Source organism: Lunatimonas sp., assembly GCF_020832325.1.
In the GTDB taxonomy this organism is placed as follows: domain Bacteria; phylum Bacteroidota; class Bacteroidia; order Cytophagales; family Cyclobacteriaceae; genus Lunatimonas.
Genome location: NZ_JAFIEU010000051.1, coordinates 1 through 57,671 on the forward strand (window position 1 = coordinate 1; position 57,671 = coordinate 57,671).

Genomic DNA, 57,671 nt, shown 5'->3' on the forward strand with positions numbered 1-57,671 from the left:
GGCAAAACACGAGCTCCATGTTTGCTTTGTCCTTAGCTCCCCACCCCCGAGACCGGAGGGCATGTCTGCCAGTTTCATCACCCTACATTGTCAACAAACCTTTTCGACACGTTTTGTCTTTGTTTGATATTTCAAAGGTAGCGCGGATCTAGTTCTGTTGCAAATAATTTAACAAAAATGATAAAAAAATACATAAAAAATAAAAAAGTGATTTATATATTATTGAAAAGATAAACTAGACGGTTAAATTCCATCCTTTTTGAAAATCTGTTAATTCTGTCTTGGCAACCGGTATTTTTTATAACTTGTCGGTTGAAATGCCCACTTGTATACACCTACCGCCTCCCCAATTCCCACTCATGGGGGTCAATCTGGACTCGACCAACGCGTTTGTCATTGACCTGAGTAACGACAACCCGGGCCTTTCTGACGTGGATTATGTAGACTGTGACGATTTCGGACGCTACATACAAACATTGATGGATAAGGAAGCCCGGTACTTCGCTTTGGGGGGCTATTTGGAAAACCGTGTGATTTACACCCGTAGTGAGGTATTTGCTGCCCGGCCAAATGAATACCGAAATATCCATTTGGGTGTGGATATCTGGGCGAAGGCGGGACGTCCGGTTTATTGTCCTCTAGAAGGTACGGTGCATAGTTTTCAGGATAATCAAGGCTTCGGAAACTATGGCCCCACCTTGATTTTGGAACACCAATTGTGGGGTGAAAAGCTGTATAGCCTATATGGGCATTTGTCCAGGGCCGATTTGGCCTCCGTGGATTTGGGGCAAGTCCTTCGCGCTGGGGATTGTTTGGGGCATCTCGGTGCTCCTGTAGAAAATGGTAACTGGCCACCGCACCTACACTTTCAGTTGATTAAGAATTTGGAAGAAAATTGGGGAGATTATCCAGGGGTATGCAGAGAGGAGGATCTACTTCACTTTCAAGCAAACTGCCCCAACCCAAACCTGTGGATCAATACGCCGCTTCTTTCCGGTTAGTACCTTGGAAGCGTTTAAAACCGTAACGCAATGAAAAAACAAGCTATTCAGTCCATTATTTCCTTTCGCCACGAGCTGCACAAGCACCCGGAACTGTCGCATCAGGAAACAGCTACCTCAGACCGGGTGAAAGATTTTTTTGCATCCTGTTCACCCGATCAGGTTATTGAAGGGTTGGGTGGCAATGGATTGGCGGTAGTTTTTAACGGTAAACAGGAGGGGCCTACCACACTTTTGAGGGCAGAGTTGGACGCATTGCCCATCCCTGAAACCGGTAAGAAGCCATACAATAGCATCCACCCAGGTATCTCTCATACCTGCGGACACGATGGGCATATGGCCATTTTGGCTGGAGTAGGGTCTAAATTGGCGACAGCAAAACCTGAAAAGGGGAAGGTGGTATTACTTTTTCAGCCCGCAGAGGAAACGGGTGAAGGAGCCGAGTTGATCTTGAAATCTCCGGCATTTAAAGGTATACAGCCGGATATGGCGTTTGCCCTACACAATCTACCAGGATATGAAATGCAGGAGATCGTCCTAAAGAAGGGTGCTTTTACCGCAGCATCTAAGGGCATGACGGTGCAATTGACCGGAGAAACCAGCCATGCAGCCCATCCGGAGGACGGAAACCCGCCGACAGAGGCTTTGGCCAAATTGATGGTGGCCCTCGAGAAACTGTCCGAAGGAGTAGAGGGTTTTTCACTCATTACCGTGGTCCATGTGGGTTTGGGAGAGCGTTCGTTTGGCACAACACCCGGTGCTGCCACCTTGATGGCCACTCTCCGCACCTTTGATAATAGTGTCATGGATCGCCTGACGGCGTATGCTGAGCAATTGGTACATACGATCGCCAAATCCTATAAATTAGAAGTTGCCATTTCGTATTCGGAAGCATTTGAGGCGGTGGAGAATGACGCAAAAGCCTGGGAGCACGTCAACGAATCGGCTAAAAAACTTACGCTTAAGACCAAGCACATTCGGCTGCCCTTTCGGTGGTCAGAGGATTTTGGACGGTTTTCAGCTCACTGTCCCACCTTTCTTTTCGGTATTGGAGCGGGGACCAAGCACCCCCAGCTTCACGAGAGCTCCTACGATTTTCCGGATGAGATCATGCCCACAGCAATCGAGTTATTCTGGGAGGTTATTCAACGTATCCATTCTTAAACCAACACATGCTTCATACATCGTATATTGAAATAAGTAAGTCTGCTTACCGGCAAAACATTAATTTCATTCGCAGTCAGCTAGGGCATCAGGTATTGATTTCTTCTGTGGTGAAGGGAAATGCATATGGGCATGGAATTGAGAATATCGTTGCACTGGCAGAAAGTAACGGTATCCGGCACTTCAGCACCTTCAGCGCAGACGAGGCCAAGCGGGTATTTGAGGCCTCCAAAAAGAGCAGCCAAATTATGATCATGGGGATGGTGTCTGACGAGGTCTTGCCTTGGGTCATTGAGAAGGGAATTGGCTTTTATGTCTTTGAATTTGAACGGTTGAGGGAGGCCATACGGCTAGCAAGGAAGCAGGGGAAAAAGGCCCGCATACACGTGGAGGTAGAAACCGGTTTCCATCGAACGGGATTTGAGTGGCAGGAGCGCGAGCCTTTACTCAAGCTATTGCGTGAAAACGAAGAATTTTTAGACTTGCGGGGCTTTTGCACTCACTATGCGGGTGCCGAGAGTGTGGCCAATTACGTGCGGGTGAAGACTCAGATCAAAAAATTCACGGAGTACAAGGAGTGGTTTCTCTCCCAAGAGATTCGGTTTAAGACCTACCATACCGCCTGTTCCGCTGCGTCGCTCAGTTATCCGGAAACCATCATGGATATGGTACGCATCGGGATCGCTCAGTACGGCTTTTGGCCCAGCCAGGAGACCTATATGTTTAAGTTTAAGCACCTGGCAGATAACATGAAGAACCCGCTCAAACGACTGATTAGTTGGAAAAGTCAAATCATGAGTGTCAAGAAAGTGAAGATGGGGGATTTCATCGGCTATGGAAACAGCTACATGGCTTCCAGGGATATGGTCATTGCGCTGGTACCTGTAGGGTATTGCCATGGCTTTAGCCGAAACCTGAGCAATTTGGGTAAGGTGCTCATTCATGGAAAAATTTTACCCGTAGTAGGGACGGTGACCATGAATGCGATATCCGTAGACATCACCGATCTAGACAAGCCAAAAAAGGGGGATGAGGTAGTGATCATTGGGCGGCAAAAGCGAAATGAAATCACCGTGGCCTCCTTTGGGGAGTCTACACAACAGGTGAATTATGAGTTACTGACCCGTCTTCCGCAGGATATTCCTCGGCGTTTCAAGGCATAGAGAGGGCTTTTCATAATTTTTTTTCAAAAATGGTAGTTTAGAACGGTATTTGTTTGATTAATAATGTATTAATAGGATGAGGTGCTTCGCGCTGAGGCGGCATTCCTTTTTTTAACCAAACTATCTATACCATGAAAAGCTTTCTTTTGATACTATCTATCAGCACGTTGAGTGTCTTATTGGTCATGTCCTGCGGGTCCGAACCCATTGAACTTTCGGACTATGACTGGAGGGTGACCCAATTGGCAGGGACCAGTGCTTCCAAAGCCAAATTGGAAAACCTGACATTGGAGTTTAAGGAGGATCAGGCAATCGGTGGATTTGCCGGTTGCGGCGAGTTCCGCGGAGGAGCTACGTACAATCAGCAGCAAATAAAGTTTTCCACCTTGTATACCGATCAAACGTCTTGCGAGGATGCAGCGCTTGAACGCGTTTACCTGAAAAACCTCGAGAATAGTTCGCAATATGTTTACAATGCGAACAAGCTGATCATTCAGGACGAATCGGGCAATATCTTGGTAGAAATGGAGAAAATATAGTAAGACCCAATCGGTGGGGCAAAAAGTAGGCAAAGCCGCGTGCAGTGGATGAAGGAATCCTTTGTACGCGGCTTTGTTTTCTTAAACCAACTGTTTGAAAATGTTTCGGAAGCTGCAAGCCTCACTCAGCCTGCTATGAAGTTCAGCGATAGGTAGGCGTTCTTGTTCTGTAGTGTCTCTGTGGCGAATAGTGACCGTATTGTCTTCCAGTGTTTGGTGGTCTACCGCGATACAAAAAGGGGTACCGATGAGGTCCTGTCTGGTGTAGCGCTTGCCTATGGATGCGGCGTCTTCGTAAATGAGGTTGAAATCGTATTTCAATGCTTCCACAATTTCCCGGGCCTTTTCGGGCAGTCCATCCTTCTTGGTGAGGGGCAGAATGGCCGCTTTAACAGGTGCCAAGGCTGGGTGAAACTTCAAATAGGTGCGCTGTTTTCCGTCTACCTCTTCATCCACGTATGCATTGCAGAGGGTCATCAAAAACAGTCTGTCTGCTCCAATCGACGTTTCAATGACATAGGGAATGTAGTTTTGGTTGATCTCCGGATCGAAGTATTGTTGTTTCTTCTTGGAGTATTCTTGGTGACTTTTTAGGTCAAAATCCGTTCGTGAATGGATCCCCTCGACCTCTTTATAGCCAAAGGGGAATTCGTATTCGATGTCCAACGCGGCATTGGCATAGTGCGCAAGTTTCTCGTGATCGTGTCGGCGTAGCTTTTCTGCGGGTATACCCAACGCTTCATGCCACTTTATCCGGGTGTCTGCCCAGGTCTTGTACCATTCGAGTTCAGAACCGGGGCGCACAAAATACTGCATTTCCATCTGTTCAAACTCCCGCATGCGGAAGATAAACTGGCGGGCCACGATTTCATTCCGAAAAGCTTTTCCAATCTGGGCGATGCCAAAGGGGACCTTCATCCGTGCCGTTTTCTGCACGTTGAGGAAGTTCACAAAGATTCCTTGGGCGGTTTCAGGCCGTAGGTAGATCGTGCTCGATTCATCGGCTACCGAACCCACCTGAGTGGAAAACATAAGATTGAACTGGCGGATTTCCGTCCAGTTAGTTGTACCGCTGACGGGGCAGCTGATTTCCTCGTTGATAAGTAAATCCCGGAGTGCCGCGAAGTCTTCGGCTTCCATGAGTCTGCCCATGGCGGACAGGAGTGACTTGGCACGGTCTATATCTCCGGCGTTTTCGTATTGGGCAGCCTTTTCTTCGATCAATACGTCTGCACGGTACCGTTTTTTGCTGTCCTTGTTGTCTACCATGGGATCATTGAAACTGTCCACGTGACCGGAAGCTTTCCAGGTTGTAGGGTGCATAAAGATGGCTGCATCTATGCCCACGATATTTTCGTGCAGTCGGGTCATGGATTCCCACCAGACTTTTTTGAGGTTGTTTTTTAGCTCTACACCGTATGGGCCGTAATCGTATACGGCCTGCAAACCATCATAGATCTCAGATGAAGGGTAGACAAACCCATACTCCTTCGCATGGGCGATAATATCTTTCAACAGGTTGTTTTCTTGCGACTGATCTTTTTTTGCCATAGGCGCAAAATTAGTCAAAAAGTGACATTGTACAAGGTTTTAGTTTTTTATACAAACCGCAGGTTTCCTCTGCCAAGCTACGTGGTTCGCCCTCTTGCAGGGGAGGGTTGGGTGGCAGGGTGGACTTGATCCTGATGTACCAGGACGGTGGAGGTTGGGTAGGCAATGCGGATATTATCTTCTGGCGCCAGCCGCTCCAGAATAGACTCTGTAATCGCGTGGGCAAGCATCCGCCTCTTTTTTGGATTGCAAAGGTACCGCATGGAGAGCTGTATTCCCCGTTCCGTGATGTTGGTAAATATCATGGGGGTAAACTGCTTGTAAACGATCAAATGCTCGTGCTTGGCCCGTTTGAATTCTTTTTCTGCCAGCATCAGCTCGTCTTTCAGGTGTTCGTTCAGGATCTCTAGTAGGATCGTTTTTGCTTTTTTGAAGTCGCTCCGCAGGGTAATGTAGATCGCTTGCTCGTTCCATATGTAATTGAATCCTATGGAGTAGTTTGCCTGCGGGTCGGTAAATACTTTTCCGTTAGGGATATGCATCACCCGGCCGGTACTTTGATCCGCATCCACCCAGTTGCCGATTTCCAACAGGCTGAATTGAAAGAGCCGCAAATCGATCACGTCGCCTCTGATACCCCCGATCTCGATGCGATCCCCTACATCAAAAGGCTTGCGGAGGTATATGAAGGCCCATCCCGCGATATTTACAAAGATATCTTTCAGTGCAATGGCTATGCCTGCTGACAACAAACCCAGAAAGGTGGTGATGGACTGGAAATTGCTTACCCAAAGGTTTCCGATGATGAGTAGCCCTATGATGGAGGTGGTGTATTCCACTACCTTCCTCCAGTGGTACTGCTTCCGCATTTCATCAGAATCTCCCCGGTAAATGAACTTTACCGAAAGCTTATTAATAAGGAGGATGACAATGATTACCAATACCGTCTGTATGAGACGGTTCAGAATCTCTTTGTCAATACTCAGAAGGTTCTCAAACATAGTCGGTTAAAATTAATCATTAATCCAGTCTCCTGCTAACATCTTTCAGGTCTTTAGTGGTTTCGGCCTGCGGTTTCCCACCCAAACACCCGCAATTACCGCGGCGATGCCGACAAAATGCCAAGGCAGTAATGACTCACCATCCCATACGCCCCACCCTATAGCCACTACAGGAATCAGGTAGGTGACGGTACTGGCAAAGACAGGTGACACCAATTTTACCATGGTGTTAAAAATGAGTAGCGCGATGGCCGTGCCCACAATCCCTAAAGTCGCAATGTACAGTGCCGGCAGCCAGGCCCCTGGCACGTGAACCAATTTAAAGGAGAACTGCGTATAGGCAAACAAATAGATTGACGCCAGGGGCAAAACCATCATCAGCGAAATAGCCGTGATCGCCAGTGGCTTAAGCTCGGCTAGCTTAAATTTGATAATGTTCACATTAAACCCGTAGCAAACAGTAGCAGCGAGTACGAAAAAGGCGTAAAAGTTGATACCGGAAAGGATATCCCAGCCACTTTCAGTTTGGTACAGGACCAAGATGCCCACGCCCAAAAAAGCGATGAACAAGCCTAGGGCATTGCGTCGGGAAATAAAGGACCCGAATAGCCAAGCGCCAATCAAAACGACCATAAGAGGCGTGAGCGCATTAAGTACGCCGGTGAGCGAACTCGGCAATTGCGTTTGGGCTTTTGCAAAGAGGAATGATGGTATAAAGCTTCCTACCATTCCAATAATGGACAGGTATGTTACCTGCCTACGGTTCAGCGTTTTGAGTAATGGCATGGCCAGTGGAAGCATCACCAGTCCCGCTGCAACGATCCGGAATGCACCCACCTCGCCCGGGGAAAAAACAAGTAGAGATTTTTTGATCAGGATAAAGGAACTCCCCCAAATCAGCGACAATAGAATCAAAAGTAGCCAACTTTTAAGCTGCGTTTTATTCGTATCGGCTGGCATCATAGAAATGGTAGTGGTTAGTCTTCTTGTTTCCTTGATCTTTCTTTTGGAAAACAATTTGGTTGGTAGTAACTGCCTAAGCTAAGGGACCATTCCCCTTAGGCCCCAGCAACGGACCTTAGAATTCGTACTTGGCGTAGGCTTCTCCGACGGCATCCAGCAGGCCCAACACGTGGTGATAGTCCTCGGATGTGACGAGCTCGGTACGGAAGGGCTTAAAGTTAGGCATGCCGCGAAAGTAATTTGTGTAGTGGCGTCGCATTTCCAACAAACCTAATTTTTCGCCTTTCCACTCTACACTAAAGTCCAAGTGTTTCTTGGTGATTCGGATACGTTCATCCAAGTCTGGTGGAGGTAGTATCTCGCCGGTGGCGAAGTAGTGTTTGATTTCGTTGAAGATCCATGGGTATCCGATGCTGGCCCTGCCGATCATGATGCCATCCACTCCGTATTTTTCGCGGTATTCCAGGGCCTTTTGCGGAGAATCCACATCGCCATTTCCAAATACCGGAATGGTAATCCGTGGGTTGTTTTTAACTTCGGCGAGGTACTCCCACCGTGCCGTACCTTTGTACATTTGTTTGCGTGTACGGGCGTGTATGCTGATGGCTTTTATGCCTACATCTTGCAGACGCTCCACCACTTCCTGAATGCGGATGGTGTTGTCGTCCCACCCTAAGCGCGTCTTTACCGTTACCGGAATATCCACTGCTTTCACGATCTCTGCGGTCATGGAGACCATCTTATCAATGTCCAGCAGGATGCCTGCACCAGCACCTTTGCACGCTACCTTGTTTACGGGGCATCCATAGTTAATGTCCAAAATGTCTGGATTGGCTGCGGCGGCAATAGCGGCGGCTTCCCGCATGGAAGCGATTTCATTGCCGAATATTTGTATGCCGATAGGGCGTTCGTAGTCGAAGATGTCAAGTTTTTGCACGCTTTTGGCGGCGTCACGGATTAGCCCTTCCGAACTGATAAATTCCGTATACATTAAATCAGCCCCATTTTCCTTGCAGACTGCGCGGAAGGGTGGGTCACTCACGTCTTCCATGGGGGCCAATAAGAGAGGGAATTCCCCCAATTCTATGTTGCCGATTTTTACCACTTTCCAATTTTTTTGGCAAAGTTCGGGCATTTTGGCTTGAAATCAAGGTTTTACCGCAAACTAATTCACAACACGTTGATTTAAATGTAGCGTAATTGCCTTGTTTCCTTGCGGTGACGCCTATTTGATGTAAATTTACCCCGATTATGGAGATCTATGAAACCCAACCAGGAAGACCTGTAAACCATCCTTGGCTGCTTTCCTTTGTGCTACTGTTTCTGGTGGTATTCGGTGCATTGCTGCTTACCCAAGGATTGGCAATCGCGTTGATACCTCTTTTGTTCAATTTGCCGTTTGAAGAAATCGTTGCAGTGGCTGTCGGAAATTCAACCCATGAAAACGCTCGCATGTCTTTATTATTCATTCAAGCGGTAGGAGGAGGAGGTGGATTTCTGCTAGGTGGTTGGATATTTCTGAAATTTATAGATAAAAAATCCCTAAACTTTCCCGTCCAGTGGGCGAGGGTACGACCCGAAGGACTGGGGTTGCTTGTCGTATTGGTGGTTGGATTTATTTTGTTCAACTCGCTTTTTGTGTATCTAAATGCACACGTGCAATTTCCAGCGTTTCTGTCGGAACTCGAAAGCGTCCTCCGTGCCAAGGAAGACGAACTGATGAAATTGACGCTTTTTATTACAGATTTCGAAAATGTACAGGAGCTTTTGATGGGTATTTTTGTCATTGGCATCATGGCGGGAATAGGCGAAGAATACTTGTTTAGGGGTATCTTGCAAGCAAAAATGCACGGGTATACCGGAAATGTTCATCTGGGCATTTGGATCACTGCAGCCATCTTTTCGGCCATTCACATGCAGTTTTACGGATTTTTGCCACGGATGATGCTGGGAGCCTTGTTTGGCTACTTGTATGTGTTTTCCGGCAGTCTGATCTATCCCATCCTAGCCCATATACTTAACAATACTTTCACGGTTTTTATGGTCTACGCTGCAAAACTCGATATGGTAGACTTTGACTTGGAAGAACCTACCGAGCTTTATTGGCATTATGTGTTGATAGGTTTGGTGGTTTTTGCTGTCAGTGCCCGGTATTTTATGCAATTGCATCCCAAAAAGGTTACCGATGGCGAAATGGCATAAGGTATATGTGACCGATTCGCCGGTCAGGGCTGAAATTGTCAAGGGCGTATTGGCCGAAAAAGGTATTACCGCTGTCATCCTCAACAAAAAAGAGTCTGTGTATCAGCTACACGGCAATTACGAAGTCATGGCCTCTGACGATCAGGTCTTGCAAGCAATAAACATCATAACCCATGAGATCACGTTTTAATATCAGCAATTATAGCAACTTGGCGCAACGGGTTATCACCGCAATAGTAGGGGCAGGCTTGATAATTGGTAGCTTAGTGTACAGTGAATGGGCCTATTTTGCTGTTTTTGGCGTTATTCTCGGATTTACTCAGATGGAGTTTTACAAGCTTTCCGGATTGGACGGTATGCTGCCGTTAAAAAGCTTCGGGACATTTATAGGGCTGATGATCTTCACGCTGACCTTTTTGGAGGAAATGAAGGTGATTCCTATCAGGTATTATTTTCTGGTGTTTCCGCTGATTTCCATGATATTTTTCATCAAGCTCTATCGGAAATCAGACAAAAAACCATTCACCGGTATAGCCTATACCATACTGGGGATCTTTTATGTGGCAATTCCCTTCTCTTTGCTTACCATAGCGGCTTTTTCCGTAGATAAGACGTTTCACTATGAGATCGTAATTGGTTCCTTGTTCATATTGTGGGCGAGTGACTCGGGGGCCTATTTTGCGGGAACCAAGTTTGGGAAGACCAAGCTATTCGAGCGGGTATCGCCCAAGAAATCCTGGGAGGGGAGTCTGGGAGGAGCAGCTACAGCTTTGACGGTTACCTATTTCCTTTCCCAATACTTCACGGTATTACAGGCTTGGCAGTGGTTCTGCATAGCAGCCATCATCATCATTGCCGGCACATACGGAGATTTGATTGAGTCACTTTTTAAACGAAGTATAGATATCAAGGACTCTGGACGGGGGCTTCCGGGGCATGGAGGTTTTATGGATCGGTTTGACGGACTGTTGCTGTCCACTCCCTTTATCGTTGCATTTTTGAAAATTTTCTAACAAGCTATAAAAAAACCCATATTTTTGTAGCCAAACCAACGATCTCTACGATTTTGACATGACCATACACAAAGAAGGCAAATCCCTGCTGTTTTGGATGTTGATCATCCTGGCAGGCCTCAACTTTGGCTTGCACCAGCTTTTGGAAGGCCAGGAAACGCTGTTGAACGTGGTGCTTTTGATTAGCATTGTGGTTTACCTCCTGGTCCTACAGTTTTTCAGAAACCCTGCCATCCCAATTCCTCAGGATCCTGAGTTTGTATACGCGCCAGCGGATGGCAAGGTGGTGGTCATCGAACAAACACTGGAGGAGGAATACCTGAAGGACAGGCGAATTCAGGTGTCCATCTTTATGTCTCCGATTAACGTGCATGTAAACCGCTCGCCCATCACCGGAATCGTTAGGTTTTTTCAGTACCACCCTGGAAAGTATCTGGTCGCCTGGCATCCCAAGTCCAGCACTGAAAACGAACGTACATCCTTGGTGATTGAGCATCCGAGCGGGGTTCAGTTGATGGTAAGACAGATTGCCGGTGCACTGGCCCGCCGGATAAAATGGTACGTAAAAGAAGGGGATCCACTCGCTCAAGGCTATGAGTTTGGATTCATAAAATTTGGGTCTAGGGTGGATGTGTTTTTGCCTTTGGACGCCGAGGTGCTTGTGACTCCGAATCAGACTACCCGAGGAGGTATTACTCCTATAGCCAGGCTAAAGGGCACCTAGTTTCATGGCATATTCAGTACAACCCTTATCAAGGGGGCAAGGATAAAAAAAACCGGGAGTTGTACTTCCTGTTTTTTAATTGCCATTGGTTTCCAGGTTAACCCAGCCCCATATCAATGGCCTTTTTGATAAGCTCCGAGGTGTTGGAGACCTTCAGTTTTGAATGGATGTGTTTACGGTGGGTTTCGATGGTGTGAATACTTAGGTTTAGTTTTTCAGCAACTTCCCGGTTGCTCATTCCTTTGGCGAAGTATTTTAAGATCTCAATTTCCCGGCGAGAGAGTTTAAATTTCAGCTTATAGGCATCTAACTCTTCATAGGGGCTTTCTTCTGCTTGGTAAAGCACCCGTTGAAAATCTGCAATGTGGCGGTTTTCCATTACTTCACGGATGGTATATACCAATTCGTCGGGATCCGCATTCTTAAGCACATAGGCATCCACGCCCTGCTTGATACACTGCTTGAATATTTCTTCATCGTCGTACATGGATAGCACGATAATTTTCAGCTTGGATTTTTGTTTTTTCAATTGCTGGATGAGGCCTATTCCATCCATGCCGGGCATGTTCATGTCTGTGATCAACAGGTCTGCATACTGCCGCTCCAGTTCGGAAAGAACCTGCTTCCCAGAGTTGTGTACGGCGACTATTTCAAAATCAGGTTCTCTTTTGAGGATATTAGCAATACCGACGGCAAACATTTTGTGGTCGTCCGCCATCACGATTCTAGTAGGCATATAGGTTTTAGCTTTCAATGTTTGCTGGGGAATACGATTCGAAATTACAAAGCAACGGACATACTAATACGAGTGCCCATGCCGGGGGATGACTGCATTGATAAATCACCTTCAATGGCCTCCATTCGTGATTGAAGGTTTCTCAAGCCAAGCCCGTTTGAAAATGTCTGTATATCGAAGCCTTTTCCATCATCGGCGACTACAAGGAGTAGTTTGCGGTCCTGTTCTGAGATGGTGATTTCGATGGTACTGGGCTCTGCGTGTTTGATTGCGTTGTTCAGGCACTCCTGAACCAGCCGGATCAGAATTAATTTCTTATTTGCATCGGAGATGGTGATTCGGTTTTCTGACTGGTTTAGTTTGGTTTTACAAAAACCGCTTCGTTCGATTTTTTCCAATTCCTCCCCTAGAAAATCTGCGAAGTTTACATCTTTGATATAGTCCCTGTTAATCGATTTGGAAAGGCTTCGAACTTCTTTAATGATCGCATTGATGAGTTGTTTTCCTTCGGATACTGCGGCGGGATCAGGATTGCTGAGTACCAGTTTGGCAAGGGAGAGCATTTGACCGATGTTATCGTGCAGTTCTTGGCTTACGTAGTGCAGCGTTTCTTCCCGGATTTCCTTTTCGGCATTCAAGAGCGTGTTTTGGTACTCGGCCTTGAGCAGCTCCATTTTATGCCGGCCTCTAAGTTGACGTTGGCGGTGGATCAATACCATGGATACCACAAATCCGGCCATCAAAAACAATCCCACAATGCCGGCAACGAGCATTATGAATAGTTCAAATGAAATATCATCAGTGGCCATGGAGAGTTTTGCCGATCGGGTGAATGGTACACAACTTCCCTGCAAGATAAGACCGTGAGACTAAATTCCAGTGCCAATCACACGAAAAAATAAGTTTTGGCCCAGATGTTATATAAATGGTTGGGCGAACACCTCAGGTAGTTTCAACATGGCTCTTTGGGCCTAATGCTTTTGAAATCCAGGGTGAGAAGCCCAATGTCAAATACAATAAGCCTGCCAAAAATTGATTTAAAACGGATAACAAATCCCCTAAAAACCGATGCTGTTCGAAGATTAGAAACTGAATCTTTGTGACTGACAAGGAAAAGAGAAATGCACCTGAGTAAAAAGCCATTAACACAGCGATGTTCCAAAAATGGGATACAGTGTAAAGTGGTTGATCAATAAAACGGTTATACCGGATGATTTCCCAAAAATAGAGGCAGCAAAAAAGGCATATGCCTATAGCAGCTACAAAAAAAGAATAGGATTGGTAGGAAGTCAAAAAAGATTGCCACATGAAGTGGTTGAGTACAATAAATAGCAATAAAATAACAGGGAAAACAAGCGTGTATCTTTTTAGCACCCTAGAGGCACTGATCTGCCTGAAGTAAATAAACAATATAAGTGTTTCAATGGTGACATACGAAATATTGTAGAAGGTCAGGGTTGACTTCGTCTGACTGGCAAGATAGTAGGCGTAAAATTCAAAGGATACCACAAACAACAGCAGCCCGATTATAGTCCAATCTGAAGGGTTCTGTTCATGAACATATCGTATCTTGTACGCTATAGCAGCTAAGAGCCCCGTCAGGAGAGATAGGTTGTAGGGCTTGAGCAGAATATCAATCATGATAATTTAACCACAATGGGGGGGGCAGAACCAGCCGCCGTTAACTATTTGAGTTTCCTCTTCCGGATCTTTATTTTCATTAGAAGCGGCCAATATCACCGTCAGCCGTCCGTCCATTTCTTTTCTGAGTTCGGTGTCTTCGATTTCTGGAAGGGTATCCTGATCGTATTGCCCAAAGTAAATCTTGATACCGCCTTTTTTACTGTCGGTATCTGCCAGCAATTTTTCGATGGTTTCCCGGTCAAACCAAACCGACCGGGTTTGCTTTATCGCTTTGTCGCCGTGAATGTCCCGTTCCGCAGTTTCTATAAACCCCTCGTAATTCGCTCTTAATCGCTTGAACTTCTTAAATTCCATTGCCTTTGATTTTATCTAGCTGTCCTGTTTTTCAAAAATAGGCAAAGTATTCGGGTTTTTATTATGGATTGATCATTATTCCAAGGCTAGCTGAGCGCAATTATTTAATGTATCAAGCCTTAACTACCGCTGACCAACTCGGATTTCTGCTCGGCATCCCGCTTGCCTTCTTCGTCAAAGAAGCGTTTCTGGAAAATTAGGATGATAGCCACTCCTACAAAGATTGAGGCATCCGCAATGTTGAAAATTGGCCATAGTGCCGTGTAGCTGCCGCCTAACAAAGGGACCCAATCAGGGATAAATCCTTCCCAGATGTCTATGTAAAACATATCGATTACCTGACCGTGAAACCAGGGACTGGGTGCATCATAGGGTGCATTTCCAAACCATACGCCGTAAAAAACGCTGTCGATTAGGTTACCGATCGCTCCACCTAAAATCATGGCGATGCAGACAATGTACCCTGTGTGCGCTTTCTTTTGAATCAAAAGGTACAGGTAATAGCCGATACCGAACATGGCGATCAGTCGGAAACTGGTGAGGATGAGTTTGCCATAGTCAGAACCCAGTTGCATACCAAAGGCCATTCCGGGATTGGTCGTGTAGTGCAGCTTAAACCAGTCTCCCAAGACCTTGATTTGACCAGCTGTACCAAAATCCATTTGGTAGTGAACCAGCATCTTAACCGCCTGGTCAACGACGATAACGGCGAGCGTGATGGCAAAATATTTTAAATATCGCATCTATATATAGTTGAATCGCATTGGTTAGACTTTCTCTACCAAAACGGTTAGTTCGAATTCATCCATTTCCAATACCATACCATCAGGCAGTTTATCGATAAAAACCAGCTCTAGCGCCTGAGTTTCCGTTTGAATATACGGAGAAAATACCCGAATGGCCGTGTCTACGTCTTCATTTAATTCCTGCACTCGGATTCGGATTTTATCTTGAACCTCCAGGCCAAGGTCTTTGCGGAGGTTCTGCACCCTATTTACCAAATCCCTGGCCACTCCTTCCTGTCTGAGAACCTCAGTCACAGTCACGTCCAGGGCTACCGTGATTCCTCGTTCCGTAGCAACGGACCACCCTGGAATGTCCTGGGAACTGATCAATACTTCTTCTAGCAGAATTTGGATGTCTTCCCCGTCCAACTGAACGGGATAGTAGCCCTTTTGCTCGATGGCTGCAATTTCCTCTTTGCCCCAACCCTGAATAGTCTGTGTCACTTGCTTTAACTTGGGTCCGTATTTCTTGCCTAGCAACGCAAAATTGGGTTTTATGCTTTTTACCAAGATTCCGGATGTGTCGTCAATATAAGAAACCTCTTTCACGTTTACCTCCGACCGGATAAGTTCTTCCACATGTTGGATCTGCGTTTTCCGCTGCTCGCTCAGCACCGGTATCAGAATCTTCTGAAGAGGCTGTCTCACTTTAAGGCGCTCCTTTTTCCGGAGCGAATGCACCAAAGAGGAAATGTCCTGCGCCAATTCCATGCTGGTTTCCAAGTCCAAGTTGATCCATGCAGGTGTCGCGGAAGGCCAATCTGTCAAGTGTACCGATAGCGCCAGGTTTTGGTGCATCGCGCGATCCCCTGCTGTCAGGTTTTGATATAGCCAGTCTGCATAAAAAGGTGCAATGGGTGACATCACCTGGGAGATGGTCAAAAGACATTCGTATAAGGTTTCGTAGGCAGCCTTTTTGTCGGGGTTCATGTCCCCTCTCCAAAAACGCTTGCGGGCCAACCGTACATACCAGTTCGAAAGTTGGTCCACCGTGTAATTCATGATAGCCCTTGAAGCAGGAGTAGCGTCGTAGTCGTCTAGGGCTCTTTCTACATCGATCAGCAGGGATTGAAGTTTGGAAATAATCCACCTGTCCAGCTCGGGGCGCTCCTCGATGGGGGTTGCGCTTTCCGGATCATACGCAAAGCTGTCCAAGTTGGCATACAATGCGAAGAAATTGTACGTATTTTGCAATGTGCCAAAGAAGCGGCGTTGCACCTCTACCACGCCATCGGTATTGAATTTGAGGTTGTCCCAAGGGTTGGCGTTGCTAAGCATATACCACCGCAGGGCATCGGGACCGTATTCCTTTAGTGTCTTAAAGGGATCCACTGCGTTTCCAAGGCGCTTGGACATTTTGTTGCCGTTTTTGTCCAAGACCAACCCATTCGCGATTACATTTTTGAAGGAAACGCTGTCAAACAGCATCACTGCCAGCGTATGTAGAGTGAAAAACCAACCCCTGGTTTGATCTACTCCTTCTGCAATAAAATCAGCCGGGTAATTGGCGTCAAAAATATCTTTGTTTTCAAAAGGGTAATGCCACTGGGCGTAGGGCATGGCGCCAGAATCAAACCATACATCGATGAGATCCGGTTCCCGGTACATTTTTTTTCCACTGGGCGACACCAAGATCACCTCATCCACATAGGGGCGGTGCAGGTCTATTTCCCTGCCTTCATAAGGTGATTTTTCTAGAAATCCCTTGGAGATGGCTTCCTGTATACCTTCCTCCAATTCGGCAATAGATCCGATACATCTTGACTCGGCCCCATCCTCAGTGCGCCAAATAGGCAGCGGAGTGCCCCAAAACCTCGAGCGGCTGAGGTTCCAGTCTACCAAGTTTTCGAGCCAGTTGCCAAAACGGCCCGTACCAGTTGCCTCCGGTTTCCAGTTGATGGTTTTGTTATGGGCTACTAATTTGTCTTTGTAGGCAGTGGTCTTAATAAACCAGCTTTCCAGGGGATAGTACAAGATGGGCATGTCTGTCCGCCAACAGTGGGGATAGCTGTGTTCGTATTTTTCTACCTTAAAGGCTTTGTTTTCGTTTTTGAGAATGATAGAGATGATCACGTCCGTGCTTTTGTAGTCGGGGTGAGTTTCATCGTCCTGCGGGTAGTTTTTGACGTAAAAGGTGTCCGGCTTCATCTCTTTGTGGGCTGTGATGCCGTGTTCCGTCATTTTTTCTCTGAGGTAGGTACCCACTACCGGAAGAAACTTGCCTTGTTTGTCTACTACGGGAATTTCATTGCCAAGCTCGTCCTTTACAAAGATGCCGGGCACACCCTGTTGCACGAGGGTGCGAAAATCGTCCGCGCCGAATGCTTTGGCCAGGTGAACGATACCCGTGCCGTCTTCCGTGGTCACGTAGTCGCCCGCCACCACAGTGAATGCCGGATGGGGCAATGAAAGCTCGGCAATCGGGAACAAAGGTTCGTACTTCAACCCCAATAGGTCTTTGCCTCGGAGGGTTTCAGTGATCTGAAATGGAATCAGCTTGTCCCCGGATTGGTAGTCGCTTAGATTTAGGTCTTTGGCCTTGGGGTTGAAATAGGCGTTCATCCGATCTTTCGCCAATATGACTGTTTGGGCGTCGAATGTATATGGATTGAAAGTTTTTACTTTAACGTACTCCAAGTTTTCACCTACCGCAAGGGCAGAGTTGGAAGGTAAGGTCCAAGGGGTGGTGGTCCATGCCAAGATATAGGTATTCTCTTCGTCAGCGAGCTTAAACTGAGCCGTTATTGAGGTATCTTTTACATCGCGGTAGCATCCGGGTTGATTCAGTTCATGTGAGCTTAGCCCTGTTCCAGCAGCCGGGGAGTAGGGCTGTATGGTGTACCCTTTATATAGTAGGTCCTTTTCAAACAATTGCTTCAGTAGGTGCCAGAGTGTCTCAATATAGGGCGCTTCAAAGGTGATATAGGGATCATCCAGATCCACCCAGTAGCCGATTTTTTCGGTTAGTTCATCCCATTCGTGTTTGAAGCGCATGACCGTTTCGCGACATTTCTGATTGTACGCTTCCACAGAGATCGTTTTGCCGATGTCTTCCTTGGTAATTCCAAGTTCCTTTTCCACCTGCAATTCTACTGGTAACCCATGGGTATCCCACCCACCTTTTCGTTTTACTTGGTATCCTTTGAGGGTTTTATATCGGCAGAATACATCTTTGATGGTTCGTGCCATGACGTGGTGGATTCCGGGAGTACCGTTTGCCGATGGAGGGCCTTCGTAAAAGGTGAAGGTTTCTGCGCCCTGTCTGTTTTCCACAGACTTTTCAAAGACGTGGTTTTCCTTCCAAAATGCCAATATGTTTTCTCCAATTTCAGGGTATTGCACCTGTTTGAACTCCTTATATTTTTTCACCGTGTTGTGGTCTTTTTTGCCTGTAAGGTTGTGGTTGCTTTACAGAAGAGTCCTGTTTTTGGAAGCTCTGTAATATTAACTCCTTCAAAAGGAGGCGTAAAGTTAATAGAAAACTAGTTGATGTGAATGCCAAAGGTGTAAAAACTGCGCTTGGGACCCCGCGGAAGAGAACCCTCTATAGGCAATTGGTAGGGCGAAATTCGATTTTGTTCTTCAAAGGTTTGAGAATAAAATCAAGTCATTTTTTGGCACTTGTGGTGTGTTTTAGTTGGAGGCCTGAGAGCCGATAATGGGTAGGAGTACTCCAAGATCGCTACTGTTACTTTTTTGTTAATTTATTTCGTGATTTGTTTTATTATAAATGAATAATTTATATACTGCAACACAAATAAAACTTTATAACTCAAACAGCCTACAGGCTATCATAAGCTTCTTTTTGTATTTTCGCATCGGTAACGTTACAAAAAGCGGTTTTTGTCATTAATCCAAAGATTTGGTTTTAGGTTTCGTCCTACCATACCCTTGATAGTGTATAACCTCCTAAATAGTATTTGCCTATGAAATAACCCTAAGAAAGTGTGGATAGAAAGTCTATTTGCACAAATCAATCATTTTAACATATCCCAAAATGAAACTAAAATTACCAAAGCAAATCACAAAGGGTTCCCACTCTTTGTGGATGGCGGGCATTTTGTGTACGTTTTCCGGAACACTCTATGCAGCCGAAAATTTACGGGGGGAAAGCGCAGTCATCCATCCCCCACTTTCATCGATGCATGCATCAGGTGACCTGTTCGCCAATTTTCCTCTTACTTACGCCGTATTTGACATTACCGTCACAGGACGTGTCACCGATCAAAATGGGGAACCAATCCCCGGCGCCACGGTAGCAGTTCCCGGCACCTCAATTGGTACCGCCACCGACTTAGATGGCAGGTATTCGATTACGGTTCCGGAAGGCTCTTCGCTGGTTTTTTCCTTTATAGGATTTGAGAGTACGACCATAGAGGTGGGGAATCAGTCTGCCATTGACGTATCACTTTCCGAAAGTGCACAAGCGCTGGATGAGGTAATCGTGATCGGGTACGGAACACAGCAGAAAAAAGATCTGACGGGAGCGATCGTAAACGTGAAGGCGGAAGAAGTGATGAAGTACAAGCCTACCAGCGTTTCGGAGATTCTACGAACCACCGTGCCGGGGTTGTCTGTTGGCTATGCCACCAATGCGCGAAACGTACCGGAATTTGAAGTACGGGGTGATGCCTCCATGAAAGCCGACGCCAATGCCGAACGCGCTGCAAACCGTCCCCTCATTGTAGTGGATGGAGTAATTTTCCGGGGTGATTTGGCGGAAATCAATCCCAACACGATCGAAAGCGTCGATGTGTTGAAGGATGCTAGTGCTGCGGCGGTTTTTGGATCCCAAGCGACAAATGGCGTGGTAATCTTCACCACCAAAAAGGGTTCTTTTGGCAAGCCGCAGATAAACTTCAGCAATCGCGTTGGCCTGATTACCGGTGCGCGCAGGCAGCTTACCTACAAAGGTGGCGACGAAGTGCTCAACTGGCTTACCGATATGAACGAGTCTATTACGAATACCATCACGGAGCCTTGGACCCGGTTTCGGGATTTTTACAGCATCGACCCGCAGTACCGGGATCAATGGTTGGCGGCTAACGGTATACCCGGTGAAACCAATCCGGATGTGATCAACGTGGCTCGGGTAAACAATTTCAACTTTTGGGACAATGAACTCGAAAACTACCGGAATGGCGTTGTCCATGACTGGCAAGACTACCTCTTCCACACGGGTGTCCGACAGGATTACGACGTCAGCGTATCCGGCCGAACAGAACGGGTTTCTTACTATTATTCCCTTGGATATAGTGATAGGGAGTCGGTGATTATCGACGACAAATTTAAAGCGATAACCTCGCGATTAAACTTGGATGTGAACCTTGCGGAGTTCTTTAGTATAGGTGCCAATGCAAACTTTATGTACCAAGACGAAGGACCTATGCCCATACCTAACGGTGGCTACCGTTCTTTTTCTCCCTATGACCAACCTTGGCGAAATAATATGCCTCGCACGCGGGAAAATTTAAATGACCAGCCTGCGGGTTCTAACCTAACCAATCCTTACCAAGCGCCAAGCTGGAATACCCGAAGCCACACCCGCTTCATGATCAACCCAACGCTTTATGCCAATATAACCCTTCCCTATGGCTTTAGCTTGAGGACAGATTATACGCCCAGGTTTGACGTTAGGAAGCGGTTTGATCTGAACGAGCGAGGAAACCCACAGCGGGCCGTTGACCAAGCCGAGCGCCGGTATAATGACACCTTCTCTTGGCAGTCCAATACCATACTGAACTGGGATGGTGAATTTGGCAGCCACCGGTTAAACTTTACCGGTCTGTACAATACCGAGCGTAATCAAAGCTGGGAAACAAGGGCATTTAACAATACCTTTTCGCCTACAGCGGGACTGGGTTACCACGCCATGCAGTTGGGGTTAAATCCTACCATGAGCACCTATGACGAGGCAAACTCTCGTACTGGCCTCATGGGGCGGGTCAATTACGCATTTGACGACCGGTTTAATATTTCCGCATCGATTCGTAGGGATGGTTTTTCCCGATTCGGAATCGACAATATCTACGGAAATTTCCCATCAGTCTCCGCAGCTTGGACGCTCACTAATGAGGGTTTTATGCCAAAAGGGAAGTCATTGAGCTACCTTAAGTTAAGGGCAAGTTATGGAGTAAACGGAAACAGTAGCGGGCTGGAAGATTACAATGCCTACGCCAGACTTGCCAATGGGGTATATTTAAATTACGACGGGGGCTATATAGCTACACCTTATACCGAAATCACCCGTATAGCGAACCCAAATCTATCTTGGGAACGTACTGGGGCCTTCAACGTGGGCATAGACTATGGATTCTTCAGCGACCGCTTGACCGGCTCATTGGACGTCTATCAGTCAGAGACCCGCGACTTGCTGTTGGATCAAAAGCTGCCCGATCTGACAGGGTTCGAGTCGGTTAAAACCAACATAGGCAACCTGCAAAATAGGGGTTTTGATCTAGGGATTCGATCCATAAACGTATCCACCAAAGACTTCTACTGGACCAGTAACTTTAACGTAACCTATCGCATCAACAAGATCCTGACGCTGGGCAATGCGCCTATTCCAATGTCTGACGGCGAGGGAAATATGGTGATGAGAGAGCCGGACGACCTCCAAAACGGTTGGTTTATCGGCCGGAATAAGGACATTATCTGGGATTGGGATTTGAATGGTGTGTACCAGATTGGTGAGGAAGCCGAGGCTGCCCGCTATGGGTTGTTTCCGGGTGATTTCCGCGTGGTGGACCAAAATAACGACGGGGTGATCGACATTGACGACAGAGTGTTTCTTGGTCTCACCAATAATCCTTGGTACATGACCTTCCGAAATGACTTTGAATACAAGGGCTTCGATTTTGGATTGGTGTTCTTGGCAAAACTTGGCTATTACGGAGGCACACATGAGCCTTTCAACAACAACCAGGAATACATCAAAAACCACAACTGGTACAAGATACCTTATTGGACACCGCTGAATGGAGAAAACGACTTTGCTCGAATTAATTCCATTAACCTGACGGGAGGCCAAAAGTGGATCAACCGCTCCTATCTGCGATTGCAGAATGTTTCCGTAGGTTACAGCGTACCTGATTACCTAGCGCAGAAAATCAAGTCATCGCGGGTACGCTTGGCCCTAAACATCGAAAATGCAGCCATATTTACCGGCTGGATCAGGGAACTTGGTGATCCGGAATCTGCCAGGGAAATGCCCAGAACCTATTCGTTTAGTTTGGACGTCACTTTCTAATTGCAAAATGGCGATTTAGAAACTTAAACATGTATGAAAATGAATTATTCAAAAATACTTAATCGATTTATCATTGTTGGGCTCCTTTTTTTTGGAGCGTCCTGTAGCGATGATTTTCTTGACGAGAAGCCGCTCTCCTTTTTGAGCCCGGAAAACACCTATACGGATGCAGCCGGACTTCAAACTGCCTTGGATGGAGCGCTTCGTGGTGTGATGATGCAGTGGAATGGGGATACCCGTGAATTGATGTTTAACCATAACATGAGCGATGCTTCTGTCGTGGCATCAACCGACAAGCCGGACGCATTTGTAGATTTACGAACCTATGCCACCCCGACCAATTCACGTAACAATGACGCAGGCCGAACTCTATCTTTCTATGCGGAGAATTATAACCACATCAAAAAGGCCAATACGGTGATTGACTACATTGATTTGCCCGACTGGCCAAATGGTGCTGCAAATGCAGACAGAAACCACTTACTGGGGTCTGCCTATTTCTTACGGGCGTTCTTTTACCTTCAGCTGACCATGCAGTTCGGAAACGTGGCCTTTCCGCTGAACGTAGTTACGGAAGCCAGAAGGGATTTCAAGGTGTTTCATATGCAGGGGATTTGGGATCAAATGATCACTGATTTGGAATTTGCAGTACAACATGTGAAGCCCAAAAACCAGTTGCCGATAGGGCAAGCCCCAAAAGATGCGGTGCGCGTGCTGTTAGCGAAGTACTATATGTTGAATGAGCGCTTTGCCGATGCGGAGCAGCTGATGACCGATGTCATCAACGATGGACAATCCCGACTATTTACCGATGAGATGATCCCCGCAGGGGTAACTCAAGTTGAGGTAGCCAATACAAACAACCCGAATACGGGTAACCCTTTGCCCGGTAGGAGTGGTTTTGCGCCGGCAGATGCGGTTAACTACTTGCACATGGACCGGGGTGCACAAAAGACCAGTAATCCGGAAGGTATTTGGTTAGTGGTGAATGAGCCCTTTATCCTAGGTACCCAAGGTCAGGCAGCCCGTATAAGGGCTTGGGGCCCTAATTTTGTGAGCACCAACTTGGGTGTGTGGGAGCCCGGAACTACTCGCATCGGGACCGATGTGCAAGCTACTACGGCAGATGCGAGGGGCCGTATGATGAAAAAATGGGGGCGTAGCCAAGGGTTTGCCCGGCCTACCAACTATTCGCAGTACGATATCTGGAATTTCAAGGGCGAGGTGGATGAGCAAGACTACCGGCACAAAGACCTAAACTGGTTTGAAATGGAAGATGTGCTCTATGACAACCCATCCCTTAGGGATGACGGTAGCCCCTTTTACCTGCAGCCGCTTCGCCTTTACGATAACAATGGAAACTTAACCTGCCAAGATACCATTCGTTGCTGGTTCGGATACCCAAGGTACAAGTTTTATTCTGTTAACCTAGAGGCACGTCCAGACAGGCAGGATAGCGGGAAGATGGACATGTATATCCTACGAATGGCTGAGGTTTACCTTCTGCGCGCTGAAGCGCGGGTATGGATGGGCGATTATGCAGGTGCTGCCGAGGATATTAATACCATACGCCGTCGGGCAAATGCCATCCACATGTACACCGTGGGAGACCTACAAGCAGAAGGCATTGGTGCAGTTTTGGATGAAAGGGCGCGGGAATTGTATGGCGAAGAATACCGTCACGACGAGCTGGTACGTATTTCGGTGATATTTGCCAAGACCGGCAAGACTGCGTATAACGGCAAAACCTACTCTATCACAGGAAATGATATCGAAAAATCCATTTCCGCGAATAGTTTTTACTACGACCGCATGATGGAGAAGAACAGTTTTTTCCGCGATGAGGTACGTTGGGCCACTTACAATACTACCCGATATACCATGGATCCCATGCACGTTTATTGGCCGGTATACCAGCCTTACTTAGTTGGTAACGTGGAAGCAACATTGAATCAGACCACCGGCTACAACGGTGCAGAGAGTAATATAGAACCGCTGACCCACGTGGTGCAGCCTGCTGGAGCGCCTAATCAAGATCCCATGCGGGCGATTGGAGAATAATCTAGCCAAATTAATTACCCCCGGGATTTCCTCGGGGGTATTTTTATGCATGTACGTTTCAATCTGGACCAAAATGGCGAAGGTATTTTGTCGGCCAAGACAGCAGTAGGAAATCAGTTTCCCGGAAGAGTAATGCCTTTTACCCGTTGATACAACAGCAAGGCATACTTATCGGTCATGCCCGAAACAAAATCCATCAAAGCCCGAAGTCTCAAATAGGGATGGACCTCGGCCGTCAATGGGAAGCCTTGCGGGAGAAGCCTCAAGATACTCTTGTCCCTACCAGAAAACCGGGAGCCTTCGTGAAATTTGTGCCATAGGGCTTTTGAAAATACCTCCAACAATCCTTCCAATACCTGAAAACCTGCAGCCTCTTTTTCAAGAACCGGCTGGGAACGATAGATTTTCTCTACCGAAAGCCTTCCTATTTCTTCCAATACCTTAGCAGAAGGGAGCGTGTCAGTCAATGCCCGATCGAATGTGCCCTCTAGCATAGCCGCTTCGTACATTTGGAACGCGTCTACCGTTTCCGCAACCAATTGCTGTATGGCCATGGCTCGAAGGATACCCAGCTTTTGTTTATCGCTGGGGTACTCATTGAGCTTCTTAGCGGAAAAACGGTCACCGATGATGGTTGCTAGTAGGTCAATTACCTGATTTAAGGGTACCAATCCCAATGTGCAGCCATCCTCTAGGTCTATGATGCTGTAGCATATATCGTCCGCAGCTTCAACCAGAAAAGCCAACGGATGTCTTACCCATGCCTGTTTACCCAGTGCATTGATGCCAAGTCCCTCTGCGACAATCCGGTAGGTGTCCAATTCAGCAGTAAAAAAGCCAAACTTTTTTTGACTCCTTCTTTTGGGAAATTCTTCATCTATTAGGGCAGGTCGAGGGTATTTGGTAAAAGCCGCCAGTGTTGCCGCTGAGATGCGAATGCCGTTTTCCCTAGCTACCAGCATGCGAAATCCCTGAGCATTGCCTTCAAAACGTACCATGTCTTCCCATTCTGCATCGGCGAGAAGCGGTTTCCATACCTGTCCATAGGGGTGGAATTTGAAAAAATCGGATATGGCCTCCTCTCCGGCATGCCCGAATGGTGGGTTTCCGATATCATGTGTGAGTGCTGCCGCTGATACGATGGCTCCGATATCGCCCGCATGCAGGTGAGCAGAGGCTATCTCCGGGTATTTCTCTAACAGAAATTCACCGGCTGTTTTTCCAAGTGAGCGGCCCACCGAAGCCACTTCCAAACTATGAGTCAGACGGGTATGTACAAAGTCGTCTTCCGGCAAGGGGAAGACCTGGGTTTTGTCCTGCAGATTGCGGAATGGAGCCGAAAATACAATTCGATCAAAGTCACGCTCAAAGATACTTCTTGATAGCAGTGCACCACTTGCAGTTTGGCTGTTCAGCCCCAGGGGCCTGAGCAGATTTTCCCATTTCATCATGGCGTCAAAAATACGATTTTTTCTTGGGAACGCTTACCTTTGGGTTTCTCAACCGAACTGTAGTCATGACTTCCAAGACCACCTTTCCTACGCTGCCGGACATCCGTATGGCTCATGCGCGCATACAGCCGATGATTCACCGGACCCCGATACTGACAAATTCAGCTATCGATCACCTAGCCGGGTGCGAAATATATTTTAAGTGTGAAAATTTCCAAAAAGTGGGAGCTTTTAAAGCGCGAGGTGCAGCTAATGCTGTGCTCAAATTAAGTTCCGAACAACGGAGTCGGGGTGTAGCAACCCATTCGAGCGGGAACCATGCCGCGGCGCTTGCACGCGCAGCGAGTGCTGCTGGGATTAAATCTTACATTGTGATGCCATCTACAGCTCCGGAGATCAAGAAGAAAGCGGTGGAGAGTTACGGTGGACAGATCATTTTTTGCGAGCCTACGCTCGAAGCCCGTCAGCGCACTTTGGATGAAGTGGTCGCCGATACAGGGGCTGCGTTTATTCCACCGTACGATCACCTGGATGTGATAGAGGGTCAGGCCACTTGTGCGTTGGAGATATGGGAGGAGGAGCTCTCCTTGGACGCTTTGGTGGCGCCAGTCGGCGGCGGCGGCTTGCTTGGTGGCACGGCACTGACCACGCACTACTTGGCGCCAAAGTGCAAAGTCTATGGGGCGGAACCGGAAGGTGCAGATGACGCTTACCGCTCCTTTCAGGCAGATCAACTGATCCCGATGAAGAACCCAAAAACCATTGCTGATGGGCTGTTAACTTCGCTTGGCAATCTCAACTGGGAAATCATACGCCGTTACGTAACGGATGTTCTTACCGCTAGCGACGAAGAAATTATTGCAGCGATGCGGTTGGTTTACGAGCGAATGAAAATCGTCATTGAACCAAGTTGTGCGGTGCCGTTGGCAGTGGTAATCAAGTATCCTGCATACTTTAACGGGAAAAAAGTGGGTGTAATTCTCTCAGGAGGAAACGTTGACTTAGGTAAGTTGCCCTTTTAGGTATAAAGTTCCTGTAGTTTTTCTACGGTGTAGTTAAGCTCTTCCAAGGTGTTAAATCGGCTAAATGAAAACCTGACCGATTCCCTTTCCGGGGATGCGTTAAGTGCTTGGAGTACGTGTGAGCCTAGTACAGCTCCGCTGCTGCAGGCAGATCCTCCGGAAGCCGAAATACCGCTAAGATCCAGATTGAACAGCAACATTCCCTGATTGGAAGGTGATGGCGGGAAGCTGACACTTACTACGGTATACAGGCTTTGATCCAAGTCTCCGGATTTTCCATTGAATTGTATTCCAGGGATGAGGTGCCGCATGCGTTGGATAAAATGGGATTTTAGCTGTTTGATGTGTGCAGTGTGCGCGTCCATTTCCGCATATCCGAGTTCTAATGCCTTGGCAAGCCCCATGATTCCAGGGACATTTTCAGTTCCCCCACGCATGTTTCGTTCTTGAGAGCCACCATGTAAGTAGGGTTTAATCCGCCGATCTTTTTTTACATAGAGAAAACCCACACCTTTTGGGCCGTGAAACTTGTGTGCTGCCGCTGAGATTGCATCTACCGGAAGAGATCTAAGGTTATGGGGGAAGTGCCCTACGGTCTGCACGGTGTCGGAGTGAAAAAAAGCCCCGAAGCGTTTACAGAGATCTCCAATGACCTGTAGGTCCGTCAGATTTCCTATTTCGTTATTCCCCTCCATCAACGTTACCAAGCTCTTTGGGTTTTCTTCGAGAAGCGTGGCTAACTGGTCCACATCTAAATTGCCTGTTCCGTCTACATGGAGCAGCCTAAGAGGAATTTTTTTCGCGTGTGCACATACTTCAGCGGCATGCAACACCGCATGGTGTTCCAATGGCGAGCTGATGATTTGGGTTAGGCCCAGTGCCTCCACTGCCCCATGAATAGCAGTATTATCGGCCTCTGTTCCTCCTGAAGTAAAGAATATTTCTCCGGGACTGACGTTTAATAGAGACGCAACCGTCTTTCTGGCTTTTTCGATGGCTACTCGGACTTCCCTGCCGTGCTTGTGCACCGAGGAGGGGTTTCCAAAGTGATTTCTCAAGTAAGGAAGCATGGCTTCCAAAACCCGTTCGTCTAATGAAGTGGTAGCCGCATTATCCAGATAGATTGCTGTGGTTTTGTTCATTCGTACTTGATTGGGATGCTTGGTTCAAATGGTCTCTGAAATCACCTCTTTGATATCCAATATGATCTTATTGGCCAAATGCTCCGCCGTAGCCTGACTGTCAGATTCAGAATAAATCCGGATGATCGGTTCCGTATTTGATTTTCGTAAGTGTACCCACTCTTTTTCAAATTCTATTTTGACACCGTCTATGTCGATGATATGGTGTTTCTTGTATTTTAGCTTGATCGCATCTAGGATTCGGTCCATGTCTATCCCTGCGGTCAGCTCTATTTTATTTTTAGAGATATGATAGTTTGGATAGGTCGCTCTCAATCTGCTGGCAGATTTGCCAAATTGAGCCAAATGAGTAAGGAATAATCCAATGCCTACTAAGGCATCCCGTCCATAGTGTGAAGCTGGGTAGATAACCCCTCCATTGCCTTCACCACCGATGATTGCATTTACTTCCTTCATCTTGTGGACTACGTTTACTTCGCCGACCGCTGACGCATGATACTCGCCGCCACGGCGCAAGGTTACATCTTTTAGGGCACGGGAGGAGCTCAGGTTGGATACCGTATTGCCAGGGGTCTGAGAAAGCACGTAGTCAGCTACTGCTACAATGGTGTATTCCTCCCCAAAGAAGCTACCGTCTTCGCAGAAAAAGGCCAGTCGATCAACGTCCGGATCCACGACTATACCCAGATCAAAATTACCATTTTCTAGTTTTTTGGCGATATCCCGAAGGTTTTCGGGCAAAGGTTCTGGGTTATGGGGGAAGTCTCCGTTGGGCTCGCAGTAAAGCTCTTCTACTATGGATACGCCCAATGCTCTGAGAAGCTTGGGGATTACGATACCTCCAGTGGAATTTACGCAATCCACCACAACCTTGAAATTCCTAGCAGCAATTGCCTCGGTATCCACTATGTCCAAATTTAGTACGTGTTCGATGTGGATGTCCAGGTAATCGTCTTTTGGCGTGTATTTCCCCAATTTTTTAACGGTGGCGAAGGAAAAATTATCTTTCTCGGCTTTTTCAAGAACCACTTTCCCATCTTCGTCGCTGATAAATTCTCCCGTGCTTCCGAGCAATTTTAGAGCGTTCCATTGGATTGGGTTGTGGCTCGCAGTGATGATGATACCTCCTCCGGCGTTTTCGCAGGGAACTGCCAGTTCAACGGTTGGGGTGGTGCTAAGGCCAAGGTCTATCACTTCGATACCCAAACCTTGAAGCGTTGCTGTAATAAGTTGGGACACCATGGGGCCTGAGATACGTGCATCTCTTCCGATTACAATTTTCCGGTTGTTTGATTTTTCAATAACCCAAGAACCGAAGGCTGCGGCAAACTTTACAATATCAATAGGGGTAAGCGCTTCACCACTTTTGCCGCCAATAGTTCCTCTAATGCCGGAAATAGACTTGATTAATGCCACAGAAAGTACGTTAAAATGCTGTCAAAAAAAGAAATTTCAATAATGCTATTATTTAAATCTGGCCAGTACCTTGTCCACCTCGTTGTCTGGATTCCCACAGGCATCCCCGGATTCAACCTTTTTCCCGCAATACCCACAAGTGCCCCCATCTTTGTTTAGGTAGGGATTTTGCGAAGCGCAGGTTCCTTTAAACTCACCGTTCTTTAGAAAGATAAGCCTAACGGACATTAAGATGAAAAACAGGGCGATGAAGCCTAGGGTGAGATATACAGTTGCCATATCAAATTTATTTCTACAAATTTACGGAATACTTTCAAAACGTACGTATTTTCTGAATAGTTTCCCAAGCGCCTATGTCAATCAAACCCGAACGGAGTTCCCAGCTAGAAGCCTTTGGCCGCTTATTGGATATCATGGATGAGCTGCGTGAAAAATGTCCTTGGGATAGAAAGCAGACCTTGGAAAGCCTGAGGCATCTGACCATTGAAGAAACATTCGAATTATCCGATGCCATCTTGGATGCAGATTTGCAGGAAATAAAAAAGGAGCTTGGGGATATCTTGTTGCATATCGTATTTTATGCACGTATTGGGTCGGAGCAGCAGGCTTTTGATATCGCGGATGTGATCAATAGTCTAAACGAAAAGCTAATACGGAGGCACCCACATATTTACGGAGACGTGCATGCCGAAGACGAAGAGGCGGTAAAGCAAAATTGGGAGAAGATTAAGCTCCTCGAAAAAGGGCAGAAAAACAAATCTGTATTGGGTGGAGTACCTCGGTCGCTACCTGCTTTGATCAAGGCAATGCGCATACAGGAAAAGGCCCGAGGTGTGGGATTTGACTGGGATAGTGCAGAGCAGGTCTGGGACAAAGTAGAGGAGGAGATGGGTGAATTCAAGACAGCTTACGCAGGGGAAGCCGGTGAGATCAATCGAGAGGAGGCCACCGCTGAATTTGGGGACCTGCTTTTTTCGCTTATCAATTATTCCCGCTTTATAGATATTAATCCCGAGGAAGCATTGGAGAGAACGAACCGGAAGTTTATTCAGCGTTTTCAGTTTTTGGAGCGGGAGTCAGCCAAAGATGGTAAGCGCATTGAGGATATGAGTTTGGCAGAAATGGATATTTATTGGGAGCGGGCAAAGCGTACTGAAGGTCAGCTAGAGTAATCAAACGCTGTCGGATTTATCCGTGTTTTGAAGATTTTCCGTGCCGATTTCCAGAGTGGAGGTAATCCAGCTATAGATTGGCTGTGTGGGTTAAAATACTGTTGCGCTTGTTTTTTTGTTTAAATCTCGCTCGGACGCTGAGGAAAGATGTTCGACCTGGAAAAAGAAGCACCACATGGTTGTCTTAGAAAAAAGCATATCCCTGTGAATTCGAGCGTAAATTTTCCGAATTCAAAAAGCAAAAAATATTCTTTGAAATACATTTGATTTTGGACATTCGTTTTTTTATCTATTCAATCACAATAGGTTATCCACAAATTGTATTTTTCAAATATCAATATATATCATTGATAATCAAACAATTAACATATTACCCTAATGTTATGTGGATAAGTGTGGATAAATGTGGACAAAAAAGCTTGTTTTTTACAATCTTCGAATAGGTGCCGTATAGGCTATTTTTTGCGATATTTAGTGGAGTATTCCGTAGAAATTTTTGGCAGGTAAGAATGGGTCGCAACTATTTTTAGGGTAGTTTTGTTTTGGAAAATTTCCTAAAATGGTACTATAACCATTTTAGGATATCATCGATATATTCCCGATTGTTGGAAAGTCTTGGCACTTTATTTTGTCCGCCGAGTTTTCCCCTGGATTTGAGCCACTTTTCGAAAGTTCCGGCAGTTGCAAAATGGATTATCGGCTTTTTTAGCACCATGTCATGGTATCGCTTGGCATCGTAGTCAGAATTTATGTTCCGAAGATGTTCATCCAGTTGGGATTTGAAAAGTTCTGCGTCGGATGGATTTTTCGCGAATTCGATGATCCATTCGTGCGCACCTTGATTTTTATTCTCTGAAAAATAAACCGGTGCAGCGGTAAAGTTGGTTATCGTGGCGTCGGTGGCCTCACAGGCCATTTCGATAGCCCGCTCGGCATTCTCGACGATGATCTCCTCGCCAAACGCATTGATGAAATGCTTGGTTCGTCCAGAAATCTTGATCCGATAGGGGCTCGTAGAGGTGAATTTTACCGTGTCGCCTATTTTGTATCGCCACAGGCCGCCATTTGTACTGATGAGAATGGCGTAATTTTGTCCTGCTTCTACCGCTTCCAGCGGAATGATACAGGGGTCTTCTTTGCCCCATTCTTCCATGGGGATAAACTCGTAATACACGCCATAATCAAGCATAAGTAACAGCTCTTCGGACTCTTTCTGATCCTGTATACCGAAAAAACCCTCTGAAGCATTGTAGGTTTCCATATAGCGCATGCCAGGAGATGGAATCAGGGCCTTGAATAGGGACCTATAGGGGCCAAATGCCACTGCACCGTGAAAAAACACCTCCAGGTTTGGCCATACTTCAGAGATATTGTTCTTGCCAGTCATCTCCAAAATCCGCTGAAGGAGTACGAGAGTCCAAGTAGGAACGCCGGTCAGACTGGTGACATTTTCCTTTAGTGTTTCCTCGGCCATTTTTTGGATCTTGGCTTCCCATTCGTCCATCAGTGCAGTCTCAAGGCTTGGGGTTCTGGCCAACTGCGCCCACAAGGGGAGGTTCTGCATGATTACAGCCGAAATATCACCGTATTTGCTGTTCTTGTTTTCGTCCAGTGGGTTGATCTGATGGCTTCCACCTATCGAGAGACTTTTGCCGGTAAATAGCTTGGTATCTGGATAGTTGTTGATATATAGTGAGAGCATATCCTTTCCACCTTTATAGTGGCATTCCTCAAGAGATTCCTCGGTGACAGGGATAAACTTACTCCTCGAAGAAGTCGTACCTGAAGATTTGCTAAACCATGTAACCTCCGTGGGCCAGATAACGTTGTTTTCGCCCCTCATGGTCTGTTCAATGTAGGGCTTGATGCCTTCATAGTCGTGTGTAGGCACTTGGCGGGCAAAATCTTCGTAAGAGGATATGTGGCTAAAACCGTACTTTTTACCAAATTGGGTTTTCTTTGCTGTGCTGATTAATTTCAAAAGTATTTCGTCCTGTACCTCATGGGGATTGTTTTTAAACCGCTCTATTTGGCGAATGCGGTGTTTCAATATCCAGGTCATTAGCGAATTTATCACTTCCATGGTTTCCTCGGGGTTAGATTTTTCTCTTCAGTTCAAAATGCTTGCCAAGATATACTTTTCTTACCTGTTCATCGGCCGCCAGTTCTTCAGCAGTTCCGGCTTTCAAGAGCCGGCCCTCAAACATCAGGTAGGCACGGTCTGTGATGGAAAGGGTTTCATTTACGTTATGATCCGTTATCAGGATTCCGATATTTTTGTTTTTCAGTTTGGCTACGATGGACTGTATCTCTTCCACGGCTATCGGATCCACGCCTGCAAAAGGCTCATCAAGCAGAACAAATTTGGGGTCAACCGCTAGAGCGCGAGCGATTTCCGTTCTTCGCCGTTCACCGCCGGAAAGTACCATTCCGAGGTTTTTCCGGACATGGGTTAGACTAAATTCTTCCAAGAGGCTTTCTACTCGCTCTTTTTGTTCTTTTTTGGGAAGCTTGGTCATTTCCAGTACAGCAAGTAGGTTTTCCTCTACCGAAAGCTTCCGGAATACTGAGGCCTCTTGTGCGAGGTATCCGATACCAAGTTTTGCTCGCCGGTACATGGGCAGGGGAGTAATGTCGGTTTGGTCGAGGAAAACTTTCCCCTCATTGGGTTTGATCAGTCCGACGATCATGTAAAAAGAGGTGGTTTTTCCGGCACCGTTTGGACCGAGTAGGCCCACAATTTCCCCCTGTTCCACTTTGACGGAAATATCATTGACCACCTTTCGGCCCTTGTAAACTTTTATCAGGTTTTCCGCTTTCAATATCATGGGCTAGTCAAATTTGATGTCTTTCACGTAAAGTTGTAGGCTGCTGGTATTTCTAAAGGTATTCTCCCGAACCTCGAAAGCGATGTTGAACCTCATCTTGCTATTTAGGAAGTCGTAATACTTGCCAAATCCAAATCCTATACAAACAGGTCGGGTCTGCTGACCATCCTGCACAATTTCGAACCTCAAATGCTTTTCTTTGAGTACCCGAACGTTTTCAGCGTAGACTTGATTTGCGCAGAAAACCGGCTCGGGATTTCCAGGTCCGAAAGGTGCCATCTGCTTGAGGATGTTGAAAAACTTGTAATTAATCTGATCCAGAAGCAGCTCATCGTCGATTTCCAGTGTCGGTCTGAGGTGTTCCTCACGGATACGGGTGCGGACTACCTGTTCAAATTTCGCTTGAAAAGCCGGAACATTGCCTACTGCCAGAGTCAGTCCTGCCGCATATTTATGGCCGCCGAATTGATCCAGGAGTTCACTACATTCCTGTATGGCCTCATAGATATCAAAATCGTAGACGGAGCGGGCACTACCGGTTGCTTTGTTGTTGGATTCCGTCAGGATGATGGTAGGTCTGTAGAATTTCTCTATGCATCGGGAAGCCACTATGCCGATCACACCCTTGTGCCAGTCTTCTTTGAAAAGCACTGTGGTCCGATAGCTTCCAAGTGATTCCCGGTCTTCGATCATTTGCAGTGCTTCTTTGGTGATGTTTTCGTCAAAGTTTTTCCGCGTGGCATTAACGTCTTCTACCAGTTCGGCTTTTCGTATTGCACCCTCCAAGTCTTTGGATAGCAATAACTCCACGGAAGCCTTGGCGTGTTCGATCCTGCCGGAAGCATTGATTCGGGGGCCGATCTTAAATACAATGTCGGTTATGTCTATATCTTTTTCCACTTTGCCCTTTAGGATCAACGCTTTTAGGCCGGGACGGGGATTGTTATTGATGCGGTCCAATCCATAGTAGGCAAGCACGCGGTTTTCCCCGCTAATGGGGACAATATCTGAGGCGATACTTACAGCCAAAAGGTCTAGGTAGCTATATAGCGAGGCAGGATTTCTACCGGTTTTTTGTGAATAGGCCTGTATCAGTTTGAACCCCACGCCGCAGCCGCTCAACTCTTTGTAGGGATAACCACAGTCGCTGCGTTTAGGGTCCAAGATGGCCACCGCCTTTGGCAGGGTCTCGCCGGGAGTGTGGTGGTCGCAGATGACGAAATCCACCCCCAGCGTGTTGGCCAAATCGATCTTGTCCAGCGCTTTGATGCCGCAGTCTAGGGATACCACCAAGCTTATACCGTTTTCGGCGGCATATTTCACCCCTTTTTCTGAAATGCCGTAACCCTCTTTGTATCTATCCGGAATATAGTAGTCCACCCGATCGTAAAATTCCTTTAGGAATCCATAGAAAAGGGCGACCGAGGTGGTGCCGTCTACGTCGTAGTCTCCGTATACCAGGATTTTTTCTTCCCTTTCGACGGCTTGAATAATGCGATCTACCGCCAAATCCATGTCCTTCATGAGGAAAGGGTCGTGTAACTTGTCTAAATCGGGCCTGAAAAAATCTTTGGCTGTCTGAAAATCAACCACCCCTCTGTTTACCAACATATTGGCAAGGGTAGGGTTCACGTTGATTTCCTGGCTGAGATGCTCTACTTGGCTAGGGTTTGCTTTATGCTTGATTTTCCACCTAAAATCCATAGGGCGAAATTACGAAAGATTAGGCCTTGGGCGGCATGAGGTTGGGATTAATATTTGCCGGTCAAAAAATGTAGTCCTCTTGGGTATCTGATTTAGGCCTTCACTTTTCCTTCATAGCTTCGTCCAGTACCTCTGCAAGCGGAACCCGTTTTCCATCTCTATAAGGCACGATCCACGTATGTTGCACACCGATCTTGCGGAGATATCGCTTGAGTTCATCGGCTTTGTCATAGTTTCTGAATTGCCCGAGTACATACTTTGTAAAACCATCTTCCTTCACTAGTTCCAAATCCGGGCTGTCTTGTACCATGTCGCTGATATCATGTCCCTTGAATGCCCCAAACTGTACCCTGAAGGCGACACCTTTGTCCCATGGGGATTTCGGTTCGGTTTTGTTGACTTCAGATAGCTGTTGTTTAAGCTGGGCAATTTGTTGATTTTGTTGTTCTTGGGTGGTTCGGAGTCGGTCCATGGAGGCTTGTTGGTCTCGCAAGGTACCTAGCATACGGGTAGTTTCTGCTTCCAGGGAGTCAGCCCGGGCGGAAAAAAACGTCCTTTCATCCACCAGTTTTTTTAGCTCCTCCGGACTCATTTTACGTTTGGTTTTTTTCCAGGTCTTCCGTTCTTGCTTGGATAGCTGGGCCATAGCGTCTACGGGTGAAAAGAAAAATACCGTAATCAATGACAGCGCAAAGAAGGATTTGATCAGGCTCATATGCATATCTTTTTTGAGGCTATGATAAAAAACGAAACTTATGCTTACAAATTACAAAAAATCAATAAGTATTCTGCGTTTGAAGCGAATAATCCTGGTTTTTTTAAAACAACAAGGGGCAGAATCAATCTGCCCCCGTCTATACATTGTTTAGGATAGTCCGCCTATCATCCGCTCAGGTTTTACCCAAGCATCAAACTGCTCGTTGGTCAAGAGCTCCAGGGCCAATGCAGCTTCCCGTAGGCTGGTGCCATCTTTGTGGGCTTTTTTGGCAATCTTGGCAGCATTTTCATACCCGATATGTGGATTCAGTGCCGTTACCAGCATTAGCGAGTTTTCTAAGTGCCGTTTGATGAAGGGCTCATTTGGCTCGATGCCGATGGCACAATTATCGTTGAAGGAGACGCAGGCATCGCCCAATAGTCTGGCTGAGTTCAGCAAGTTGGTGATCATCATGGGCTTGAATACATTCAGCTCAAAATGACCATTGGATCCACCGATTGACACCGCCGTATCGTTGCCGATTACTTGTGCACATACCATGGTCATGGCTTCCGACTGGGTAGGATTAACCTTGCCCGGCATGATGGAAGATCCTGGTTCGTTTTCTGGAATGAGGATTTCACCTATACCGGATCTGGGGCCAGAAGACAGCATGCGGATGTCGTTAGCTATCTTCATCAGGCTGACAGCCAGCTGCTTCAAGGCGCCATGTGTCTCTACCATGGCATCGTGCGCGGCCAGTGATTCAAATTTGTTAGGAGCGGTCACGAAGGGATTTCCTGAAATCTCGGCGATTTTTTCAGCCACCTTTTCAGCATACCCCTTCGGAGTGTTAAGGCCTGTGCCTACCGCAGTGCCGCCTAAAGCCAATTCAGACAGGTGGGGGAGGGTGTTTTTGATGGCTCGCAACGCATGGTCCAATTGGGCTACGTATCCCGAAAATTCCTGACCCAGTGTAAGAGGAGTCGCATCCATGAAGTGGGTTCTGCCGATCTTCACCACCTGCATGAACTTCTGTGATTTTTCCCTGAGGGTATCCCTGAGTTTTTCTACTCCCGGTATGGTTGTGTCCACCACCATCTTATATGCAGCAATGTGCATGGCGGTCGGAAACGTATCGTTGGAAGACTGTGACTTGTTCACGTCATCGTTCGGGTGGATGGTCTTTTTTGCATCAGACAGTTCTCCGCCCAACTTAACATGAGCGCGGTTGGCTACGACTTCGTTTACATTCATGTTTGATTGGGTACCTGAACCGGTTTGCCAAACCACTAAGGGGAATTGGCTATCGTGTTCACCCGCCAATATTTCATCACACACATCTGCGATGATTGTTGCTTTATCGGTATCCAATACGCCTAGTTCGGCATTCGTCAATGCAGCAGCTTTCTTTAACACAGCGAACGCATGAATGATTTCCAATGGCATCTGATGCTTTGGTCCGCCGATTTTGAAATTGTTGATTGATCGCTGCGTTTGGGCACCCCAGTATTTTTCTGCAGGTACCTCCACGGGTCCCATGGTGTCGTGTTCTATTCTATAGTTCATCTTTTAATAATAGGTTTCAGTTATCAGGTGTTCGCCGGCCAGCGAATAGGAAATCCACCGCTACGGCAGCCGTCTCGCCTGCCTGTAGATCATCCCTTTTGGCGGTTCAAGCGCCTCGCTCGATTTCGTCTTTTGGTTGAGTTACCGGGTCGCTTTAATCGAACAGCTAAATTACAACCTCGGTGTCACAATCCATAGATTGTAGCAGAAAAGTTGGCTTTCGCGCAGGCTATCCTCCCGACAAGTTAGCGGTGGTCTTTCGTTTGCAGGTCAAGGAGTCGGTGCAGGGTCTGCTTGGTATCCCGGACCTTTCGGTTGAAGTTGGACCAGGAAAATAGCCAGTTTCCCATTCCTGCCGTTAGACAAAGTGCTCCTACGGCATGGTCTCCATACAAAGCACTGAAGAATACTGCCAGCAGTAGGCTAATGATCGACCAAAACGCCAAAAAGAAACGAGACCCCGGAAAAAGGCTGTACTCAATGAAAAGTATGCTGCCTTTTAGGCTGGATTCAATGGTGCCATGCACGAGCGGGAGGAAACTGTCTGCACGTGTGATGACTTTTGAGAGGTGAAAACCCTTGTCTGATATGGATCCATTGAAGACAGTTTGAACCTCTTTTTCAGAAAAGCTAGGCTCTAGGAAATTAACCTTTTTGGTTACCAATGAAATTCTTCTGTTGATTTCAGTAGATGTCAGAGACGAGACGAGGATTTCACTATGTGATGGGAAGAATTTCACGCCTAGATAACTTTCGTGGAGAAAAATGGTTCAGTCCTTGACAGCAATGCAGGAAATTTCCACCTGCACGTTTTTTGGGAGACCACTGACTTCCACGGTTTCCCGTGCAGGAGGGTTTGATTTGAAATAGACTCCATAGGCCTCGTTGATAGTACCAAAATCTCCCATGTTTCTGACAAAGATGGAGCATTTCACCACATCTTGGAATCCGTATCCTGCTTTTCTTAAGACCGCCTCCATGTTTTTCATTACGGCGTGGGTTTCCTCGGTGATATTTTCGTTTATCAACTCTCCGGTTTGTGGATCCAGGGCGATTTGGCCAGAAACATACAGTGAATTGCCTGCCTTGACAGCCTGACTGTAGGGTCCGATGGGTTTGGGAGCTTCTTCGGTAAAAATGATTTCGTTGGCCATTTGTTTGGAGTTTTGCCCAAAAATACGAAATGCATATGGAAAATGAGAGATTTCAAAATGAAAATTGAACCCTCATCCAGTCGTTTCTACCAGTTTGAATCCCTCTCCGTGCAGGGTGATGATTTCTACCGTAGGGTCAGGCTTAAGTAACTTCCGGATTTTGCTGAGGTATACATCCATGCTGCGTGCGTTGAAGTAACTATCGTCTCCCCAGATGACCTTTAGCGCATGGGATCGGCTTACAGTTTGGTTAAGTTCCGAAGCCAGCAGTTTCAGTAGCTCATTCTCTTTCGAGGTCAGTTTGTGTTCGCCCAAAGTACTCTCCAGCATCTGCCGGTCGTAATGGAGGGTGAAATTTCCGAATTGATAGGTCTTCAGCGACTTGGTATTATCTTCTTTTACCCTAGTTCTCCGGAGGATGGCGGCGATCCGTAGCAGTAGTTCCTCCATACTGAAGGGTTTGGTAATATAATCATCAGCTCCGATTTTAAGACCTGAGATCACATCTTCTTTGAGGTTTTTGGCGGTAAGGTAGATGATAGGGATATCCTCCTGCACCTTTTTTATTTCCTTTCCTAGCGAGAAGCCGTCTTTTTTGGGCATCATCACGTCCAGTATACATAGTTGGTAGGTGTCTTTTTTAAACCGATTCCACGCCTCTTCACCATCTCTACACAACAAGGTTTCGTAGCCTTTCATCGTTAAATATTCCTGTAGAATATCACCCAGATTTGGGTCGTCCTCGGCCAATAATACTTTTGGTTTGCTCATTGTGTGATGGGTAGATTTATGGTGAAAACACTCCCTTTTCCTAGTTCACTCTCCACGTTGACACTGCCGTGGTGCGCTTCCACCATGGTTTTTACGTAGGAAAGACCGAGTCCAAAACCCTTTACGTCATGGATGTTGCCCGTAGGAACGCGATAAAACTTGTCAAAAATCTTTTTGAGGGCGTCTTTGTTCATGCCAATGCCGTTGTCTCGAATAGCAATCCGCACATAGCCATCAGATTCAGTAACGTAAATCTCAATCTTTGGTTTTTCGGGGCTGTATTTGTTGGCGTTGTCCAACAAATTGTTCAGTATGTTTGCTAGGTGAAATGCGTCCGCTTCAATGAATGGCGGATGAAAGTCGGAGCTCACTTGAATGTTGCCACCTTTATTTTCTACGATGAGGCCAAAATGAGAGCATGCATCATCAATTAATTCCAGAAGGTTGATCTTTTCAAATTTGAGCGTAAATTCTTTGCGGTCCAGTGCGGCGGCCTGGAGTACCTGTTCTACTTGCGTGCCTAAGCGCTTGTTTTCTTCCTTTATGATTCCCAGGTACCGGTTTCTGAATCGATCCTGTTGGCCGATGTCTGGATCTTGCAGCGCTTCTATTGCAAGGCTTACTGTAGAAATAGGTGTCTTGAACTCATGCGTCATGTTGTTAATGAAATCGTTTTTGATATCCGAAACCTTTTTCTGGCGGTATATTACGCGTATGGCGTACACGAAGCAATAAATGATGATGGCAAGAAAAAGCAACGAGCTTGCTAGAGGTATCCAAATTTGCTGCAAAAGATAGTTTTTTTCGAATGGAAAGTTGATGACCAGAAAATTGGTCAGCCCTACGAGGTCGCTAGGGAACAGTTCGGCCCGAATACCGTTGCTCGCGAGTGTTTTGAGGTCATTGACGGGGCCAATACCAACTGCATGCTGGCTGTTTTCTAGAATAGCTAGTTCAAACGGCGTATCAATTCCGCGCCGCAGAAGTTGTTCTTTGATTTCCTGTTTGACCAGTGTAGTATCTAATCGGCTAAAGATGTCCCGCTGGCTTTGGCTGAGTAGTTGATGAACGACCACTTCGACCAAACCAATCTTCATGTTTGCACGTACGATTTTCTCAGCTACATCTCTGGAGACGTTGTATTCCTCCAATATGACTTCTTGTCGGTAGGAAGCAAAATTACGTTTATTGCTGTATTGGTCTTGTTTACTGATGAACTCCAAATGTTTCTCTTTTTCCTGAAGGAAAATCGCCATTTCATCGGGGGTGAAAAGGGATGACGCATCTGCGGGACTCAGCTCGAGGTATTTTTCCAACACCTGAGGATCTTCCACACCTCCTTCCTTGGTAGCTATCAACTTTTGAAAAGTGGACGAAATCTGTGGGATGGGCTGGCTAAACATGGAATCGACCATCGATGGACGCCGGATGGCCACTTGATGCCTGCGCACCTGTAGCTGAATGGGTTCTATGGGCTGAAACAGTGTCTGTTGAAATATCGTATCCCCTATCAGTGAGCTTAAGAGGATATCGCTAGTTTCTCCTTTTTCAAGCTTGTCCGCTGTGGCCATCAATGCCTGCGAGACATTTTGCTGAAAGCGTTCTCTGTTTATTTTCAATACATTGCCTACCCAGTAAAACTGAAACCCGATCAGACCAAGCGTTGCCAACGACATGATCAGTATGACTGTTTTGATTCTGGTTCTTGACATCATACAAATTTAACAGATAGGTTAAAGAATAGGAGTTTCTTAACTTTTTTTAACAGCAATCCATATCTTTGTCGATTGAAAAATTAACCCATGGAATTAACAGACCACGCTTATCGAATTCAGGGATTGGCTCTGACGGAACTTGCCCAAAAATATGGGACGCCCTTGTACGTGTATGATGGAGAAAAAATTGTTCAGCAAGTGGAGACGCTGAAACAGGCTTTTTCTGGAGTAAAGCTTAAGATCAAGTATGCCACAAAAGCTCTTTCCAACGTGAATATTCTGAAGCTGATGAAGCGTGCCGGTACGGGAGTGGATGCGGTTTCTATCGAGGAAGTAATGCTATGCCTGCATGTGGGTTTTGAACCCACGGAAATCATGTACACGCCCAACTGTGTGTCCTTTACCGAAATCCAAGAAGCCGTTGGATTGGGGGTGATGATCAACATTGACAATATACCCATGTTGGAGCATTTTGGAACCACCTATGGTGGATCCGTTCCTATTTGCATCCGACTGAATCCCCATATTTTGGCTGGAGGCAATGCGAAAATATCTGTGGGGCATATTGATAGTAAGTTTGGGATTTCTATCCTACAGCTCAAGCACGTACACAAGGTGGTGGAGGCCTATGGATTGCATGTGGTAGGATTGCATGTGCATACGGGGTCCGATATATTGGATGCCGAAGTGTTTTTAAAGGGAGCTGAAATTCTCTTTGAGGCCGCGGCGGAGTTTTCCGACCTTAATTTTCTGGATTTCGGAGGAGGTTTCAAAGTGGCCTATAAGCCGGGTGATATTTCTACGGACATGAAAGACGTTGGATTCAAGGTTTCTCAGGCCTTTCAGGATTTTTGCGCTTCGTATGGAAAAGAACTTGAAATCTGGTTTGAACCGGGTAAGTTTCTGGTAAGCGAGTGCGGGTTGCTTCTGGTCAAGGCCAATGTCATCAAGCCTACGCCGGCAACCACGTTTGTGGGTGTAGACTCCGGCCTAAACCATTTGATACGCCCCATGATGTACGACGCGTATCACGGCGTGGTAAACCTGTCCCGACTAACTGGCCCGGAACGGGTATACACCATCGTTGGGTACATTTGTGAGACCGATACGATCGCAGCAGACCGAAAGCTAAGGGAAGTACAAGAGGGAGATTTGCTTGCGATTAAGAATGCAGGTGCGTACGGTTTTAGTATGTCCTCAAATTACAATTCGCGTTTGCGTCCTGCAGAGGTGATGCTGCTCGGTGGAATGGATTACCTGATACGTGAGCGGGAAACCTTTGAGGATATCCTCCGGCATCAGGTTGATGTTGCGTTTTGAATTAGGTAGTAAAAAGCCATGATTCTACTAAGCGACTTCTTTCGGTTCCGATTTTTTTAAGATTGGCACTCTAATGTAAATAGTTGGTATCTGAACGACGGGCCTGTTTGGCCCGTCTTTTTTTTGGTTCATATCGGCTTATTTGTTGTTCGATCAAATAGCGGCAAAAGCGCGGAATTTTTTTGTTAGAATATTTTGGATATTACAATAATATTTAATTTATTATTGAAGTAAGCATATAATTAGATAAATCAATTATGTGTATTTAAAAAACATAAAATAATATTTCAATAGGTGAAATACATATTTGTTAATTTGTAAAGCAAAATGTTAAATGAAATCGGTAAGGGTGAAGAGATAGGAATCGCTACCGATGCTTGTTTTTGTAAGCAACGTTGCTGATAGGCATGTGAATGGTGAGAAGCTGCAAATCCAAATTGTAGTTTTTATTTAACTAGGTAGTAAATCCGTATTGTCACACTTAAAAAACAAAAGTAAGATGTCACTGATGGCAGTAAAATCCAAGGCTATAATGCAGATCCAGTTGGATCAAAACGATGCTGACCGGATTGCACAAGACCTTATTGAATATGCAGAAACATTATGTTCTGCTTTGGGGATGGATTGTGAGAAGGTTATAAAGGAACTGAAGCAAAAGGATAATATTCATTTGTTCCGTACCTTTAATAGGTATTTCGGCGACTACATTGAATTACTCGATGCCGAAAATTCGATTTTTACCGATTGAGCAAGTGTGCTCTAAGTTTTTCCGTTTTTTTCGATGAATGAAAACTGCCCGGATTCGTCCGGGCAGTTGTTTAAACAATTATTCCCATATAGATAGTTATACGTTTAAAGCGTTTACATTAGCAATATGGGCAATAAGCTTCGATTACTTTTAGGCGATCAGCTGAACTATTTGCATTCTTGGTTTAAAACCCCGGATCCGGAAGTGGTTTACCTGATGATGGAAATGAGGCAGGAAACCGACTACGTAGTGCACCATATTCAAAAAGTGGTGGCGTTTTTTGCCGCGATGCGTTCTTTTGCAGGTTATATGCAGGCTAAAGGCCATGCATTCCGTTATCTCACACTCGACGACCCCGCGAATGCCCAAAACCTGACTGTAAATTTGGAAACCATCATCGAACGGGAGCAAATCAGTTCGTTCGAATATATGCTGCCCGACGAGTACCGGCTGGATCAGCAGTTAGATCAGTTTTGCCGAGGTCTGCAGATTCCTTGGCGCGCGTGGGATTCCGAGCATTTTATTACCGAGAGGGAGTTCTTAAAGAAGTTTTTTCATGGCAAGAAGACTTTTTTGATGGAAAGCTTTTACCGACAACTGAGAAAGCAGCATTCCGTGCTAATGGATGGGTCACTGCCGCAGGGCGATCGGTGGAATTTTGACTCTGAAAATAGAGGGAATATTTCTGATGTTAGTGAGGTGCCGGAGTTGATTCAGTTTTCCCATCATGTTGATTCACTCGTCACCATGCTAAAATCCTGTGATGTGAAGACCTTAGGAATGCTTCCTGAAACCGGACTTGATTGGCCGATTGGTAGGGAGGATAGCTTGGCTGTTCTGGATTTTTTCTGTGAAACGTTGCTCCCCTCCTTTGGGAAGTATCAGGATGCCATGCATACAGATAGCCGGTTTTTATTCCATAGCAAATTGAGTTTTGCGTTGAATACCAAGATGCTGGCTCCTTTGGAGGTGATTCGAAGGGTGGAGTCTGTATGGTCCAATGACCCCGACATGTACCCTTTGGCGGGGGTAGAAGGTTTTATTCGCCAGATTTTGGGATGGAGAGAGTACATGCGGGGAGTATATTGGGCGCGTATGCCGGAATATGCTGAATTAAATTTCTTTGGTCATACTCGCTCCTTACCACGATTTTTTTGGACTGGAGAGACGAAGATGAACTGTATGAGCCACGCCATAAACCAGTCACTTCAAAGCGCCTATGCCCATCATATTCAGCGGTTGATGGTTACCGGGAATTTTGCGCTATTGGCCGGGATAGCCCCTGACGAGGTGGACGCTTGGTATTTGGGGATTTATATAGATGCCATCCAATGGGTGGAGATCACAAATACCCGAGGCATGAGTCAATATGCAGACGGTGGCCTTGTGGGTACCAAACCCTACGTTTCCAGTGCTAACTACATCGACAAGATGAGTAACTACTGTGGGTCCTGCTATTATGACAAGAATAAAAAACTGGGTTTTAGGGCCTGTCCCTTCAACAGTCTCTATTGGGCATTTTATGAAAGGCATCGCCCACTGCTGGAGAAAAATCCGCGCATCGGATTCGTGTACCGGACGCTGGACCGGATGAAAAGCAAGGAGGAGATACTCGCTCAAGCCGAATTCTATCTACAAGACCTAAACTCCCTGTGAGTGGTTTATGAAAATCTGGAAAAGAGGTTGATCAGTTTTTGTTTTTTCAACGAAAACGGCGGGTAAAGCGACTTGATCGGGTTAAAGCGCCCCGATTGTTTCAAAACTGCTTTTTCATTCGAAAACGCCAAAAACCCGAAGTGCCCGTGTGCTTTGCCGATTCCGCTCGTGTTGATGCCGCCAAATGGCAAATTGGGATGTCCAAAATGCACGGCACAGTCGTTTTCTACCAATGCCCCGCTACTGGTCTTGGCGGAGATTTGGTCGCTGATATACGATTCCTGGGAAAAAACATAAAGAGCCAATGGTTGGGGGGTGTTGTTGATCTGAAGAATTGCCTCGTCCAGTCCGTTGTAGCTGATGATTGGCAGTATAGGACCGAAAATTTCCTCCTGCATGATTCGCATATCTGTCTCAAGGCCGGTGATTACGGTGGGTGAGAAGAACTTTGTGGAAGGGTCCATTTCCCCTCCAAAAACTATTTCAGCACCAGCTGCGGTGGCATCTTCCAAAAGTGTACGAAGGCGTGTCCAATGGTTTGTGTTGATAATTCTGGCATAATCCGAGCTTTTTGCGATTCCTTTACCTGTTGGATTGAGCAGTTTGTTAAAGGCGGCGGCAAGTTTTTCGAGAAAGGGTTGGTACACGGATCCATTGACTAGTATATAATCAGGCGCGATGCAGGTTTGTCCACAATTGATGGATTTGGCCCAGGCGATTTTTAGTGCCGCATCCTCCAAATCACAGCTTGCATCGACCACTACAGGGGATTTGCCGCCAAGTTCCAACGTGATCCCGCTAAGATGCTGGGCGGCTGCTTTCATCACCTCCTTGCCTATCCGAGGACTGCCCGTAAAAAAAACGTGATTAAATGGAAGCGCCAATAGGGATTTGGCTACTTCTGCTTCACCCAGAAATACGGCTACTTCGTCTGGGGCAAATAAATCGCTTACCATGGTCTCTATTAACTCTGAGGTATGGGGAGATAGTTCGGAGGGTTTGAGCACTACCGTGCAGCCAGCAGCGATAGCAGAAATTAGTGGACCAATGGTTAGATTGAATGGGTAGTTCCAGGGAGAAATAATCAGAGCGCAACCCTTTGGTTCGTATTGGATGTAGGACTCAGCTCCGGCGAAATGGATGGGATTACCGACTTTTGTGGTTTTCATCCACTTGGGCAGGTTGCGGATAGCATGGGAAATCTCGGTAAGTACCACGGAAATCTCTGTAATATCTGTCTCTGCAAAAGGTTTGCCTAAATCGGCAAAGACCGCTTTCCGAATTTCATCTGTATGTTTCCTGATCCATTCTTTTAAGGATTTCAATTTTTTTATCCGCATGGCAGCTGTCTCGGTTCGCAAAATCAACGCATTTTTTTGCTGTTGGGTCAATAGCTGTTCAGGGGTATATCTAAGGTTGTCGGAAGGCATATCTTTCTGTGTGTTGGATTGAGTTAAATAACCCTAATTTTCCAATAAAAAGCAAATTCGCGGATTTCTGCCGTTAGTCCCCGAATATCTAATAAATGTATAAAGCACATTAAATTATTTTTAATCGAAAAACCATTTAGTTGAAAAAATCGTTTATATTTATCGGATAACCTAAATAATCAACTAAATGTACTGGAGTATTGATGGATTGTTTCAGAGGGATATGCTTCCCGAAAAACAACGACTACGAGTTATTAAAAATTATATCAACAAGATAAACGAAGATAAAAAAAGTAAAAAGCGGGGCTAATATCCCGCTTTTTTGCTTTTACACTTTTTCTCCCTTTTGAATGAGTCCCTCGGTAAGTCTGTTCAGCGCTTCGACTTTGTATTCAAAATCTCCTTTTAGGGTTTCCCTGTATTTGTGGATATTTTCTACCATCTCATTGATGTCTTCGGGAATGATTTCTTCGAGCAGTTGTCGGAGTCGTTTTGCCGTAGTGGGGGATTTCCCGTTGGTGCTGATAGCGATTTTCACATTGCCCTTGGTCACTATGCCTCCAAGGTAAAAATCGCAGCAGTCCGGGGTGTCGGCCACATTTACGAGGATGGACCTTTCTTTGCAGTCCTTGTAGATGGTTTCGTTCACGTCGGGAAAGTTTGTCGCCGCGATCACCAAGTGCCTGTTTGCTAAGTAATCCGGGTGATAGGAATCTTCGATGAGTTGGATGTTCTCCTTGTTTCGCACCAAGTCACGTACGGCTTCCGAGATCTCTTTGGACACAACGGTCACACGGGCATTGGGACTGGACTTCAGCAGAAAGGTGAGTTTTTCCAGACCCACGAATCCAGCGCCTACCAGTAGGGTGTCCAACTGGGATACTTTTAGGAATACGGGGTATAGTTCGTTCATAAGGTTTCGTTCGGTTAGGCGTAGCGTCTGCTAAGGACGACTTCTTGGTAACATTCCATCAGCTTGGGACTTTCTTGCACTACTTCACCAATGATAATTACCGCAGGAGAAGCGATCTGCTGATCAGCTACTTTAGAGGCGATGTCGTCCATTATCCCAGCTGCTACCTTTGCTTCCTGGGTAGTGCCGCTTTGGATGAGGGCTATAGGCATATTGCCTAGTCCCAGACGTTGGTAAATCCCAATAATTTCCTCCAGTTTGCCTGTGCCCATCAGTATCACCACGGTTGCCGTAGACTGAGCTGCCAACTTGACATCGGTCGAAAGCTGTCCCGATGAAGTGGTCCCGGTTATAACCCAAAAGCTTTCGGATACTCCCCTTTTGGTGACTGGGATACCAACTGATGCAGGCACGGCCACCGAAGAGGAAATACCGGGAATCACTTCCGTCTGAATACCGAATCGGTGTATGTAGTCAATTTCCTCAGCGCCTCTGCCAAACACAAAGGGGTCTCCGCCCTTCAGCCGAACCACGTGTCCGTATTTCTTGGCGTAATGCACACAGAGCTCGTTGGTGTCTTGTTGTGGATTTATCCGGCTGCCGTTTCGCTTGCCCACAAAAACCTTTAAGGCCTGTTCAGGGGCATGTTGGAGCAGTTCAGGATCGATGAGCGCGTCGTAAAGCACTACATCGGCCCTGTTCAGTGCCAATACACCCTTTAAGGTGATTAGCTCAGGATCCCCCGGCCCTGCGCCAACCAAAGTTACTTTCGGAAGTGCTTTTTCCATTATGCGTTTACTTCTTTTGCCCGGTAAGCGTTGATTTGTTCGAAAACTGTTCTTGCGTCTGCCAAGTACTTGTGCGCAAACTGCTCCGAAGGTTCATTCGCTTTGATTTGATAGACAATGTCTGAGAAGGTTTCGCTAAGATTTACCTTTCCTGCACTTGCTAGATGTTCGTCAAACGAGCTGATGATATTGGCATAGCTGTTGGTGTTGATGCTTTCAGAGGTCAGGATGGCTTTGGCCGCATTGACCATGGCCGCATAGGTATGGTAGATGCTGTCAGACCATTTTCCGGCCTCCAGACTTTCTTCAGCAAGCCCCAATTTTTCTTCGGCTTCCAACATAAGGGTTGCTACCAAGTCGATTACGACACCGGCGCATTCTCCTACACCGATGGCTTTTACATACTCTTGTTCATTACCCCAATCCACAAAGTCCGCCTGAACTAGGTCGTCCGTGCTGGCAAGGGGTTTTAACAGTTCATAGAAGTACATCTGACCTTGACGTTGGTAATATTCATGGAATACCTCGTCGCTTTGTGCGTTTTCCTCGTAGTCATCCAGCAGGGCACGCAATGCTTCCGGACCACGTTTGCTGGGTATTTTGATCACTTTATCGGCAAAAATGCCCTGACCTCCACCCAATGTGGCTCCTCCTAGCAGCACCTGAAGTGCAGGTAACACGTTTTTGCCTGCCTTGATGGACATCCCCTGGAACCCGATGGATGCCATGTTGTGCTGACCGCAGGCATTCATACATCCGGATATCTTGATGGTTAGGTCGCTGTTCAGCAGGTATTGTGGGTATTCGTTAGCAATTACCTCTTCGAGTACCACGGCTGCGCCGGTACTGCTGGCAATACCCAGGTTGCAGGTGTCTGTGCCTGGGCAGGCGGTAATATCTCCTACCGTATTGTAGCCGAATGAAGCCATGTTCAACGCTTTCAATTCTTGGTAGAAGAAAGGGATGAGTGATTCCTTCACGTCCCGGATGATGATGTTCTGCCGCAAGGTGAACCGGATTTCGTTGTTGGCGTAGGTTTTTACTAGGTCTGCTAGCTTACGGGCTACGTCCGTTCGAAAGTCTCCTAAGGGAACCCGGATTCCCAAGGTGTAGAAGCCAGGTTGTTTTTGGGGGAATACGTTGGTTTTGCGCCATTTCAGGTAGGCTTCGTCCATAGGTTCGGCTACTTCTACCGAAGGAGGGTTGGGGAGGGTTTGTGCCTTTTCGTACGTTTCATGATCTATCGGGTAGGTCTTGAAAGGGAGCGCGGTTTTTTCCTCCTCTACTAACTGCATAAATGCTTCCAGCCCTATGCCGCTAATAAGAAACTTCATTCTCGCCTTCATCCGCTTGGCTCGTTCACCATGCCGGTCAAACACTCGCACCACCGCTTCTACGAAGGGGATAAGCTGGTCGGTAGGCAAAAATTCATACACCACGTCTGCGTGGCGCGGCTGTGAACCCAATCCTCCGCCCAGCAACACTTTGAATCCGCGTAGCATTTGTCCGTTTTCATTTTTAGCTACCGCGATAAACCCAAGGTCATGCAAATAGGCCAACGCTGTATCAGCTTCACTGGAAGAAAAGCTGATTTTGAATTTTCGACCCATTTCTTGGCCAACAGGATTTCTCAGCATATACCTAAAGGTAGCGTCTGCATAGGGTGTCACGTCAAAAGGCTCTAGAGGATCCACTCCGGCCGTTTCCGACGCTGTAATGTTCCGCACCGTGTTGCCGCAGGCTTCCCGGATGGTGACATCGTCTCTGTCCAATTCTGCCCAAAGGTCGGGTGTACGGTCTAAGCTAACGTAGTGGATTTGGATATCCTGCCTGGTAGTGATGTGCAGCCTGCCCGTAGAATACTCGTCGGATACTTTGCAGATACGGTGTAGCTGTTCTGAGGTGACTTTGCCATACGGCAGCTTGATCCGTATCATTTGAACTCCCGGTTGTCGCTGCCCGTAGATACCCCTAGCCAAACGTAAGCTTCTGAATTTTTCTTCGTCAATCTTACCGCCTCGGAACAGGGCTATCTTTTTTTCCAGTTCGATGATGTCCTTCTCTACCACCGGGTTTTCTATTTCAGTCCTGAAGCTTTGCATGATGCTATAATTTTGTTGATTAGGTCAGTCTTTTGTTGAATGTAATGGTTATTTCTCGATCGCAGGAGCCTGTTCGTGGAGTCCACATTCCTTATGGGAGGCTTCCCACCACCATCTGCCCGCCCGTGGATCCTCGTGGGGTTCTATGGCACGGGTACACGGTGCGCAACCGATACTAATGAAACCCTTGTCGTGAAGTGGGTTGTAGGGGATGTGGTGCTTGTGGATATAATCCAACAGCTGATCCATGGTCCAGTCCAGTAGCGGGTTGAATTTGATGATTTGATTGGCGGAATCCCATTCTAATTTACGCATTTTTTGCCGATTTTGGCTTTGTTCCGCACGAAGTCCCGTCACCCATATCTCATTGCCCGCCAAAGCTCTCTTTAGCGGTTCCACCTTCCGGATGTAACAACAGGATTTGCGGTTTTCGACAGACTCGTAGAAGCTATTAATGCCCTTTTCCCGCACGAAGGTTTCCACACTTTCCGTGTTAGGGTAATAGGTTTTGATATCTAGGTTGTATTTCACTACCGTTTTGGCGAGTAGATCATAGGTTTCGTAAAAGAGCCGTCCCGTATCCAAGGTGAAGATTTGTACAGGCAGGTTGTTTTTGGCGATTAGATGCGTGATAACTTGGTCCTCCTGTCCGAGGGAGGTAGAAAAGACGATTTTTCCCGGGTATAAATCACAAAGCAGTCGGAAACTGTCCTCGATATCCAACTGCTGAATCTGTTCAGATAGATGCGCTAGGGTTTTGTTCTCTGCCATACCAATGTTTCGTTCGTGTGATTTATTGTTCCTTCCCAGTTTCATTTTCTTTTCCTTGGAGCAAACTGGCCTCCACTGAGCTGATTACGGGAAAGGTAACAGGTTACAAAAGTACACAAAACCTACAAAAATTATAGAGTATATGGAAAAAAATTATTCGTTTTCCAAAATATCCTGCAGTGTTTTCATTTCCAGTATCTTGAGCGTTTCATCCCGGACGTTCGCCATGACCTTGTTGAGGCCGCAGGTTTCCTGATTCTCGCATTCTTCGCAGGGCTCGTAGTAGTTGAGGCTCACACAGGGAAGCAGGGCAATGGGGCCGTCTAGCAGGCGTATCACGCGAGACAGGGGGATTTCTTGGGGCTCTTTGATCAGGTAATATCCGCCGCCCTTGCCTTTTTTGCTACCCAAAAAGCCCGCTTTCTTGAGTTCCAGCAGGATGTTTTCGAGAAACTTGTGGGAAATCCCGTATTTCTCGGAGATTTCCTGAATTAAAATCGCTCCCTGCTCCTTATTTTTCCCCAAATAGATAAGGGCGTGGAAGGCGTATTTGGTCTTTTTAGATAGCATATAGTTACAAAAATATCATTTTTTGGCAAACCAAGACGGTTATATGTAAAAAAAGCACTTGGAAACTCGGGTTCCAAGTGCTCGTATTGTGGGGACAGGCTAAATGTTAGAGCATGCCAACACTTCTTTTTACAAAGTCCGTAAGATCCTTGCCGGTGAGCAGTCCCTGCGCCAACAAGGCCAAGTCAAATGCCTGCTTAGCCAATTTTGCCTGTTCTTCTTCGTTCTCTGCTTTTAGGATCTTGTCTATCACACCGTGATTGCCATTGATGGCCACTTTGTAGCTATCTGGCAGGGATCCGTAAAAGGACATCCCGCCTCCGCCTGTTTGGGCCATGTCTTTCATGCGCCGCATGAATTCGTCCATCGTTACGGTTACTGGAAGTTCTTCAGGGCTTAGGCTTTCCACTTCCACACTGTACGTTTTATTGGCGATGGCTTTTTCAAAAACCTCTTTTACCTTCGTCGATTGCTCGTCTGTAAGCAAATTGGCATAGCCGTCGTCTTTCTGGATCAGCTTCTCGGCTACATCGGAATCCACGCGTTTCAGGGAAGTTTTTTCCAGCTTTCCTTCCAGGTGTTGGATGAAATGGCTGTCAATCGGGGAATCCATCACCAACACATCGTAGTCTTTCTTATTGGCTGATTGGATGAAGGCATCCTGCTTGCTGACGTTTGTGGCGTACAGGTAGATGGTCTGATCGTTTTTGTCGGTCTGAATCGCTTTTACTTTGTCGCTGTATTCGTTCAGCGTGAAAAATGCACCGTCGGTGTTTTTCAAAAGGGTAAATTCTTTGCCTTTTTCGTAGAATTTATCCTCGCTGATCATGCCGTATTTTACAAAGAGGCCGATGTCATTCCATTTCGCCTCATAAGCTTGCCGGTCTTTTTTGAAAAGCTCCGAAAGTTTATCGGCTACTTTTTTGGTGATGTAGTTGTTGATTTTTTTCACGTTGCCGTCCGCTTGCAGGAAGCTGCGGGAGACGTTTAGCGGAATGTCCGGGGAGTCGATCACCCCGTGCAGGAGCATCAGAAATTCAGGAACGATGTCCTTTACCTCGTCTGTAATGAAGACTTGTCGGCTAAAAAGCTTGATTTTGTTGCGCTGTAGCTCAAATTCGTTCTTAACCTTTGGGAAATACAGGACTCCGGTAAGGTTAAACGGGTAGTCTACATTCAGGTGAATCCAGAACAGCGGATCCTCACTGAAGGGATACAGCTCTTTGTAAAATTTCAGGTAATCCTCGTCGCTTAGCTCATTGGGGGATTTGGTCCAAATGGGCGTGGTATCGTTGATGATGTTGTCGACCTCCACCGATTTCCATTTTTTCTTGCCTTCCTCGTCTTCTCCATCCTCTACACTTTCGGTTTTGGTGCCAAATTGGATAGGGACAGGCAGGAATTTGGCGTATTTGTCCAAGATTTCCTGGAGCTTAAACTTTTCCAGAAACTCCTCGGATTCGCTGTTGACGTAAAGGATCACGTCGGTTCCGCGGGTGGTACGGGTTCCGGGGCCTATTTCAAATTCCGTACTGCCGTCACAGGTCCAGCTAGCGGGGGCAGCTCCATCCTGATAGGAAAGGGTTTGGATTTCCACTTTATCGGCTACCATGAAAGCGGAGTAAAAGCCAAGTCCAAACTTACCGATGATCTCATTGGCATCCTTGGCTTCTTTGAATTTCTCTACGAATTCTGCTGCACCGGAGAAAGCAATCTGATTGATGTACTTCTTGATTTCTTCCGCCGTCATGCCCAATCCGCTGTCGGATACGGTGATGGTCTTTTTGTCTTTGTCAAAGCTTACCTTGACGGTGGTATCTCCCAACTCTCCTGCGTATTGACCCAATTGGGCCAATCGCTTGATTTTCTGTGTGGCATCCACCGCGTTGGAAACCAGTTCTCTAAGAAAAATCTCGTTGTCTGAGTAGAGAAATTTTTTGATAATGGGGAAAATATTTTCGGTATGGATCGAAATGGTACCTTTTTCCTGCATGGCTTTATATGATTTTGATTAAAACAATTTCGTTGATGAACTGAACCATCGTAATCAAGACCTGTTCCAAAATCAAAAGGGTGTCAAAATGGCAGGGTTTTAGTGCTGAATAACATCTGGAATTATTCTTTCGTCAGTTCATCAAGTCTCTCCTGAAAGTTGGGAAACGTGGGATTCCCCATTTCTATTATCCTATCCTCTCTAACCAAAAAAGAAATAAAAGACAGATTATTTTCTATAATATTCGATTTATAGAACTTTTTATCAGGATCCCAAAGGACAGGGTGTGAAAAGTTGACTTCCTTCATATGCTTGACCAATTTGGCAGAATCTTTTTCTGATACATAAAATAAGAATGCAACATTTTTATTTTCTGAAATTACAGTTTGCCAATCAAGCTCCATAGTCGAATGTGGTCCTGCTTTTTCAATGAATACGACGACTTTGTATTTATTGTCCATCCAACTACTATCAAATTTAATCGAACCGCTTGGCTCAATCACTGCCAGATCGGTTGGGAAAGCCAGTTTCTTTTCTTTCTTACCCGATCTGTTCGGGTTGCACGCGATAGTAATCAGCAACAGCAAACAAACACTGACTAGATTTACTATCAAACTGTCGGTCTTCATGGAGTATTGGATTTGGTGCTGAGTTGTAAGTCGGAATAAACCAAAATTGGATTGTCATGATTCTCGAGTTCATTTAAGGCTTCGGCAACAACTTTATTGCCATTAAATTTATCAGCATTTCGGATCAGATTTAGAGGATGGGCTGAAAAGACAATTTCACCGGAATCTGTTGTGGCAACAGGGTACTTGAAAATATCTCCCCATCCTTCCTCCAGTTTATTTTTTATGGGTTTATTTGAGTTTTGGTACGTTATCAGGTGATAGGATTGGCCTTCATTCGCTCTTTGAAAATGGACGCCTGTCAGGGAAATGGCTTTGTTTTCAAAATGATGGAGGATACTAAAAAATCCATCCGCATTTAACTGTTCAAAAGTTTGCATAATATCCCTTTCCAATAGGTCAGCGGAGAAGTTATAGCTTCCAAAGTCAAGAATAAATTTGCATTTTAGTTGTTCATCCCTAAGTTCATAGACGCGATTATTAAAAGACTCAACAAGCAAAACCGTTTCATCCATTCTATAAAGATTCCTTTCAATCATGGGTACCATCTTCCCGGAATAATCATTCTTTAAAAAACCCACTATCGTATTTCCTTCGGAATCTATTTTCGAAAGCCGGTATTGAGCAAGCGGATAATTGTAACTTGAGTAAACATAGTAGTGACTATTGATTTTTTCAAAGGAAAAACCTATAACATCCAGCTGACGCATTTCAATGACCTTTTTATCCGGTATAGAAATCACTACCACCTCTGAATAGGAGCCCTTTCCCACCAGAAGTTCTACCCCCATTTCGGAAACCGTAAAGTCATAAATCCGGCTGACTTTTCCCGGGCCTTCTCCCGTGCTGATTATTTCGCCCAAATATTGGCCCATGTAGTCAAATTGGTGCACGGCATCTCTTATTTCTTCATCAAAAATAAAAATAAAATCAGGGGTAAACTTCACCTTTATATTGTCGGATAAGTAATTGTTTCCTGTAGTCTCCAGCGGAACCAGTTTGGCAATTTTATATGGAAAAGATTTTATATCTAATTCTTGGAACAGAATATTTGAACATCCGTCGCTTTCATTTGTGTTTGTGACCGAATTCTCACATGCGGCTAAAAGTAGGAGGAATAAAAGGAGGGTGTGTTGTTGATTTATCATAATGAATGAAATATTGGTGAATAGCCCAAACATTTAGGCCATTCACCATTTGCTTAACAACTTTTACAATAATATTGGGAGCATGCCCACGCCGTATAGTCTGAAATACAATTATACGCTGTCATTTGTCCCTGACACCTTCTCATTGCTTGGTAGCAACCATTACCACTCCCCGCAATCGCCTTCTCCAAAGCCACTTCGTTTTCAGAAAACGCTGCTTCCGTACCGCTAACACCAAATTGCCATCCGGCCACCAGCATCACTGCTACAGCCCCACAGGCAGCCATTGATTTTCTTGAATTTTTAAGCCATTGTTTCATCTGTCTATAATTGTTTTTTAATGGTCAGATGGAATCTCGCATGGTTTATAGTCATCCCAGTGTGTGACGGCTACGACATGCTCGATTTCATGTTTTTTTAGATTGAAGTAAAACATTGATTTGATGGCACTTAAATTGAAAATAAAACGAGAGTTGCAACTATTACTTTAGAAAAGTTTGAAAAAACAACAAATAATCTGTTTTAAAGCGTATGCAGGAGGTTTAGGTCGAAATTTCAAATTACTTTTCCATGTCGTTTAGTTAAGCGAATATAGGTTAAAAATGTGTAGCTTGTAGGGGTATAGAGGGGGTAACCCTGAACCAGAATTAACCAAAGAGTATCGTTTAGACTTTCACAACCATATCGAACATGAGCTTGAATCAGAGCAATTTCTTAGCCGTTCAAAAGACGGCCATAAGGGGGTATTCCCAAGAAACAGAAAAGAACTTAATCTTTTTCATCATGTCCTTTAAGAGGGCCCTCCAGCGTGACCTTGACAGACTTTACGCCAAGCTGCGTGACAGTGAGTCCAACTATGGGAAGAGGCCATTGCCTATAGGCCGATAAAAGTCGAGCTGGAAAATGGCGAAGTCGAGATGGGAGGAATTCAACTAAAATTTTTCCTGACAGTTTTTGTCTTGTAAAATGAGATATCGGAGAAAAACACCTATTTTTAGTTTTTAGGATAATCTAGGAAATGAATCGGATAAAGGAAGTATTGGAGGAAAAGGGAATCAAACAGACCTGGCTCGCTGATAAGCTCGGGAAGAGCTACAACATGGTCAACAGCTATGTCCAAAATCGGCAGCAACCCCGACTGGAAGTGCTTTTCGAGATTGCCAAAATACTCGGAGTGAGCGCCAAGGATCTGCTGATCGACCAAAATGATCCTAAGCCAAATACATCGTCCAATTAACAACCTGAACCAGAACAGTGACCATGTCAGAGAATAAAAGCATCACGATGGACGGAAAGAGCCTTTCCATCGAAGCGGAAAAAATAAACGCATTGAAGGAGATTTTACCTGAGGTTTTTACGGAAAACAAAATAGACTGGGAGAAGCTTAAAGCCGCCCTTGGGGAAAATATCAACTTCTCCAACGAACGCTATGTGCTCAACTGGGCGGGAAAAAGCGATGCCTTCAAAGTCCTGCAAATCCCTTCTTCCAAGACCCTGATTCCCTCCAAGGAGGAAAGTGTCCACTTTGACGATACCCAGAACATCTTTATCGAAGGGGAAAACATGGAAGTGCTCAAGGTGCTGCAAAAAAGCTACTTCGGCAAGGTCAAGATGATCTACATAGACCCGCCTTACAATACCGGCAATGATTCCTTTATCTATCCAGACAAGTTTTCCGAAACCAAGACCGACTATGAAAAGCGGGTAGGCGACAAAGACGAGGACGGCTATATGACTAGGGACGGGATGTTCAAAAAGAACAGCAAGGAAAACGGGCAATACCACAGCAACTGGCTCAATATGATGATGCCCCGCATGTATCTGGCCAAAAACCTGTTACGTCAGGATGGGGTGATTTTTGTGTCCATAGACGACAATGAAGTACATAATCTGAGACTGTTGATGAATGAAATTTTTGGGGAGGAGAATTTTGTGGCGCAATTAATTTGGAAAAGTAGACAAAATAAGGACAACAGAACGGTTACTGGCGTCTCGATAGATCACGAATATATTTTATCTTATTCAAAAAGTAACGATCGTCGCAGTTTTAGGGGTACATCAAGAAAAATAGACACTTACTCTAACCCTGATAATGATCCGAGAGGCGTTTGGGCTAGCTCAAATATGGCAGGTCTGAAAGATGAAGCAAGCCGCCCAAATCTTCATTATGATTTAATAAACCCTCTGACGAATGTTAATTATGGTCGTCCTAAAATGGGATGGAGGTATGATCAGAGAACTATGTCTAGGCTTATTTCTGAAGATAGAATTATTTGGCCAGTAGACTCTAATGGAAGACCGAGAAGGAAGGTTTTCCTTTCAGAGATTAATGAAGTTTTGCCTGGTTTTTCCTCTTTTGTTGGGGCTGAGATATTCACTAGAGACGGAACTAAAGAGATAGATGTATTATTTGAAACTAGATATTTTGATTTTCCAAAGCCAAGTAGACTGATTGGTGACTTGATTTGCCAAACTTCTGCTCAGTCTGATATCATTTTAGATTTTTTTGCCGGATCAGGAACAACTGCCCAAGCAGTAATGAAATTGAACAAAGAAGACGGAGGAAACCGAAAATATATTTGTGTCCAGCTTCCTGAGCTTTGTGAGGAAAAAAGCGAAGCTTTTAAAGCAGGTTACAAAACCATAGCCGATATCTCCAAGGAGAGAATCCGAAGAGCCGGGAAGAAAATCAAAGAAGAGATAGCAGAGGAAATCACCCAGCTAGAATCCAAAATCAGCAAGCTGGAAGGGGAACTGCCTACGGAAGAAACCAAGGCTGAAATAGCAAATCTAAAAGCCAAAGTCCAGCAAC

The 57,671-nt window shown here is 46.0% G+C and carries 51 protein-coding genes (1 of these 51 running past the window's edge); 18 read left to right on the top strand and 33 right to left on the bottom strand.

What is annotated here, in order from left to right; all coding sequences use genetic code 11:
* Positions 1 to 317: 317 nt before the first annotated feature.
* From JJU34_RS20120 to JJU34_RS20135, 4 genes are all read left to right on the top strand, one after another.
* Entirely contained in the window at positions 318 to 1,001 is a 684-nt protein-coding gene (locus tag JJU34_RS20120) for a peptidoglycan DD-metalloendopeptidase family protein (RefSeq protein ID WP_228694226.1), read from the top strand.
* Between the two features lie 30 nt (positions 1,002 to 1,031).
* A complete protein-coding gene (locus tag JJU34_RS20125; protein ID WP_228694227.1) occupies positions 1,032 to 2,165 on the top strand; it encodes an amidohydrolase in 1,134 nt (377 codons plus the stop codon).
* Positions 2,166 to 2,173: 8 nt separating this feature from the next.
* Positions 2,174 to 3,328, top strand: a complete 1,155-nt coding sequence (alr, locus tag JJU34_RS20130; protein WP_228694228.1) for an alanine racemase — start codon at positions 2,174 to 2,176, stop codon at positions 3,326 to 3,328.
* A 131-nt stretch (positions 3,329 to 3,459) separates the two neighbouring features.
* Positions 3,460 to 3,867, top strand: coding sequence for an META domain-containing protein (locus JJU34_RS20135; RefSeq protein WP_228694229.1), 408 nt, complete (start codon positions 3,460 to 3,462; stop codon positions 3,865 to 3,867).
* Between the two features lie 81 nt (positions 3,868 to 3,948).
* Here the strand turns inward: JJU34_RS20135 and JJU34_RS20140 are convergent, their stop codons facing one another.
* The 4 genes from JJU34_RS20140 to dusB form a co-directional block, all read right to left on the bottom strand.
* Positions 3,949 to 5,418: a glycine--tRNA ligase gene (locus JJU34_RS20140; RefSeq protein ID WP_228694230.1), complete on the bottom strand. Its 1,470-nt coding sequence runs from the start codon at positions 5,416 to 5,418 to the stop codon at positions 3,949 to 3,951.
* 77 nt (positions 5,419 to 5,495) lie between these two features.
* The gene (locus JJU34_RS20145; RefSeq protein WP_228694231.1) at positions 5,496 to 6,419 is read right to left on the bottom strand and encodes a mechanosensitive ion channel domain-containing protein; all 924 of its coding nucleotides are present in this window, start codon (positions 6,417 to 6,419) and stop codon (positions 5,496 to 5,498) included.
* A 45-nt stretch (positions 6,420 to 6,464) separates the two neighbouring features.
* The gene (locus JJU34_RS20150; protein WP_228694504.1) at positions 6,465 to 7,379 is read right to left on the bottom strand and encodes a DMT family transporter; all 915 of its coding nucleotides are present in this window, start codon (positions 7,377 to 7,379) and stop codon (positions 6,465 to 6,467) included.
* 118 nt (positions 7,380 to 7,497) lie between these two features.
* The gene (dusB, locus tag JJU34_RS20155; RefSeq protein ID WP_228694232.1) at positions 7,498 to 8,487 is read right to left on the bottom strand and encodes a tRNA dihydrouridine synthase DusB; all 990 of its coding nucleotides are present in this window, start codon (positions 8,485 to 8,487) and stop codon (positions 7,498 to 7,500) included.
* 146 nt (positions 8,488 to 8,633) lie between these two features.
* Here dusB and JJU34_RS20160 point away from each other — a divergent pair, with 146 nt between their 5' ends.
* Genes JJU34_RS20160 through JJU34_RS20175 form a run of 4 tightly spaced genes read left to right on the top strand, consistent with a single transcriptional unit; the run spans position 8,634 to position 11,321 of the window.
* Positions 8,634 to 9,584 (top strand): CPBP family intramembrane glutamic endopeptidase, encoded by a 951-nt coding sequence (locus JJU34_RS20160; RefSeq protein WP_228694233.1) that lies wholly within the window; start codon positions 8,634 to 8,636, stop codon positions 9,582 to 9,584.
* Positions 9,568 to 9,774, top strand: a complete 207-nt coding sequence (locus tag JJU34_RS20165; RefSeq protein ID WP_228694234.1) for a DUF2007 domain-containing protein — start codon at positions 9,568 to 9,570, stop codon at positions 9,772 to 9,774. The genes JJU34_RS20160 and JJU34_RS20165 overlap by 17 nt, the downstream gene beginning before the upstream one ends.
* Positions 9,758 to 10,597, top strand: coding sequence for a phosphatidate cytidylyltransferase (locus JJU34_RS20170; RefSeq protein WP_228694235.1), 840 nt, complete (start codon positions 9,758 to 9,760; stop codon positions 10,595 to 10,597). Before JJU34_RS20165 ends, JJU34_RS20170 begins: the two co-directional genes overlap by 17 nt.
* A gap of 58 nt (positions 10,598 to 10,655) precedes the next feature.
* Positions 10,656 to 11,321, top strand: coding sequence for a phosphatidylserine decarboxylase family protein (locus JJU34_RS20175; protein ID WP_228694236.1), 666 nt, complete (start codon positions 10,656 to 10,658; stop codon positions 11,319 to 11,321).
* 97 nt (positions 11,322 to 11,418) lie between these two features.
* Here JJU34_RS20175 and JJU34_RS20180 read toward each other — a convergent pair whose 3' ends face one another.
* The 6 genes from JJU34_RS20180 to ileS all read right to left on the bottom strand — a co-directional run bounded on the left by JJU34_RS20180 (position 11,419) and on the right by ileS (position 18,209).
* A complete protein-coding gene (locus tag JJU34_RS20180; protein ID WP_228694237.1) occupies positions 11,419 to 12,057 on the bottom strand; it encodes a response regulator transcription factor in 639 nt (212 codons plus the stop codon).
* A 44-nt stretch (positions 12,058 to 12,101) separates the two neighbouring features.
* Complete coding sequence (locus JJU34_RS20185; RefSeq protein WP_228694238.1) at positions 12,102 to 12,866, bottom strand: ATP-binding protein; 765 nt, start codon at positions 12,864 to 12,866, stop codon at positions 12,102 to 12,104.
* Between the two features lie 133 nt (positions 12,867 to 12,999).
* Entirely contained in the window at positions 13,000 to 13,698 is a 699-nt protein-coding gene (locus JJU34_RS20190) for a hypothetical protein (protein ID WP_228694239.1), read from the bottom strand.
* Between the two features lie 6 nt (positions 13,699 to 13,704).
* The gene (locus JJU34_RS20195) at positions 13,705 to 14,055 is read right to left on the bottom strand and encodes a hypothetical protein (RefSeq protein ID WP_228694240.1); all 351 of its coding nucleotides are present in this window, start codon (positions 14,053 to 14,055) and stop codon (positions 13,705 to 13,707) included.
* Between the two features lie 119 nt (positions 14,056 to 14,174).
* A complete protein-coding gene (locus JJU34_RS20200; RefSeq protein ID WP_228694241.1) occupies positions 14,175 to 14,798 on the bottom strand; it encodes a lipoprotein signal peptidase in 624 nt (207 codons plus the stop codon).
* 24 nt (positions 14,799 to 14,822) lie between these two features.
* Positions 14,823 to 18,209: an isoleucine--tRNA ligase gene (gene ileS, locus JJU34_RS20205; RefSeq protein WP_228694242.1), complete on the bottom strand. Its 3,387-nt coding sequence runs from the start codon at positions 18,207 to 18,209 to the stop codon at positions 14,823 to 14,825.
* 628 nt (positions 18,210 to 18,837) lie between these two features.
* On the opposite strand from ileS, the gene JJU34_RS20210 reads away from it, so the two are divergent.
* Positions 18,838 to 22,089, top strand: a complete 3,252-nt coding sequence (locus tag JJU34_RS20210; RefSeq protein ID WP_228694243.1) for a SusC/RagA family TonB-linked outer membrane protein — start codon at positions 18,838 to 18,840, stop codon at positions 22,087 to 22,089.
* A 39-nt stretch (positions 22,090 to 22,128) separates the two neighbouring features.
* Entirely contained in the window at positions 22,129 to 24,150 is a 2,022-nt protein-coding gene (locus tag JJU34_RS20215; RefSeq protein WP_228694244.1) for a RagB/SusD family nutrient uptake outer membrane protein, read from the top strand.
* Positions 24,151 to 24,263: 113 nt separating this feature from the next.
* Here JJU34_RS20215 and dgt read toward each other — a convergent pair whose 3' ends face one another.
* Positions 24,264 to 25,601 (bottom strand): dGTP triphosphohydrolase, encoded by a 1,338-nt coding sequence (gene dgt / locus JJU34_RS20220; RefSeq protein ID WP_228694245.1) that lies wholly within the window; start codon positions 25,599 to 25,601, stop codon positions 24,264 to 24,266.
* Positions 25,602 to 25,666: 65 nt separating this feature from the next.
* Between dgt and JJU34_RS20225 the strand changes: the two genes are divergently transcribed.
* Positions 25,667 to 26,623 (top strand): pyridoxal-phosphate dependent enzyme, encoded by a 957-nt coding sequence (locus tag JJU34_RS20225; RefSeq protein ID WP_228694246.1) that lies wholly within the window; start codon positions 25,667 to 25,669, stop codon positions 26,621 to 26,623.
* On the opposite strand, the gene JJU34_RS20230 is transcribed toward JJU34_RS20225, so the two are convergent.
* Genes JJU34_RS20230 through JJU34_RS20240 form a run of 3 tightly spaced genes read right to left on the bottom strand, consistent with a single transcriptional unit; the run spans position 26,620 to position 29,460 of the window.
* Positions 26,620 to 27,765, bottom strand: a complete 1,146-nt coding sequence (locus JJU34_RS20230; protein ID WP_228694247.1) for a cysteine desulfurase family protein — start codon at positions 27,763 to 27,765, stop codon at positions 26,620 to 26,622. The two genes, JJU34_RS20225 and JJU34_RS20230, sit on opposite strands and share 4 nt — an antisense overlap.
* 24 nt (positions 27,766 to 27,789) lie before the next feature.
* A complete protein-coding gene (gene glmM / locus JJU34_RS20235) occupies positions 27,790 to 29,181 on the bottom strand; it encodes a phosphoglucosamine mutase (protein ID WP_228694248.1) in 1,392 nt (463 codons plus the stop codon).
* A gap of 48 nt (positions 29,182 to 29,229) precedes the next feature.
* Entirely contained in the window at positions 29,230 to 29,460 is a 231-nt protein-coding gene (locus JJU34_RS20240; protein ID WP_228694249.1) for a hypothetical protein, read from the bottom strand.
* 74 nt (positions 29,461 to 29,534) lie between these two features.
* Between JJU34_RS20240 and mazG the strand changes: the two genes are divergently transcribed.
* Positions 29,535 to 30,353, top strand: a complete 819-nt coding sequence (gene mazG, locus JJU34_RS20245) for a nucleoside triphosphate pyrophosphohydrolase (RefSeq protein WP_228694250.1) — start codon at positions 29,535 to 29,537, stop codon at positions 30,351 to 30,353.
* 565 nt (positions 30,354 to 30,918) lie between these two features.
* Here mazG and JJU34_RS20250 read toward each other — a convergent pair.
* The 9 genes from JJU34_RS20250 to JJU34_RS20290 all read right to left on the bottom strand — a co-directional run bounded on the left by JJU34_RS20250 (position 30,919) and on the right by JJU34_RS20290 (position 40,791).
* Positions 30,919 to 32,436 carry a GH3 auxin-responsive promoter family protein gene (locus JJU34_RS20250; RefSeq protein ID WP_228694251.1) on the bottom strand — a complete coding sequence of 506 codons (1,518 nt, stop codon included), beginning with the start codon at positions 32,434 to 32,436 and terminating at the stop codon, positions 30,919 to 30,921.
* Between the two features lie 13 nt (positions 32,437 to 32,449).
* Entirely contained in the window at positions 32,450 to 33,181 is a 732-nt protein-coding gene (gene lptB, locus JJU34_RS20255) for an LPS export ABC transporter ATP-binding protein (RefSeq protein ID WP_228694252.1), read from the bottom strand.
* A gap of 3 nt (positions 33,182 to 33,184) precedes the next feature.
* Entirely contained in the window at positions 33,185 to 34,885 is a 1,701-nt protein-coding gene (gene recJ / locus JJU34_RS20260) for a single-stranded-DNA-specific exonuclease RecJ (RefSeq protein ID WP_228694253.1), read from the bottom strand.
* 100 nt (positions 34,886 to 34,985) lie between these two features.
* Positions 34,986 to 35,600 carry a hypothetical protein gene (locus JJU34_RS20265; protein WP_228694254.1) on the bottom strand — a complete coding sequence of 205 codons (615 nt, stop codon included), beginning with the start codon at positions 35,598 to 35,600 and terminating at the stop codon, positions 34,986 to 34,988.
* 150 nt (positions 35,601 to 35,750) lie between these two features.
* On the bottom strand, positions 35,751 to 37,151 hold the full coding sequence (gene fumC, locus JJU34_RS20270) for a class II fumarate hydratase (RefSeq protein ID WP_228694255.1): 1,401 nt from the start codon (positions 37,149 to 37,151) through the stop codon (positions 35,751 to 35,753).
* A gap of 245 nt (positions 37,152 to 37,396) precedes the next feature.
* On the bottom strand, positions 37,397 to 37,816 hold the full coding sequence (locus JJU34_RS20275) for a hypothetical protein (RefSeq protein ID WP_228694256.1): 420 nt from the start codon (positions 37,814 to 37,816) through the stop codon (positions 37,397 to 37,399).
* Positions 37,817 to 37,921: 105 nt separating this feature from the next.
* A complete protein-coding gene (locus tag JJU34_RS20280) occupies positions 37,922 to 38,305 on the bottom strand; it encodes a RidA family protein (protein ID WP_228694257.1) in 384 nt (127 codons plus the stop codon).
* Positions 38,306 to 38,377: 72 nt separating this feature from the next.
* Entirely contained in the window at positions 38,378 to 39,076 is a 699-nt protein-coding gene (locus JJU34_RS20285; protein ID WP_228694258.1) for a response regulator transcription factor, read from the bottom strand.
* Positions 39,073 to 40,791, bottom strand: coding sequence for a HAMP domain-containing sensor histidine kinase (locus JJU34_RS20290; protein ID WP_366512733.1), 1,719 nt, complete (start codon positions 40,789 to 40,791; stop codon positions 39,073 to 39,075). The genes JJU34_RS20285 and JJU34_RS20290 overlap by 4 nt, the downstream gene beginning before the upstream one ends.
* An 87-nt stretch (positions 40,792 to 40,878) precedes the next feature.
* On the opposite strand from JJU34_RS20290, the gene lysA reads away from it, so the two are divergent.
* The 3 genes from lysA (at position 40,879) to JJU34_RS20305 (ending at position 44,515) form a co-directional block, all read left to right on the top strand.
* Complete coding sequence (gene lysA / locus JJU34_RS20295; protein ID WP_228694259.1) at positions 40,879 to 42,111, top strand: diaminopimelate decarboxylase; 1,233 nt, start codon at positions 40,879 to 40,881, stop codon at positions 42,109 to 42,111.
* Between the two features lie 508 nt (positions 42,112 to 42,619).
* Positions 42,620 to 42,859, top strand: a complete 240-nt coding sequence (locus tag JJU34_RS20300) for a hypothetical protein (protein WP_228694260.1) — start codon at positions 42,620 to 42,622, stop codon at positions 42,857 to 42,859.
* Positions 42,860 to 42,985: 126 nt separating this feature from the next.
* A complete protein-coding gene (locus tag JJU34_RS20305; protein WP_228694261.1) occupies positions 42,986 to 44,515 on the top strand; it encodes a cryptochrome/photolyase family protein in 1,530 nt (509 codons plus the stop codon).
* Between the two features lie 5 nt (positions 44,516 to 44,520).
* Here the strand turns inward: JJU34_RS20305 and JJU34_RS20310 are convergent, their stop codons facing one another.
* The 10 genes from JJU34_RS20310 to JJU34_RS20355 form a co-directional block, all read right to left on the bottom strand.
* Complete coding sequence (locus JJU34_RS20310; RefSeq protein ID WP_228694262.1) at positions 44,521 to 45,945, bottom strand: aldehyde dehydrogenase family protein; 1,425 nt, start codon at positions 45,943 to 45,945, stop codon at positions 44,521 to 44,523.
* 328 nt (positions 45,946 to 46,273) lie between these two features.
* Positions 46,274 to 46,858, bottom strand: coding sequence for a bifunctional precorrin-2 dehydrogenase/sirohydrochlorin ferrochelatase (locus tag JJU34_RS20315; protein WP_228694263.1), 585 nt, complete (start codon positions 46,856 to 46,858; stop codon positions 46,274 to 46,276).
* Between the two features lie 14 nt (positions 46,859 to 46,872).
* Positions 46,873 to 47,646: a uroporphyrinogen-III C-methyltransferase gene (gene cobA, locus JJU34_RS20320; RefSeq protein WP_228694264.1), complete on the bottom strand. Its 774-nt coding sequence runs from the start codon at positions 47,644 to 47,646 to the stop codon at positions 46,873 to 46,875.
* Positions 47,646 to 49,748 carry a HEPN domain-containing protein gene (locus JJU34_RS20325; protein ID WP_228694265.1) on the bottom strand — a complete coding sequence of 701 codons (2,103 nt, stop codon included), beginning with the start codon at positions 49,746 to 49,748 and terminating at the stop codon, positions 47,646 to 47,648. The genes cobA and JJU34_RS20325 overlap by 1 nt, the downstream gene beginning before the upstream one ends.
* A 48-nt stretch (positions 49,749 to 49,796) precedes the next feature.
* Positions 49,797 to 50,519, bottom strand: coding sequence for a phosphoadenylyl-sulfate reductase (locus JJU34_RS20330; RefSeq protein ID WP_228694266.1), 723 nt, complete (start codon positions 50,517 to 50,519; stop codon positions 49,797 to 49,799).
* Between the two features lie 153 nt (positions 50,520 to 50,672).
* Entirely contained in the window at positions 50,673 to 51,089 is a 417-nt protein-coding gene (locus JJU34_RS20335) for an Rrf2 family transcriptional regulator (RefSeq protein WP_228694267.1), read from the bottom strand.
* Between the two features lie 106 nt (positions 51,090 to 51,195).
* Positions 51,196 to 53,082 (bottom strand): molecular chaperone HtpG, encoded by a 1,887-nt coding sequence (gene htpG, locus JJU34_RS20340; protein ID WP_228694268.1) that lies wholly within the window; start codon positions 53,080 to 53,082, stop codon positions 51,196 to 51,198.
* Between the two features lie 122 nt (positions 53,083 to 53,204).
* Positions 53,205 to 53,711 (bottom strand): hypothetical protein, encoded by a 507-nt coding sequence (locus JJU34_RS20345; protein WP_228694269.1) that lies wholly within the window; start codon positions 53,709 to 53,711, stop codon positions 53,205 to 53,207.
* Entirely contained in the window at positions 53,708 to 54,892 is a 1,185-nt protein-coding gene (locus JJU34_RS20350; protein ID WP_228694270.1) for a 6-bladed beta-propeller, read from the bottom strand. The genes JJU34_RS20345 and JJU34_RS20350 overlap by 4 nt, the downstream gene beginning before the upstream one ends.
* A 20-nt stretch (positions 54,893 to 54,912) precedes the next feature.
* Positions 54,913 to 55,179 (bottom strand): hypothetical protein, encoded by a 267-nt coding sequence (locus tag JJU34_RS20355; protein WP_228694271.1) that lies wholly within the window; start codon positions 55,177 to 55,179, stop codon positions 54,913 to 54,915.
* Positions 55,180 to 55,549: 370 nt separating this feature from the next.
* Between JJU34_RS20355 and JJU34_RS20360 the strand changes: the two genes are divergently transcribed.
* From JJU34_RS20360 to JJU34_RS20370, 3 genes are all read left to right on the top strand, one after another.
* A complete protein-coding gene (locus JJU34_RS20360) occupies positions 55,550 to 55,747 on the top strand; it encodes a hypothetical protein (RefSeq protein WP_228694272.1) in 198 nt (65 codons plus the stop codon).
* A 130-nt stretch (positions 55,748 to 55,877) separates the two neighbouring features.
* The gene (locus tag JJU34_RS20365; RefSeq protein ID WP_228694273.1) at positions 55,878 to 56,096 is read left to right on the top strand and encodes a helix-turn-helix transcriptional regulator; all 219 of its coding nucleotides are present in this window, start codon (positions 55,878 to 55,880) and stop codon (positions 56,094 to 56,096) included.
* A gap of 23 nt (positions 56,097 to 56,119) precedes the next feature.
* Positions 56,120 to 57,671, top strand: partial view of a DNA methyltransferase gene (locus JJU34_RS20370; protein ID WP_228694274.1) — the 5' portion only. Its footprint extends 410 nt past the window's final position; only the first 1,552 of its 1,962 coding nucleotides appear in the window; it begins with the start codon at positions 56,120 to 56,122; its stop codon lies off the right edge, out of view.

Excerpts from the sequence above, each read along its gene's own strand:
- JJU34_RS20310 (WP_228694262.1), bottom strand. The coding sequence starts at position 45,945 with ATGCCTTCCGACAACCTTAGATATACCCCTGAACAGCTATTGACCCAA.
- htpG (WP_228694268.1), bottom strand. The coding sequence starts at position 53,082 with ATGCAGGAAAAAGGTACCATTTCGATCCATACCGAAAATATTTTCCCC.
- JJU34_RS20125 (WP_228694227.1), top strand. The coding sequence starts at position 1,032 with ATGAAAAAACAAGCTATTCAGTCCATTATTTCCTTTCGCCACGAGCTG.
- JJU34_RS20240 (WP_228694249.1), bottom strand. The coding sequence starts at position 29,460 with ATGGCAACTGTATATCTCACCCTAGGCTTCATCGCCCTGTTTTTCATC.
- JJU34_RS20135 (WP_228694229.1), top strand. The coding sequence starts at position 3,460 with ATGAAAAGCTTTCTTTTGATACTATCTATCAGCACGTTGAGTGTCTTA.
- JJU34_RS20160 (WP_228694233.1), top strand. The coding sequence starts at position 8,634 with ATGGAGATCTATGAAACCCAACCAGGAAGACCTGTAAACCATCCTTGG.
- JJU34_RS20180 (WP_228694237.1), bottom strand. The coding sequence starts at position 12,057 with ATGCCTACTAGAATCGTGATGGCGGACGACCACAAAATGTTTGCCGTC.
- JJU34_RS20140 (WP_228694230.1), bottom strand. The coding sequence starts at position 5,418 with ATGGCAAAAAAAGATCAGTCGCAAGAAAACAACCTGTTGAAAGATATT.
- JJU34_RS20355 (WP_228694271.1), bottom strand. The coding sequence starts at position 55,179 with ATGAAACAATGGCTTAAAAATTCAAGAAAATCAATGGCTGCCTGTGGG.
- fumC (WP_228694255.1), bottom strand. The coding sequence starts at position 37,151 with ATGAACTATAGAATAGAACACGACACCATGGGACCCGTGGAGGTACCT.
- JJU34_RS20150 (WP_228694504.1), bottom strand. The coding sequence starts at position 7,379 with ATGCCAGCCGATACGAATAAAACGCAGCTTAAAAGTTGGCTACTTTTG.
- JJU34_RS20175 (WP_228694236.1), top strand. The coding sequence starts at position 10,656 with ATGACCATACACAAAGAAGGCAAATCCCTGCTGTTTTGGATGTTGATC.
- JJU34_RS20285 (WP_228694258.1), bottom strand. The coding sequence starts at position 39,076 with ATGAGCAAACCAAAAGTATTATTGGCCGAGGACGACCCAAATCTGGGT.
- JJU34_RS20225 (WP_228694246.1), top strand. The coding sequence starts at position 25,667 with ATGACTTCCAAGACCACCTTTCCTACGCTGCCGGACATCCGTATGGCT.
- JJU34_RS20350 (WP_228694270.1), bottom strand. The coding sequence starts at position 54,892 with ATGTTTGGGCTATTCACCAATATTTCATTCATTATGATAAATCAACAA.
- JJU34_RS20215 (WP_228694244.1), top strand. The coding sequence starts at position 22,129 with ATGAATTATTCAAAAATACTTAATCGATTTATCATTGTTGGGCTCCTT.
- JJU34_RS20315 (WP_228694263.1), bottom strand. The coding sequence starts at position 46,858 with ATGAACGAACTATACCCCGTATTCCTAAAAGTATCCCAGTTGGACACC.
- alr (WP_228694228.1), top strand. The coding sequence starts at position 2,174 with ATGCTTCATACATCGTATATTGAAATAAGTAAGTCTGCTTACCGGCAA.
- JJU34_RS20195 (WP_228694240.1), bottom strand. The coding sequence starts at position 14,055 with ATGGAATTTAAGAAGTTCAAGCGATTAAGAGCGAATTACGAGGGGTTT.
- JJU34_RS20170 (WP_228694235.1), top strand. The coding sequence starts at position 9,758 with ATGAGATCACGTTTTAATATCAGCAATTATAGCAACTTGGCGCAACGG.
- JJU34_RS20165 (WP_228694234.1), top strand. The coding sequence starts at position 9,568 with ATGGCGAAATGGCATAAGGTATATGTGACCGATTCGCCGGTCAGGGCT.
- JJU34_RS20120 (WP_228694226.1), top strand. The coding sequence starts at position 318 with ATGCCCACTTGTATACACCTACCGCCTCCCCAATTCCCACTCATGGGG.
- lysA (WP_228694259.1), top strand. The coding sequence starts at position 40,879 with ATGGAATTAACAGACCACGCTTATCGAATTCAGGGATTGGCTCTGACG.
- JJU34_RS20250 (WP_228694251.1), bottom strand. The coding sequence starts at position 32,436 with ATGGAAGTGATAAATTCGCTAATGACCTGGATATTGAAACACCGCATT.
- JJU34_RS20200 (WP_228694241.1), bottom strand. The coding sequence starts at position 14,798 with ATGCGATATTTAAAATATTTTGCCATCACGCTCGCCGTTATCGTCGTT.
- JJU34_RS20305 (WP_228694261.1), top strand. The coding sequence starts at position 42,986 with ATGGGCAATAAGCTTCGATTACTTTTAGGCGATCAGCTGAACTATTTG.
- cobA (WP_228694264.1), bottom strand. The coding sequence starts at position 47,646 with ATGGAAAAAGCACTTCCGAAAGTAACTTTGGTTGGCGCAGGGCCGGGG.
- JJU34_RS20230 (WP_228694247.1), bottom strand. The coding sequence starts at position 27,765 with ATGAACAAAACCACAGCAATCTATCTGGATAATGCGGCTACCACTTCA.
- JJU34_RS20145 (WP_228694231.1), bottom strand. The coding sequence starts at position 6,419 with ATGTTTGAGAACCTTCTGAGTATTGACAAAGAGATTCTGAACCGTCTC.
- JJU34_RS20190 (WP_228694239.1), bottom strand. The coding sequence starts at position 13,698 with ATGATTGATATTCTGCTCAAGCCCTACAACCTATCTCTCCTGACGGGG.
- dgt (WP_228694245.1), bottom strand. The coding sequence starts at position 25,601 with ATGATGAAATGGGAAAATCTGCTCAGGCCCCTGGGGCTGAACAGCCAA.
- JJU34_RS20335 (WP_228694267.1), bottom strand. The coding sequence starts at position 51,089 with ATGCTATCTAAAAAGACCAAATACGCCTTCCACGCCCTTATCTATTTG.
- JJU34_RS20365 (WP_228694273.1), top strand. The coding sequence starts at position 55,878 with ATGAATCGGATAAAGGAAGTATTGGAGGAAAAGGGAATCAAACAGACC.
- JJU34_RS20345 (WP_228694269.1), bottom strand. The coding sequence starts at position 53,711 with ATGAAGACCGACAGTTTGATAGTAAATCTAGTCAGTGTTTGTTTGCTG.
- JJU34_RS20265 (WP_228694254.1), bottom strand. The coding sequence starts at position 35,600 with ATGAGCCTGATCAAATCCTTCTTTGCGCTGTCATTGATTACGGTATTT.
- recJ (WP_228694253.1), bottom strand. The coding sequence starts at position 34,885 with ATGGATTTTAGGTGGAAAATCAAGCATAAAGCAAACCCTAGCCAAGTA.
- JJU34_RS20330 (WP_228694266.1), bottom strand. The coding sequence starts at position 50,519 with ATGGCAGAGAACAAAACCCTAGCGCATCTATCTGAACAGATTCAGCAG.
- JJU34_RS20185 (WP_228694238.1), bottom strand. The coding sequence starts at position 12,866 with ATGGCCACTGATGATATTTCATTTGAACTATTCATAATGCTCGTTGCC.
- JJU34_RS20280 (WP_228694257.1), bottom strand. The coding sequence starts at position 38,305 with ATGGCCAACGAAATCATTTTTACCGAAGAAGCTCCCAAACCCATCGGA.
- lptB (WP_228694252.1), bottom strand. The coding sequence starts at position 33,181 with ATGATATTGAAAGCGGAAAACCTGATAAAAGTTTACAAGGGCCGAAAG.
- JJU34_RS20325 (WP_228694265.1), bottom strand. The coding sequence starts at position 49,748 with ATGCAAAGCTTCAGGACTGAAATAGAAAACCCGGTGGTAGAGAAGGAC.
- JJU34_RS20300 (WP_228694260.1), top strand. The coding sequence starts at position 42,620 with ATGGCAGTAAAATCCAAGGCTATAATGCAGATCCAGTTGGATCAAAAC.
- mazG (WP_228694250.1), top strand. The coding sequence starts at position 29,535 with ATGTCAATCAAACCCGAACGGAGTTCCCAGCTAGAAGCCTTTGGCCGC.
- JJU34_RS20360 (WP_228694272.1), top strand. The coding sequence starts at position 55,550 with ATGAGCTTGAATCAGAGCAATTTCTTAGCCGTTCAAAAGACGGCCATA.
- JJU34_RS20290 (WP_366512733.1), bottom strand. The coding sequence starts at position 40,791 with ATGATGTCAAGAACCAGAATCAAAACAGTCATACTGATCATGTCGTTG.
- JJU34_RS20210 (WP_228694243.1), top strand. The coding sequence starts at position 18,838 with ATGAAACTAAAATTACCAAAGCAAATCACAAAGGGTTCCCACTCTTTG.